Origin of the sequence: Aeromonas caviae (assembly GCF_000819785.1) — a bacterium.
Taxonomy (GTDB): Bacteria; Pseudomonadota; Gammaproteobacteria; order Enterobacterales; family Aeromonadaceae; genus Aeromonas; species Aeromonas caviae.
Genome location: NZ_CDBK01000086.1, coordinates 1 through 55522, shown reverse-complemented (window position 1 = coordinate 55522; position 55522 = coordinate 1). Strand labels below are relative to the sequence as shown.

The following is a 55522-nucleotide window of genomic DNA, read 5'->3' as shown; positions in this document are numbered from 1 at the left end:
CAGTCGGCAGTCGGCAGTCGCAAAATAAGGCAACAATGGCAAGGGTCAAGGGGACGTCGGAAGATCACAGGACGAACGCGGCCTGCCCTTGCCTGACACCGTGGCAACGGCAAGCCATACACAGTGGCGACAGCAAGTCGCCAGCAGTCATCAGAGGGAGCGCAGTGCCCTTGGGCGTCTCAATCCCGGGCGAAGTGGTAGACCCAGCCTTCGTCCGGTGCCATCTCGTCCGGCAGGTCCACCAGGGCAGGCAGCGAGGTGACGGCCCCTTCGGCCGCATATTGCAGGGCCATCAGGGCGCAGAGCGCGGCATCATAGGGATCCGTTCCAGGGATGAGGGACACCGGCAGGTGGGGTTGCAGCTCGGGCCGCACCGCAGAGGCTTTGCCCCCCATTTTGGCCAGGGCGGGATAGACCTCCAGCACCGCGCGCCCGGCAGCCCTCGCCTGTTTTGGCACCAGTTGCAGATCCCCGAGACGCGGCAGCATGGAGAGGGCCAGGGTGGCGTTGTTGCCGAGCCTGTCGAAGGTGGCGGAGAGGGGCTTCTTGCCATAATGCTGATGGAGCCAGCGCTCGCAATCCCGGTAGGCGTAAGGGTTGTCAATCTCCCGCTGAGGCACGGGAAAGCCGCTCCCCCGCCCCGCCAGCAGATCGGCGAGGGCGCGGGGAAAGGCCAGGGGCGCATCGATGCCGAGAGCAAGGCGCGGGCAGGCCAGCACCTGCATCAGCGCCACCTCGTCTTGCAGGGCCGGGCGCAGCAGGGCATCCAGATCCGGCGTGACCCGGGAGCTCAGCCGAAACAGGGGGGAGATCCCGAGCCAGTGCAGACGGGACTCCCGGGCCTGCCAACCCACCACCGCCACCGCCTGGGCATTGCCCTGCCAACCCCTCACATCCCAGCCGATGCCGATGGCGTCCATGTGTTCCGTTGTCATGCCCCTGTTACCTCTGTGCAGCCTTGATGGAGCACAGGGTAATGGCTGCCCCTCCTAAAGCAAGGGCAAGTTGGCCCCTAGAAGGATTTCTTGAAGTTGATCAGGGGCAGAATGGGGAAGATGCCGTTCTCGGCGTAGTTGGCCAGGCCAATCTGCAAGCCGTCCAGGTGCTTGGTGGCATTGACGAACCCCAGCTGGAAGGTGGTGCGTTCGGCATAGTTGACGAAGCCGACGTTGGCCAGGGCATTGCCCTGGGCGATGTTGACCGCCCCCCAGTTGAGCCCCTTCACATTGTTGGTCAGGTTGACGAAGCCCAGATTGAGGCCGGTATCCTGCCCTTCGTGCCAGTTGACGGCGTTGATGGCGACCCCGCCAAACTGGTGGCGCACCCGGCTCGCGCCAAAGAACACACCAAGCTGCAGGCCGGTGAACTGATCCACATCGGAGAGGGCGAACACCGGCAGATCGATCCCCTTTACCTGGCCGGTGCGGCCGTAGAGGAAGGAAGCCCGTGCTCCTTCCACCTGATTGGACGAGGGCAGGTTGACACCGGGCAGGGAGATCTGGACCGGCGTGCTGGCCTGGGCGACACCGGCGAGGGTCAGGGCACCACAGCCGAGCAGCAGGGCGAACGGTTTCATCGGGGATTCCTTGTGAAGAGGGTGTGGCTCAAGGGTACCAGCGCAGGCCCCGAGGGACGAGACCCCGACCCTTTCCCTGCGTCACCTCTCGTCTGAATCCGGGGATGGCTCTCTCGGTGGATTGGAAAATTCAAACAGAAACTAACATTTATGTCATTTACACCAAAGGTGGATTGGTTGCAGAATGCTCAAACGTGTGTTTGAACAGAGCAAACAACACGTGACACAGGGATGACGTGCTGTACCCGCAAGAAGGGTCGATTGACCCGCAAAAACAGTGTTCTGCCGAACCGGAGACCCATGATGAATATGGACGTGATCAAGAGCTTTACCGAGCAGATGCAAGGCTTTGCCGCCCCCCTCACCCGCTACAACCAGCTGCTGGCCAGCAACATCGAACAGCTGACCCGGTTGCAACTGGCGTCCGCCAATGCCTACGCCGAACTGGGGCTCAACCAGTTGCAGGCCGTCGGCAAGGTGCAGGATGCCCAGAGCCTGGCGGCCCTCGGCACCGTGCAGCTGGAGAGCGCCAGCCAGCTCTCCCGCCAGATGCTGGATGACATCCAGAAGCTCAGCGCCCTCGGCCAGCAGTTCAAGGAAGAGCTGGATGCCCTGACCGCAGATGGCATCAAGAAGAGCACGGGCAAGGCCTGATAACCCCTGGCTGCCCGTCTTGCGGGCAGCCACATCTCCCCACGACTCGACAGAACGGGCAAGTGCCCGCCCCGGGCGTGGGTGAAGGAGAACACATGAGCCAATCATCTTACGGCCCGCTGTTCGAGGCCCTGGCCCACTACAACGACAAGCTGCTGGCCATGGCCAGAGCCCAGACCGAGCGCACCGCCCAGGCCCTGCTGCAGACCAGTCTGGACGATCTGGGCCAGGTGCTGGAGCAGGGCAGCCAGCAGCCCTGGCAGCTGATCCAGTCCCAGATGAACTGGTGGCAGGATCAGCTCAAGCTGATGCAGCACACCCTGCTCAAGAGTGCAGGCCAGCCGAGCGAGCCGGTGATCACCCCGGATCGCAGCGATCGCCGCTTCAAGGCCGAGGCCTGGAGCGAGCAACCCCTTTATGACTACCTCAAGCAATCCTATCTGCTGACCGCAAGACACCTGCTGGCGGCGGTGGATACCCTGGAGGGCGTGCCCGAGAAGAGCCGGGAGCGACTGCGCTTTTTCACCCGCCAGTACGTCAACGCCATGGCTCCCAGCAACTTCCTGGCCACCAACCCGGAGCTGCTCAAGCTCACCCTGGAGTCCGACGGCCAGAATCTGGTGCGCGGCCTTGCGCTCCTGGCCGAAGATCTGGAGCGCAGCGCCGATCACCTCAACATCCGCCTGACCGACGAGTCCGCCTTCGAGCTCGGCCGGGATCTGGCGACCACCCCGGGCCGGGTAGTGCTGCGCACCGAGCTCTTTGAGCTCATCCAGTACAGCCCGACCACGGCGACGGTGGGCAAGACCCCGGTGCTGGTCGTGCCCCCCTTCATCAACAAGTACTACATCATGGACATGCGCCCCCAGAACTCCCTGGTGGCCTGGCTGGTCGCCCAGGGGCAGACGGTCTTCATGATCTCCTGGCGCAACCCGGGGGTGGCACAGGGGCAGGTCGATCTCGACGACTACGTGGTGGACGGGGTCATCGCCGCCCTGGACGCCGTGGAGGCGGCCACCGGCGAGCGAGAGGTGCACGGCATCGGCTACTGCATCGGTGGCACTGCATTGTCACTCGCCATGGGCTGGCTGGCGGCGCGGCGCCAGAAGCAGCGGGTACGCAGCGCCACCCTGTTCACCACCCTGCTGGACTTCTCCCAGCCCGGGGAGCTTGGCATCTTCATCCACGAGCCCATCATAGCGGCGCTCGAGGCGCAGAACGAGGCCAGGGGCATCATGGACGGGCGCCAGCTGGCGGTCTCCTTCAGTCTGCTGCGGGAGAACAGCCTCTACTGGAACTACTACATCGACAGCTACCTCAAGGGCCAGAGCCCGGTGGCGTTCGATCTGCTGCACTGGAACAGCGACAGCACCAACGTGGCGGGCAAGACCCACAACAGCCTGCTGCGCCGACTCTACCTGGAAAACCAGCTGGTGAAGGGGGAGCTCAAGATCCGCCACACCCGCATCGATCTCGCCAAGGTGAAGACCCCGGTGCTGCTGGTGTCCGCCGTGGACGATCACATCGCCCTCTGGCAGGGGACCTGGCAGGGCATGGCGCTGTTCGGGGGCGAGCGGCGCTTCATTCTGGCCGAATCCGGGCACATCGCCGGCATCATCAATCCGCCGGATGCCAACAAATACGGCTTCTGGCAAAACGGGGCCGAGGCGGACAGCCCGGCGCAGTGGCTGGCGGGGGCGACCCACCAGAGCGGCTCCTGGTGGCCCGAGATGATGCGCTTTATCAAAGACCGTGACGAGGCAGAGCCCGTCCCCGCCCGGCAGCCTGTCGAGGGGCTGGAGGCGGCCCCCGGCAGCTACGTCAAGGTACGGCTCAATCCGGTGTTTGCTGGCGTCAGGAAGCAAGAAGAGGAGCTCGTATGAGTACACAAACCCTTGCCGTGGGCCAGAAGGCTCGCCTGACCAAGCGCTTCGGCCCGGCCGAGGTGGCGGCCTTCGCCGGCCTCTCGGAGGATTTCAATCCCCTGCACCTGGACCCGGACTTCGCCGCCACGACGGTGTTCGAGCGCCCCATCGTCCACGGCATGCTGCTGGCGAGCCTCTTCTCCGGGCTCCTCGGGCAGCAACTGCCCGGGAAAGGGAGCATCTATCTGGGCCAGAGCCTCGGCTTCAAACTGCCGGTGTTCGTGGGGGACGAGGTGACGGCGGAGGTGGAGGTGATTGCCCTTCGAAGCGACAAGCCCATCGCCACCCTGGCCACCCGCATCTTCACCCAGGGCGGCGCCCTCGCCGTGACGGGGGAAGCGGTGGTAAAACTCCCTTGAGCGCCAGTGGCACCCAGAGACACAACCAGCCCGGTCGGGCTGGTTTTTTTGCCTGTGCTCGCCCCTTTTTCGGGGCAATTGGGCCCGGGCCCTTTCCCTGCCCCGCCTAACTGCCTAGAATGAGCCCCCGCTGTTTCAGCCATTCATCCAGCTAGAGGATTTCCCATGGAGACGTTTCTGCTCGAAGGTCACCCCTTCGTTGCCTTGTGTGACCTGATCAAGCATCAGGGTTGGGCCGATTGTGGCGGTGCCGCCAAGGCGCTGGTCGCCGAGGGCCTGGTGGAAGTGGACGGTCAGGTCGAGACCCGCAAACGCTGCAAGATAGTCGCCGAGCAGGTGGTCAACTTCAACGGCATGAAGGTAGTCGTGAAAGAAGGCGTCAGCCCCGAGATCCTCTGATCCCGGTTTGAACAAGGGCGCCAAGCGCCCTCTGGCCTTCAGCTGGCCTTGATGGAGAGGGTCAGCACGAAGCGGGCCATGGCCTCGTCGCCGTTGCGCGACGGGCAGGTGGCCACCACCTGGATGGGGCGGTTGATGCGCTGACCGCTCGCCAGGGACTCGTCAATCATGGCGTCGATAAGCTCCCCCGCCGCGCAATCAAACTGCACGTCCCCCTCCGGGCGCTTCAAAAACTCCCCCTGCACATCCTTGAAGGCGAAATGCACCTTCTTGCGCCGCGCCCGCCCCTTCTCCATGACCAGGAGCCCCCCCACCAGGTCGGCACCGGTGGCGAGCGCCCCGAAATACATGCTGCCCAGGTGGTTGCGGGTGCGCCAGCCCAGCGGAATGCGGATGCGCAGCGCCCTGGCGTCCATCTGCTCGATGACGGGGGCACAAAAACCAATGACGGGAATGTAGCGCCAGGCGAACAGACGCAGGGCGAGGTTGGCTTTGAGGCGTTGCAGGTCCATTGCAAACTGATCCGATGAGTGAATGTGACGCAAATGTTGCCAGCCTGCATCCCGATAGACAAGCCTCCCGTGCCATCCCTGTGAGCGGGCCCCCAAAGGGTATTTGCAAAATTCATGCAATGGCCAGGTTCTATTTGCCTGGCAAATGATAAAACCGGCCTTTCCTGACCCCGGGTCGCCCCTCTCTTTCCCTTTTTCCGGATTTTTTCAAGGTCCCGCCCCGGATGACGGGACCATGACAGCCATATCCGAATGAAACACAACGAGAAATACTCCCCGTCTGGGGGCTAGCCCAGGTTCCCGCCCCCGCCACTGGGATTATTCGCAGTAACCAAACCCCCTCTCCCTCGCTAGGCTGTTGCTGGCCCGGAAGTAGCCACTCGGCACCGGGTCAACCCGTCTACCAATCTCACCATAAGGATAGAGAGATGAGTCACGTGCAACAGTTGTTCAACGGGGGCGAGAGCGCCGGTACTTTCCAGCTCAACTTCAACAACAACCGTGCCTACGAGCTGTTTGGCCGGGAGTACCTCAAGTGCTATGCCAACCTCAGCGCCAAGGGGAAGATGAGCAAGCCCCTGCCCACCGGGCCGCTGAGCTACACCGTCGACTTCGCCATGGATTGCGGCTGCAGTTCGGTGCTGTTTGACTTCAACCTCGCCTACAAGAAGACCTTCGGCAACCAGTTGCAGGCCCCCCTGTGGCGCGAGTCGGACTACGAGGCCGAGCTGGTGCTCTGCCAGCTGGTGCGCGAGGCACCGGCCAACCGCCTGAGCAACCATGATCAGTTCGCCGAGGCCGAGGCCTTCTTCAACGACGTCAACCTGCCCGACACCGTCCGGGCGGTGGGCAATGATCCCTATGCCGACAAGGACGGCCTGGTGGAGTTCATCGTGGCCAACGAGCTGCTGGACGATCCCGCCGTCATGGCCAAGCTGGCGGAACAGAAGGCCTACCTCATCGCCATCACCTCCGTGGTCACCGCCTACATCAACCGTTACGCCGAAGCCTATGGCGAGCAGTACAAGACGGACGCGGATCTCTGGGCCAGGGCCCTCTCCAAGATCCCCCTGATGGGGCCGAGCAAGATCGATCAGCAGAGCTACAGCCGCCACATCAAGGGGCTCAGCATCGCCACCGACTTCATCAACTTCATCATGGACGTGGTGGTGAGCCAGGGCACCACGGCGCTGGCCAGCTTCAACAAGTTCCTGCAAAAGCAGGGGGATGCCATCCGCTTCGGGGTGGAGAACAACAAGGACTTCTACAAGACCATCACGGTGGGGGTCACGGTGGAAGTGTTCAAGGTGGGCAACGAGCTGGTCTATGTGCCGAAGATCAAGCAGTACCGCGTCAACTTCGACCGCCAGAACAGCAAGTTCACCTCCGCCTGTGCCAGCGCCGAGTTCGTCGACATCTACTTCAACTACCTCTATGCCGCCAACGTGTTCGACTACGAGGCGCTCAAGGATCCCGAGATCAAGCGCGACTTCGACAGCTTCATCCAGAAGCAGCGCAAGGCACAAATTGAAGAAGCGGATACCTTCTTCAACGATGACTTCCCGCCTCTGGAGCCCAAGCTGGTCAGCCGCAGCAAGGTCACGGTGTAACCCCGCCAGTCAAAAAAACAGCCGGCAGATGCCGGCTGTTTTTTTAGGTGGGCCTCAGGCCCGTTTCTCTTCAAGCCAGGCCCCCTGGCTCTGCATCTCGAACAGCTGGGCATAATGCCCCCCCAGCGCCATCAGCTCGCCGTGGGTGCCGCGCTCGCTCACCCACCCGCGGGAGAGCAACAGGATTTCATCGGCATCCACAATGGTGGAGAGACGGTGGGCGATGGCGATGGTGGTGCGGCCACGGCGCGCCGCCGAGAGCGCCTGGGAGAGGGCGAGCTCGGTCTGGGAGTCCACGCTCGCGGTCGCCTCGTCCAGGATGAGGATGCGCGGATCCCCCACCAGGGCGCGGGCAAAGGAGAGCAGCTGGCGCTGGCCGGCGGAGAGGTTCTTGCCCCCCTCCTCCATCAGGGTGGCCAGGCCATCGGGCAGGCGGCGCACGAAATCGGCCAGCTGCACCTCCTCCAGAGCCTGCCAGAGCCGCCCATCCTCGATGCCGTCACGCCCAAGGCGCAGGTTCTCGGCCAGGGTGCCGACGAAGATGAAAGGATCCTGCTGCACCAGGCCGATGCTGCGGCGCACCGCCGAGAGGGCCAGGTCGTTCATGGGGTGATCATCGAAGTGGATGCTCCCCCGATCCAGGGGGTAGAAACCCATCAGCAGGCTGATGATGGTGGACTTGCCGCTGCCGGTGTGGCCCACCAGCGCCAGCATCTGGCCCGGCCGGGTGGCAAAGCTCACATCTTGCAGCACCTGCTGCTCCCCGTCGTAGGAGAAGCCCACCCCGTCGAAGCGTACCCGTCCCTCCAGGGGGCGCACCTCCCCGTCGGTGCTCTCGCGGGTTTCATCGAGCAGGGCGAAGACCCGCTCCCCCGCCACCATGGCCTGCTGCAACTGGTTGAGCTGGTTGGTCATCTCGATGAGGGGCTCGATCATCCGCCCCAGATAGCTGATGAAGGCGTAAAGCACCCCCACCTGGATGGCCCCCGCCGTGCTCAGCCCCTCGTGGGCAAACAGGGCCAGCAGACCGATGAGCACCATCATGTAGAAGAGATCGATGAGGGGGCGCAGCAGGATGCCGTTGATCTTGAGGCTCTTGATCCGCGCCTGCCAGTGCTGCTGGTTCACCCCGGCAAAGGCGTTGGCGAAGTGGCGCTCCTGCACCATGGCCTGGATCACCGGCATCCCCTGCAACGACTCGTTGAGACGGCTGTTGATGTCGGAGAGCAAGGATCGGGTCGCCCGCACCACGGGCACGCTCAGTTTCTGGTAGAGCCACATCACGGCCCCCACCGCCGGCAGCAGGGTGGCGCACACCAGCATCAGGCGCAAGTCCAGCAGCGCCATGGAGAGCAGGATGCCGCACAGGAGCACCACTTTTTGCACCAGGAGCCCTATCACCTGGACATAGAGGTTCATGATCGCCTCGGTGTCGTTGGTGATGCGGGAGATGAGGGAGCCCGAGCGGTGCTTGTCGAAATAGCGGGCAGGCAGGCGGATGGCGGTGGCGAACACCTGCTCGCGCAGACGCTGCACCACCGCCTGGGCGATGCGGTTGAAGCGCAGGGATTGCAGGTAGAAGCCGGCCGCCGACAACACCTGCAGCCCCAGATAACCGGCGGCAAGGGCGGCGATGATGTCCCACTCCAGCCGGCGCGGCGCCAGGTAGTCATCGATGAAGAGCTTGATGAGCAAGGGGCCCGCCACCTCGGCGCCGGTGGCGAGCAGCAGGCAGATGCCCGCCTGCACCAGCCAGCGGGGGTAGCTGGCGCAGTAGGCGAGCAGCCGTTTGATGGTTGGATTCACAGACTGGCCTCCAGCGCAAGGTTCCACGGGAATTGACTCTCTTTGCTCCCCTCTCCGCTCGCGGAAGCCGGGCGGGGGGTGAAGGAAACCAGGGGTCTTGTCATCCTGTTCACAGGCTCTCCTCCACGTCCTGCTCCAGGCGCTGGTAGCGGACCATGTCCGCGTACCAGCCGTTCCTGGCCATCAGGGCCTCGTGACGGCCCCGCTCGCTGATCGCTCCCTGCTCCAGCACCAGGATCTCGTCTGCCTGCTCCACCGCCGTCATGCGGTGGCTCACCAGCACCAGGGTGCGTTTGTGGACCTTGAGGGCCAGCAGGATCTGCTGCTCGGTGTGGGCATCCACCGCCGAGAGGGCGTCATCCAGCACCAGGATAGGGGCATCCAGCAGCAGGGCGCGGGCGATGGCCAGACGCTGCTTCTGACCGCCGGAGAGGGTCACCCCCTTCTCCCCCACCTCGGTTTCATACCCTTTGGGGAAGCGACTGATGTCGTCGTGCACGCAGGCGATGCGCGCCACCCGCTCAATCTCCTCCCGACTCGCCTCGGGGCGGCCCAGGGCGATGTTGGCCGCGATGGTGGTGGAGAACAGAAACGGCTCCTGGGGCACATAGGCAAACTGGCTGCGCAGCTCACCCAGCGACAGTTGCGAGATGGGCACCTCTCCCATGCGGATCTCCCCGGCCGTGGGGTTGGCCAGGCGCATCAGCAGCTTGAGCAGGGAGCTCTTGCCTGCCCCGGTGCGTCCCACTATCCCCAGCATGGCGCCAGCCTGCAGGGTGACATCCACCCCCTGCAACAGGGTGCGCTGCTCCAGCCGGTAGCCCAGCCCCTGCACCCGCAGGGGAAAGGCCGAGGCCAGCGCCACGGGATGGAGCGGCTCCTCGATGTCGCTGCGCTCCCCCAGCAGGCTTTCGATGCGCGAGTAGGCGGCGCTGCCCCGCTCGATGATGTTGAACAGCCAGGCGATGGCGAACATGGGCCAGATGAGCTGGCCGAGGTACATGGTGAAGCTGGTGAGCTCCCCCAGAGTCAGCTTGTCTTGCAGCACCAGGGCGCTGCCCCCTGCGACCGCCAGAAAATAGGAGCAGCCGATGCACAGGTAAATCACGGGGTCGAACTTGGCGTCGATGCGGGCCACCGCCATGTTGCGCTCCCCCGCCTGACGGGTCAGCTCGGCAAAGCCCTCGTCCTCCAGGGATTCGACCGCGTAGGATTTGAGCACCCGCACCCCGGAGAGGGCCTCCTGGGTCTTGTTGTTGAGGCGGGAGAAGGCCCCCTGCGCCGCCTTGAACTCCTTGTAGATCTGGGTCCCGAAGCGGTTCATGAAGAAGGCCATCACCGGCAGGGGCAGCAGGGAGAGCAGGGTCAGCTGCCAGGAGTACTGGCTGCACATGATGGAGAGCACCAGGATGCCGACGATGAAGGAGTCCACCAGGGTCAGCACCCCTTCCCCTGCGGTCATCTCCACCGCCTGGATGTCGTTGGTGGCGTGGGCCATCAGATCACCGGTGCGGTGGCGCTGGTAGAAATCCGGGCTCATGCGGGTGAAGTGGCTGAACAGCCGGTTGCGCAGCACGTAGGCGAGCCGGTAGGAGGCACCGAACAGCATGACCCGCCACACATAGCGCAGCAGGTAGATAAGCAGTCCCAGGCCAAAAAGCCCCGCCAGATAGCCGGTCAGGGTGCCGCTGTCCAGGTCGCCCTTGGCAATGCCATCCACCACCCAGCCCACCACCTTGGGGGGGATCACGGTCAACAGGGCCACCAGCATCAGCAGGGAGATGGCCACCAGATAACGCCGCCACTGATCCTTGAAAAACCAGCCAAGCCGCAAAAATACGCTCACAGAGAAGTCCTTGGTCGCGGCGCGCTGCCGCGTGATCGTGAAGAGAAGCTCAATACAATCGCCCCCTGACGGGGGCGAACGAGTGGGTCATCATAGCCTGAAGCGGGTGACTTGAGAACGATTGCTATCTTGCCCTCCCTCAGAGCCGCTTGTCGGGGGGCGAGAAGGGGAAGGCGACCGACTCCTGCTGCTCTCCGGTGAGCAGGAAGTGGGAGACCTCCTCCCGGGTCTGGGTAAAGACCTGCTGCAACTGGTTGAGCTCCCCCTCGCTCAGCTCCTCCTGCAGCCGCAGCCGCCACTCCAGTTCCCCGGCCAGCAGTTGCAGGCGGGAAGCGGAGATGTTGGCCGAGACCCCCTTCAGGGTATGCAGCAACCGGCACGCCACTTCGGGCTGCTGGCGACGCAGGGCGGTGCGGATGTCCCACAGATCGTCCTTGTGCTCGGAGAGGAACAGCTTGAAGAGGATCTGCAGCGCCTCCCTGTCATGCTCCAGCCGGCGCAGGGCATCCTCCAGATCCAGCACGCCCATGAGGGCCGGCGGCTTGACCTCGATGGGCACCTTGGGCTCCCCGCCGCTGCTCTTCACCCATTGCAGCAGGTTGTTGTAGAGATCGAGCTTGCTCACCGGCTTGGTGACATAGCCGTTCATGCCGACACCAAGGCAGCGCTCCCTGTCCCCCGGCATGGCGCTGGCGGTGAGGGCGATGATGGGCACATCGTGCTTGTCCACCATCTTGCGGATCTGGCGGGTGGCATCCAGCCCGTCCAGCACCGGCATCTGCAGATCCATCAGGATGACGTCAAACGGCTGCTCCGCCACCTGCTCCACCGCCTCGCGGCCGTTGTCCACCACGGTGACCTTGGCCTCCACCCGGCGCAGGTACTCCAGAATGAGCTGCTGGTTGACCCGGTTGTCCTCGGCCAGCAGCACCCGGGTGCCGCGCAGCAGCTCCCGGAACTGCTGCTGATCCCCCTGGGCCTCCGCCTGGCGGACCTTGCTGTCATGGGAGCTGCCGTTGAGCAGTTCGTCCACCTTGGCCAGCAAGGCGTTTTCGGTCATGGGTTTGGCCAGGAAATGGGTCAGTCCCATGCTCTCCATCCGCCCGTGCAGCCCCTCCCTGGACCAGGCACTGGTCATCAGGACAGGCAGGCGCCGCCACTGGCTGTGCTGGTACATCTCGAGGGCCAAGTCCAGGCCATCCTCCTGACCCATGCGCCAGTCGAGGATGGCGAGGCGGAGGTGATGCCCCTCTTCCCGCAGCACCTGACGGGCGCGGGAGAGGCTGTTGACCGTGATGACGGACGCCCCCGCCCGCCCCAGGATGTCCTTGGCCAGTTCCAGCACCAGCTCGTTGTCATCCATCATCAGGATCAGGGGCTGGTGATCGAAGAAGACCCTGCGCCCCGAGACCCCGTACACCGCCTGGGAGATGGGGATCTCGAACAGGAAGGTGGAGCCCACCCCGGGCTTGCTCTGCACGGTGATCTCCCCGCCCATCAGCCCCACCAGGCGCTGGGAGATGTTGAGGCCAAGCCCGGAGCCGCCATATTTGCGGGTATTGCCCGCCTCCAGCTGGGTAAAGGGCTGGAACAGCTGGGCCTGCTTCTCCGGGGCGATGCCGATGCCGGTATCCCGCACGCTGAAACAGACCCGCATGGGATGCTGGCTGGTGAGGGTGATGGCCACCTCCACCTCGCCCCGCTCGGTGAACTTGATGGCATTGTTCACCAGATTGACCAGTACCTGACCGAGGCGCAGCGGATCCCCGCGCAGGAAGTCGGGCACGGCGGGGGACTTGTTGATGATGACCTCGATGTGCTTGCGCTCCGCCAGATCCGCGAACATGGCGGCGAGGGAGTCGAGCTGCTCGCTGAGATCGAAGTCGATCTCCTCCAGGGTCAGTTTGCCGGACTCCACCTTGGTGAGATCCAGGATGTCGTTGATGAGCAGCAGCAAGGTATCAGACGAGGATTTGATCTTGTTGAGATAGTCCCGCTGCTGGGGATCCAGGCTGGTTTGCAGTGCCAGGGCGCTGAAGCCGATGATGGCATTCATGGGGGTGCGGATCTCGTGGCTCATGTTGGCCAGGAAGTCGCTCTTGGCCTGGGCCAGCAGCGCGGCATGGCGTGAGAGCTCGCTCAGCTTCTGGTTGCGGCGCCACAGGGTCGCGGCCACCAGCGAGAAGCAGAGCAGCGCCCCCCCCAGCACCATCAGGTAGAAGCGGCTCTTGAGGGAGGAGGCCCGCTCCAGCTTGCTCTGCTTCCAGGCGGGCAGCGAGCTCAGCCCCTTCATCTCCACCACCTGATTGCGCAGGCGATGGTACTCTATCACCTGCTGATTGAACTCCTGGCCCAGCCGAACGAGGGCCGCGACCCTCGGCTGCTCGCCATAGCGGTCAAGCAGGTGCTGCTGGAGTTGCAGCAGTTGCCGCTGCTCGTTCTGATCCCAGCTGCGTCTGAGGTAGTGGTGCAGGCGCATGAGTTCGGTCAGGTCGCGGTACTGCGCCTCACCGACCGGCAGGGTGCCTTGCAACGCCTTGAGCTGGCCCTGGAAGCGGGGAGCCAGATACTCGATGGTCATCTCCATGGTGTAGAGCCTGGCGAGATCCAGCAGATAACCGTCGATGTCCCGCTGCAACGCCTGGGAGCCGGGGTCGTCCACCGACTCCGGATCCTCGTGCACCAGCCTGACGAACCTGTCCAGGTGACTGGAAAGCAGGCTCAGACGTTGCTGTACGCTGCCATCGCTGGCCTTCTCGCGCCCCAGAAGATAGACGGTATCGGTATTGACCCGATTGAGCACCATCTCAGCCGCCACGCTCAAATCGAAGGCACGCTGCTGCTGGCTGAGCAACTGCCAGCAATAGGCAGAAAAGCCCACCAGCGATACGATGATAAGGCCAAAGACAACACGATTGGCCCGTGCAACACTCTTCATCCCGTCTCGATTCTCATGTCATGGTCGGCCATCCGGTGACATCAGGTCACGGCCGGAGGCCAACTGTGAAAAACCACTGAGTGCTATGTTACCGTTAGTCGGCGCTCTGATTGCAATAAAGATGTTGCCGGGCCATGAAATAAGGAAGCAATTATGTCACTTGTCACCACCTATTGTAGCCAATGCTTTACCCGCAACCGCCTGCCTGTCGAAAAGGCAGACTCAAATGCGAAGTGCGGCCGCTGCCGTCACCCCCTCTTCGAACAAACCCCGGTGGCAGGGCGTCAGGCCAGCTTCGATGCCCTGATCCAGTCCGACATCCCGGTGGTGGTGGACTTTTGGGCAAGCTGGTGTGGCCCCTGCCTGCAGTTTGCCCCCGTCTTTCAGGAGGTCGCCCGGGAGCTTGAGCCCCGCCTTCGCTTCGTGAAACTCGATACCGAGCAGGAGGCCGCCATCGCAGGTCGCTATGGCATCCGCAGCATTCCTACCCTGATGGTCTTCCAGCGGGGGGAGATCCTGGCACAGCGCAGCGGCTCCCTGCCCAAGAGCCTGTTCAAGGAGTGGCTGCTCTCCTTCACCTCCCCCGTCAAATGAAAACAAAATGTTTCATTTCTGTTTGATTGAAGATCCGCTTTCACTTGACTCTGTGAGTCGCCTCATGATTTGACCATATCCCCCTGTTTCAAACAGGGGGATAAATGTAACCTCGGCATCACAACAACAACCATAAATTAACCGAGAGAACGTTATGCACACATCGGCCGTACCTACGACTCCCCCCTCACGCTGGCTGGACATCAAGTCCGGGATCGTCATCCTGGATCTGCTCCTGCTCTGCGCCATGCTGGCATGGCTCCCGTTTGACCCCATGGTCAACAAGGGGCTGGCCATCCTGATCTTCATCGCCATCCTCTGGCTGACCGAGGCGGTGAACATCACCATCACTGCCATCTCCATCCCGGTGCTCGCCACCCTGCTCGGGGTGTTCGACATGAGCAAGTCGCTGACCGACTTTGCCAACCCCGTCCTGTTCCTATTCTTTGGCGGCTTTGCCCTCGCGGCAGCCCTCTCCAAGCAGGGACTCGACACCCAGATCGCCGGCAAGGTGATGCAGCTCGCCAAGGGACACCTGGGCTGGGCTTCCATCGTGCTCTTCACCATCACGGCCGCCCTCTCCATGTGGATCAGCAACACCGCCACCGCGGCCATGATGATGCCGCTGGCCCTCGGCATGCTGAAGGGGCTGGACGTTCACAAGGAGCGCCGCACCCTGGTCTTCGTGCTGCTTGGCGTCGCCTACAGCGCCAGCATCGGTGGCATCGGCACCCTGGTGGGCAGCCCCCCCAATGCCATCGCCGCCGCCCAGATGGGCTTGGGCTTCACCGACTGGCTGGAGTTCGGCATCCCCGTGGTGATCATCTTCATGCCGGTAGGCATCGGCCTGCTCTACTGGGTGACCCGTCCCAATCTCTCCCACCAGGTCAGCACCGAGCAGGTCACCATCGAGTGGACAGGTCAGCGCAAAGTGACCCTGGCCATCTTCCTGACCACGGTGCTGCTGTGGATTGGATCCCAGCCTCTTGCCAAGGCGCTGGGCGGCATTCCCCAGTTCGATACCCTGATCGCCATGGGCGCCATCCTGGCCATCGCCGTCAGCCGTGTCGCCAGCTGGGATGACATCAACCAGAACACCGACTGGGGCGTGCTGCTGCTGTTCGGGGGTGGTCTCACCTTGAGCGCCATCCTCAAGCAGACCGGGGCCAACGCCTTCCTGGCGGAGCACCTCTCCAGCGGCCTCTCCTCCATGCCCATCTTCGTGATCCTGCTCTGCCTGGCCGCCTTCGTGGTGTTCCTGACCGAGCTGGTCTCCAACACCGCCACCGCCGCGCTGCTGGTGCCGCTGTTCGCCGGGGTGGCCGAGGCTCTGGGGGTCTCCCCCATCGTGGTCTCCGTGCTGATCGCCGTCGGCGCCTCCTGTGCCTTCATGCTGCCGGTGGCCACGCCCCCCAACGCCATCGTCTTCGCCAGCGGCCATATCCAGCAGCGGGAGATGATGCGGGCCGGCCTGGTACTGAACCTGGTGTTCACCGTCATCCTGACCATGCTGGCCTATTTCATGGGGGATATCCTCCACTGAGGTTCGCCCCCTAATGCCCCTACAAGCCCCGCATCGCCGGGGCTTTTTCTCGCCCCGAAACCACCGCACTCCCTACCCGTGACATCACGACGACATTAACTCGCACTTAAGAAATCATCTTCATGATGCTGACAACGGCCATCACGCAGCCATGGCTGACGATGGCGATGATCATGGACATCACGACAAGGGGATCACCTCATGGGAAAGACGATGCAGAACAACCGTGAAATCAAGGTATGGGATCCGGTGGTCAGGGGATTTCACTGGGCCACTGTGCTGTTGTGCGTGCTGAATCTCTTCATCCTTGAAGAGGGGGCGCGCAACCACCGCTATGCGGGATATGCGCTGGCCGGACTGCTGGCACTGCGCATCGTATGGGGTTTCATCGGCTCCTATCATGCCCGTTTCGCCCAGTGGCTGCCGACACCGACCGGCGTCATCACCTATCTCAAGGAGACGCTCAAGGGGCGCCACCCCTACTACGCCGGTCACAATCCTTTGGGGTCCTTGATGATACTGCTGCTGTTGACCTGCCTTGTCGGCACCGCCGCCAGCGGGATCATGACCGAATACGGGCCGCTCTCCGGCACCCATCGCATGGAAGAGATCCACGAGTTCTTTGCCAAGGGGTTGCAGGTGGCCATCTTCGTCCATGTACTGGCCGTCATCGCCCTGGATCGTCTAGTACGGGGCGATCTCGTCAGGGCGATGATCACCGGCAAGAAACGGGTGCCGGCGGACACCCGGGTGGTCGACAGGCCCTGAGCCTCCCTCAGCCCGACAGATGAAAAAAAACCCCGCATCGCGGGGTTTTTCACAGGAGCAGACATCAACCGACGCTGCAGCTCGTCAGTTTCCAGATCCGGTCTACGTAATCCTGGATGGAGCGGTCGGAGTTGAACTTGCCCATGGTGGCCGAGTTGATGATGGCTTTCTTCGCCCACAGGGCCGGATCCCGGTACCAGGCGTCGATCAGCTTGTGCGCCTCGGAGTAGGACTCGAAATCGGCCAGAGTCAGGTAAGGGTCTCCCCCTTCCAGCAGGGAACGCTTGATGGAGGAGAGCTCCCCCGGGCGACCCGGCGTGAAGTAGTCGGTATCAAACCAGTCCAGCACGGCTTTCAGTTCGGAGTTGGCGTAGTAGAAGTCATACGGGTTGTAGCCGCGCGCCTTCAGTGACTTCACCTCGTCCACATTCAGACCGAAGATGGCGCAGTTCTCGGCACCCGCCTCTTCGGCGATCTCGATGTTGGCTCCATCCAGCGTCCCGATGGTGATGGCACCGTTCAGCGCCATCTTCATGTTGCCGGTACCGGATGCTTCGTAACCTGCGGTGGAGATCTGCTCGGAGACATCCGCCGCCGGGATCAGCTTCTCGGCAAGGCTCACGCGGTAGTTCGGCATGAACACCACTTTCAGCTTGCCCTGGATACGGGCGTCGTTATTGACCCGCTCCGCCAGCTTGTTGATGGCGTAGATGATGTCCTTGGCCAGTTTGTAGCCGGGCGCCGCCTTGGAGCCGAAGATGAACACCCGCGGATGCATGTCATAGTCCGGGTTCGCCAGCAGGCGACGGTAGAGCGCCATGATGTGGATGAGGTTCAGTTGCTGGCGCTTGTACTCGTGCAGACGCTTGATCTGGACATCGAAGATCGCCTCCGCGCTCACGTCGATGCCGGTTTCCGCCTTGATGACCTTGACCAGCTTCTCCTTGTTGTGGCGCTTGATGGTCATGAACTGCTGCTGGAACGCCTTGTCATCGGCAAACTTCACCACGCTGCGCAGCTTGTCCAGTTGCAGCGGCCACTCCTTGCCCACCACCTCGTTGTAGAGTTCGGCCAGTTCCGGGTTGCAGGCCAGCAGCCAGCGACGGGGAGTCACGCCGTTGGTGACGTTGCACATCTTCTCGGGCCACAGCTCGGCATACTCGGGGAAGAGATCTTCCTTCACCAGCTTGGAGTGGATCTCGGCCACGCCGTTCACCTTGGAGGAGCCGATGACGCACAGGTTGCCCATGCGCACCTTGCGCACGTCACCCTCTTCGATGATGGAGAGCTTGGCCTTGATGGCATCGTTGCCCGGCCACTTGGGCTCCACCAGCTCGTTCAGGAAGCGGGCGTTGATTTCATAAATGATCTCGAGGTGACGGGGCAGAACCTTCTCGAACAGGCTGACGGACCACTTCTCCAGCGCTTCCGGCAGCAGGGTGTGGTTGGTGTAGGAGAAGACCTGATAGCAGATGCCCCAGGCGGTATCCCAGTTCAGCCCCTCTTCGTCCACCAGCACGCGCATCAGCTCGGGGATGGCCACGGTGGGGTGGGTATCGTTGAGCTGGATGGTGATTTGCGCGGCAAAGTTGCTGAAGTCACTGCCATGCACCCGCTTGTAGCGACGCATGATGTCCTTGATGGAGCAGGCGCAGAAGAAGTACTGCTGGATCAGGCGCAGCTCCTTGCCGGCGTCGGTCTCATCGTTCGGGTAGAGCACCTTGGAGATGGTCTCGGCCTGGGCCTTCTCGGCCTGGGAGTCGATATAACCACCGGCGTTGAACACGTCCCAGTCGAAGAACTCGGAGGCGCGGGATTCCCACAGACGCAGGATGTTGACGGTGTGACCACCGAAGCCGACCACCGGAATGTCCCAGGGCACCCCTTTGATCTTGCGACCGGCGTGCCAAACCTTCTTCAGGCCACCCTTGTCACCAAAGACGGTCTCCACGTAGCCGTAGAGCGGGATCTCCTGCACCGATTCCGGGCGGCAGATCTCCCAGGGGTTGCCATATTCGCGCCAGGAGTCCGGACGCTCGATCTGACGGCCATCCTGAATTTCCTGACGGAACAGGCCGTGCTCGTAGTGGATGCCATAGCCCACCGCCGGGTAGTTCAGAGTGGCCAGGGAATCGATGAAGCAGGCAGCCAGACGACCCAGGCCGCCGTTGCCAAGGGCCATGTCAGGCTCTTGTTCACACAGATCGGTCAGTTCCAGACCAAGTTCACCCAGCGCCTCTTCACAGACTTTGTAGAGGGAGAGGTTGTGCAGGTTGTTGGAGGTCAAACGCCCCATCAAAAATTCAGCAGAGAGATAGTGAATCGCACGAGTATCTTTCTTGAAGTGAGTCTGCTGAGTACGGGTCAGGCGCTCGTACACCTGTTCATTGACGGCGGCAGCGGTCGCTTTCCACCAGGCATCCGGAGAGGCTTTCTGTTCGCTTGTACCCAAGGTAGAACGCAGGTGACGCACGATACTCGCCTTGAGCTGATCTTTATCCAGTTGGAGATCCTGGTCTGTCTTCTTCTTGGTAGCCATAAACCATTTTCCTTCGTTACAAATAAAAAATGTCATCCCATCGGGGGGACCGGCGCTGTTGTTATCTCAGAATATGCTCCGGCGGGGGCATACTAGCTAAAGCCAAGGGTTTAAAAGTTAACGTGAGTCACACTTTAACGCATAAAAATGACAGTTTCACCATGAAAACCCTTTCCTTGAGCCAGTCTGAATGAAATATAAATTTCGTTTTAAATCATGGTGATACATGAAAACAAAAAAGATAGTTTTATGAATAGGTTTTCAATGATTGCCTGTGACTGAAAATACGTGAAAATAATCGCCAACTAGGGAGAAATTGAAAGCGTTTTCAATTCACACCTCCTCGTCAGGTAATAAAAAGGATGCCCCAATCGGAGCATCCTTTGATTTCAATTAACCATGTGCCTTGAACTGATTGCTCATGGGGTCGTAGTGATACCCGATCTGTTGCAGACGGGTAGCCAGCTGATCTTCTGTCATGTCGTAGTAAGCCAGCAGCTCTTCCAGGCCATCACACTCCAGCCGCAGCTTCTCGTTGATGATCCCGAGCAGAATGTTCGCATCCAGTCGTTGCAAGGTACTGACGTCCATCTCGCTCCCTCCTCTCCCCATACAGGACTGTATAACCATGAGCGCCGACCCGAAGTTTGTCTACTGGTTAAAAAACATCCTGCATAAGGAAGATATAAATATCCTCTTTAATCATGGAGTTAAAATCATCCCCTGTTAATCGGCTCACATTTTTAGCCACAAATGACTTGTCACTCCTTGCGAACAGAACTACTGTATACGCATACAGCATGGTTATTCATACAGGAACGACATATGAGCCAGCCCCTGAGTCTTTGCCCCCCTTCCTCCTCTGCCGGTCTGATCACCACCTGGCCCACTCGCCATCAGAGCAAGATGGGACAAGAGCAGCGGCGCGGCCCTCTCCATCAGGAAGCGCCGCTGCTGGATGCCCTGGGGCAACTGAGTCAGTCCGACAGTGGCTGGATCCTGCTCGTCGCCCCGCCAGGCCTGCCCGCCGCCGTGCAATTGCAGGCCAGAGGAATCAATCCTGCCAGGGTGCTTGTCGTGCACGCCCCCAAGATCAAGAATTGGCAGCGCCTGCTGGAGCAGAGCCTGATCAATGGTCACTGCGCCGCCGTGCTGACCTGGCTGCCCGAACAGGTCGCCCTGGACCGGATCACATTGAGCACCCTGGCCCAGCGTGCCGGTGTCCTGACCCGCTTCTTCGAGCCCTCAACCCCTCTGGGTGGGGCACTGAGCTACGGCGGCCAGGATGTCTACCTGAACCACTGATCGCCCCTTCGGCGTGACAGCCAATGCGCCGGCATTGCCCACCGGGTTATCCAGGCTTCCGACCCGGGATGCCATGACGACAAAGACAAAGCAGCACAGCAGCACAGCAGCACAGCAGCACAGCAGCACAGCAGCACAGCAGCACAGCAGCAGTAAATTTGCTCAGATCCAGACCGTCAAATGAGGCCCGCAAAAAAGGCGACCCGAGGGTCGCCTTTCAACATGCTGCTGTACGGGGCTAATCGCTCTGCGTTTGCATCGAAGCCCGATTGATCAAGCCAGCTTGGTCTCCAGCTCGGCAATCTTGGCGGACCAGTAGGCCGGGCCGGTCTCGTGGATGTTGTTGCCCTGGGAGTCGACCGCCACGGTGACTGGCATGTCTTCCACCTCGAACTCGTAGATGGCCTCCATCCCCAGATCGGCAAAGGCCACCACGCGCGCCTTCTTGATGGCTTTCGCCACCAGGTAAGCGGCGCCGCCCACCGCCATCAGGTAGACAGCCTGGTGCTGCTTGATGCTCTCGACCGTCTTGGGGCCGCGCTCGGACTTGCCGATCATGCCGATGAGGCCGGTTTCTCCCAGCATCATGTCGGTGAATTTGTCCATCCGGGTGGACGTGGTGGGGCCAGCCGGGCCGACCACCTCGTCACGCACCGCATCGACCGGGCCCACGTAATAGATGAAGCGGTTGGTGAAATCGACCCCTTCGGGCAGTCCTTCACCCTTTTTCAGCATGTCGGCGATGCGCTTGTGGGCGGCGTCGCGGCCGGTCAGGATCTTGCCGGAGAGCAGCACGGTATCGCCGCTCTTCCAGCTGGCAAGCTCTGCCTTGGTGATACCATCCACGTTGACCCGGCGCACATTGCCACCGGACTCACGGGTGATCTCCGGCCAGTCTTCCAGCCTGGGGGGTGTCAGCTCCGCCGGGCCGGAGCCATCGAGTTCGAAATGCACGTGACGGGTGGCGGCGCAGTTGGGGATCATCACCACGGGCTTGGAGGCGGCGTGGGTCGGTGCGGATTTCACCTTCACATCCAGCACCGTGGTCAGGCCGCCCAGCCCCTGGGCACCGATCCCGAGCTTGTTGACCTTGTCATAGAGCTCGACCCTCAGCTTCTCTTCGGTGGTCTCGGGACCACGGGCAATCAGCTCCTGGATGTCGATGTGCTCCATCAGGGCTTCCTTGGCGAGCACCGCCGCCTTCTCGGCGGTGCCGCCGATGCCGATGCCGAGCATGCCGGGCGGGCACCAGCCAGCCCCCATGGTCGGCACCGTCTTGAGCACCCACTCCACGATGTCGTCGGAGGGGTTGAGCATCACCATCTTAGATTTGTTTTCGGAGCCGCCGCCCTTGGCCGCGATACTCACTTCCACCTTGTCGCCGGGGATCATGTCGATGTGCACGACAGCGGGGGCATTGTCTTTGGTGTTCTTGCGGCTGCCGGCCGGATCCGCCAGCACGGAGGCGCGCAGCGGGTTGTCCGGATTGGTGTAGGCGCGGCGGGTGCCCTCATCCACCATCTCCTGGACCGTCATGTCGCTGTCCCACTGTACCTGCATGCCGATCTTGACGAAGCAGGTGACGATACCGGTGTCCTGACAGAGCGGGCGATGACCTTCGGCAGACATGCGGGAGTTGATCAGGATCTGGGCCAGGGCATCCTTGGCGGCCGGGTTGATCTCGCGGTCATAGGCGGCCTTGGCGGCCTGCACGAAATCGAGGGGGTGGTAGAAGGAGATGTACTGCAGGGCGTCAGCAATGGAATCGATAAAGTCCTGTTTTCTAATGATGCTCATATCATCCTCACTGGTCCTTGTTATCGCTTGCGCGAGCAAGGGCTTCCATATGAGCCGGGCCTTCGGCAGGTGGCAAATGCACCTGGAGCCGGCAGACTGCGGCGTGTTTTTATAACGGTGTTTTTCTTAAAAATGCCGGCGGCCATGATACGCTTGACCACCCGAACCGGCTAGGGAGCCGGGCGCAAACTGTTGCCTATGTAACAAAAAATGAAACCAAGACTGCATATCCACCATTTCGACCCGCAGGCCTCGCTCCACACCTGGTTCGCCTGCCTGCAACACCAACCCTGGGCCATCCTGCTGGAATCCGCCGGCCCCCTGGGGGCTGACAACGGTTTTGACATCATCAGCGCCGATCCGCTTGCCACCCTGGAAACCCGGGGTGCCAGCACCTGCCTCACCCAGGATAACCACCAGCACCATCATGACGGCGATCCCCTCGCCCTGCTCGCCAGGACCCAGCGAGCCCTGCTCGGGGAGCGCGTTGAGGATGACTCGGGATTGCCATTTATCGGGGGAGCCCTGGGACTCTTTGGCTACGATCTGGGCCGACGATTCGAGCGTCTGCCCGCAGTGGCGCAGCAGGACATCCAGGTGCCCGACATGGCGGTCGGGATCTACGACTGGGCGCTGCTGCGAAATGTCGCGACGGGACACTGGCAGCTGGCCCACTGGGGTGATGAAGCCGGCCTCGCCCGCAGGCTCGACTGGCTGATGGCGCAGCGCGAACGAACCACCCTCCCCCTTCGCCTGACCGGCCCCTGGCAGAGCAACATGACGCGGGCCGAATACGGCGACAAGTTTGCCCGTATCCAGGCCTATCTGGCGGCGGGGGATTGTTACCAGATCAACCTGACCCAGCGCTTCAGCGCCCCTTATCAGGGGGATGAATGGTCCGCCTATCTCGCTCTGAGCGCCGCCAACAAGGCGCCGTTCTCCGCCTTTATCCGCCTGCCGCAAAGCGCCATTCTGAGCCTCTCCCCGGAGCGTTTCCTGCTGCTCGACAAGCGCCATATCGAGACCAAGCCCATCAAGGGCACCCGGCCTCGCCACCCGGATCCCGCCCAGGATGCCAGGGTGGCCGAGTCGCTCGCCAGCGCCGACAAGGACAGATCGGAGAACCTGATGATCGTCGATCTGCTGCGCAACGACATCGGCCGGGTGAGCCGGCCGGGATCGGTCACGGTCCCGCATCTCTTTGCCGTGGAATCCTTCCCGGCGGTGCATCATCTGGTTTCCACCATTCACGGAGAACTGGATGCGCGCTGGCAAGAAGTGGATCTGCTGCGGGCCTGCTTCCCCGGCGGCTCCATCACTGGGGCTCCCAAGATCCGGGCGATGGAGATCATCGAGGAGCTGGAGCCGGTGCGGCGCAATGCCTACTGCGGCAGCATCGGTTATCTGAGTCAGCACGGAAGAATGGATACCAGCATCTGCATCCGTACCCTGATCGCCGAAGCCGGTCAGCTGCACTGCTGGGCGGGGGGCGGCATCATCGCAGACTCCGATCCCGACGCCGAATATCAGGAGACCTACGACAAGGTGGCCCGCATCCTGCCACTGCTCGATGCCCTTTGACCCCATCCGGCCCTGCGGGGCCGACACAAGGAGACCCATGGAGATGACGAGTGCCGAGCTGCTGACCCGCTTTTTGCTGCAGCGCCCCGCCCCCGCCCATCGCCTGGCACTGGCCGGGCTCAAACCTGCCGCCGTGCTGATCCCCCTGGTGGAGCGCCCCGAGGGCCTGCACCTGCTGCTGACGCGCCGCAGCGCCGCCCTGCGCCACCACCCGGGGCAGATCAGCTTTCCCGGCGGGCGTCAGGACCCGGAAGACCGGGACCTCATTCACACCGCGCTCAGGGAAACCGAGGAGGAGCTTGGCATTCCCCCCTCCCAGATCCGGATCATCGGCAGCCTCACCCCTCTCAATACCGTCTCACGCTACGATGTGCTGCCGGTCCTCGCCATGCTCGACCCAGGCTACGGGCTGACCCTGAGCCAGGACGAGGTGGCCCAGGCCTTCGAAGTCCCCCTCGCCCACGTGCTGGATCCGGGGCAGCACATAGCCCTGAGCCTGCCAAGGGCGGACGGACGTCACACCATCTATTGGATCCCTTGGGAGCAATCTTTCATCTGGGGAGCCACTGCCAGCATGATCCGCCAGCTTGCCCAGCACATCTCGACATAACATTTTGACAACATAATGAGGTGAGAAATTATCCAGTTAACATTCAAATAACACTGCATTTGATAAATAAATTTTGATTTTTTATTCTTTTGATCACATTTCTACAAGAAAGTACGGGTTTCAGCCGCACAAAGGTGAATTTGATCAACATTTTTGATTAAAAAGAAAGTATTCTTGCGCCGACTAATTAAAACCACACATTCGGGGTGAGACACATGTCCAATACTGTCACTGGCGCACAGGATGTTGCAGCCGCACAGGAGCAAGGAATCAGCTCGGTCCAATCTCGCGGTTGGAGTAAACAAGACACCACCTGGGTGATCAGCCTGTTCGGTACCGCCGTCGGTGCAGGCATCCTGTTCCTGCCCATCAACGCCGGCATGGGTGGCTTCTGGCCGCTGGTGGTGATGGCGCTGCTGGTCGGCCCCATGACCTACCTGGCCCACCGTGGTCTGGCACGCTTCGTGCTCTCCTCCAAGCAGCCCAATGCCGACATCACCCAGGTGGTGGAAGAGCACTTCGGCGTGGGTGCCGGTAAATTGATCACCCTGCTCTACTTCTTTGCCATCTACCCCATCGTGCTGATCTACGGCGTGGGCATCACCAACACGGTGGAAAGCTTCCTGGTCAACCAGTTGCAGATGACGCCGCCCCCGCGCTGGATCCTCTCCATCGTGCTCATCATGGCCATGATGTCCGTGATGCTGGCTGGCGAGAAGCTGATGCTGAAAGTGACCGAGTTCCTGGTCTATCCGCTCATCGCCATTCTGGCGGGCATCTCCCTGTACCTGATCCCGGACTGGACCGGTGCGGCCCTGAATGAAATGCCGAGCACCAAGGACTTCGCCACCACCCTGTGGCTGACCATCCCGGTGCTGGTCTTCTCCTTCAACCACAGCCCGGCCATCTCCAGCTTCGCTCTGGCCCAGCGCCGTGATCACGGTGAGCATGCCGTCGCCAAGTCCGACGCCATCCTCAAGCGCACCGCCATCATTCTGCTGGGCTTCGTGATGTTCTTCGTCTTCTCCTGCGTGATGAGCCTGACGCCGGCCCAGCTGGCAGAAGCCAAGTCCCAGAACATCGCCGTGCTCTCCTACCTGGCCAACCAGCATGCGAGCCCCATCATCTCCTACTTCGGTCCGCTGGTTGCCTTCGTGGCCATCGTCTCCTCCTTCTTCGGCCACTATCTGGGTGCCCGTGAAGGTCTGAAAGGGATGATCGTCCAGAACATGCGCAGCTCCGGCAAGGCACCGAACCACAAGAAGGTGGAGCTGTTCATCATCGCCTTCTTCATCCTGACCCTGTGGGGCGTTGCCGTGATCAACCCCTCCATCCTCGGGATGATCGAATCCCTGGGTGGCCCCATCATCGCCACCATCCTGTTCCTCATGCCCATGTACGCCATCAAGCGCGTTCCGGCCATGGCGAAATACCAGGGCCAGATCAGCAACGTCTTCGTGGCGACCATGGGCCTTATCGCCATCTCCGCCATCCTTTATCAACTGGTCGGCTAAGCCTTCCTGCGATACCGTCGGGCCAGCATCTGGCCCGGCGCCTCCCACAGCCCGGCAGATCTCCTCTGCCGGGCTGTGTTCGTTATGATCATCAGGTACTGGGCTCAAATGATCAGAACCCCCTGCCCTCAAATCAGAGACAGCCCTTTCACCCACTCTCTTTCCCCTTGGTGACAGCTTGCCGCTCATATTCCTTCGCCCATGACACACGACCAAGACGTACTGTGTTATCCCGTCATCTGCTGCTCGCCATCGGCCTTGCCAGGCAGAACACCAGAGCCCTTGTCCTTGCCAGGAACGCCCGCTCTTCGGGGTTTAGCCCAGAGAGCCAACACCCCCACCCAATGGAGCCTTTCTTCAAGGCACTCAGGGAAAGTACCGGCTACAGGGCGCAGGCAAACCGCCGAGAGACCTTGACCGGGCTTCCCGTGCAGCGACCGAAGAACAGATGACCCCTTCGGTCACCAGAGGGGGATGCCACAAGCCGCCATGCTGACAGCACAAACAGCCCGATATGCCCGGCCGAATGCAGCGCCGGGCACGTTGGTACAGGGAATGGCGTGTTGGCGGTGGCGAGAACACGAAGGCGGCCAACGGGCCCCTCCCGGGAAATCACACAGGGGGATCCGAGCACTGTCAATGCCATGACACGGCGAGAAGGTGCAGGGCGCCTGACGCGCGCGCAAATAAAAAGCGCCCTCCGAAGAGGGCGCCTGTGCAGAGCGGAAAGTCTTAGGGGATCAGGCTTCGCGGCTGGGCACCGGGGCGGCATCCAGCAGGCTCTCATCCTCGGCCATGCAGGCGGCCGCAGTGAACAGCACGTCGGTGGAGCTGTTGAGGGCCGTCTCGGCGGAATCCTGCAACACCCCGATGATGAAGCCAACGGCCACCACCTGCATGGCGATGTCGTTGCTGATACCGAACAGGCTGCACGCCAGCGGGATCAGCAGCAGGGAGCCGCCCGCCACACCGGAAGCGCCACAGGCACTGATGGTGGCGACGACGGAGAGCAGAATGGCGGTCGCCATGTCCACTTCCATCCCCAGGGTATGCACCGCCGCCATGGTGAGCACGGTAATGGTGATGGCGGCGCCGGCCATGTTGATGGTGGCCCCCAGCGGGATGGAGACCGCATAGGTGTCTTCCGGCAGGCGCAGCCTCTCGGCCAGAGCCATGTTGACCGGAATGTTGGCGGCGGAACTGCGGGTGAAGAAGGCGGTCACACCGCTCTCTTTCAGGCAGGTCAGCACCAGGGGATAGGGGTTGCGCTTGATCTTCCAGAAGACGATGAGCGGATTGACCACGAAGGCGATGAACAGCATGCAGCCGATCAGTACCACCAGCAGCTGGGCATAGCCAAACAGCGCATCGAAGCCGGTTTCAGCCAGGGTGGAGGCAACCAGGCCCAGGATGCCGAGCGGAGCGCAACGGATCACGGCCTTGACGATAGCGGAAACCCCGTGAGACACATCGGAAATCAGTGATTTGGTGCTCTCATTGGCGTGACGCATGGCGATACCAAGGCCGATGGCCCAGGCCAGGATGCCGATATAGTTGGCTTCCAGCAGTGCTTTCACCGGGTTGGTCACCACGTTGAACAGCAGGGTCTGCAGCACTTCCGTGATGCCACCCGGCGGCGTGATCTCGGTAGCGCCTGCCACCAGATGCAGGTTGGAGGGGAAGAGGAAGCTCGCCACCACTGCCACGGCAGCCGCCAGGAAGGTACCCAGCACATAGAGCAGCAGGATCGGTTTCATGTTGGTCTTCTGGCCGTGCTTGTGGCCGATGATCGCCGACATCACCAGCACGAAGACCAGCAGCGGCGCCACGGCCTTCAGGGCGCCGACGAACAGACTGCCGAGCAGACCCGCCGCCTTGGCCCACTCGGGCATGAACATCGCAAGAAGGATACCGAATACCAGACCGACCAGGATCTGGCTAACCAGACTGGTGCTGTTGACCAGTCGAATGAGGGGGTGTTGTTGTGTCATCAAGTAGTCCCTGTGCACTCATGGTGCGTGAATCATTAGTCCTGTTGGCAACCAGCCCCGCGCATTGGCACCGGTCCGTTGACGGTGACGCCGTGGGCAGCTCTTCTGGTGGATCTGTCCCGTTCGCGTGGGGTTGCGGACAGGAATATCCCATCTGCCATGGTTTTTTTCCACATAATCACTGAAAAATATCAGGGTTACCTCACAAAAAATCTACAACAATGTGATAACACAATATCAACCACGGTCAAAATGTCACCAAACCAGTCCGATCATCGGCCACCACTGGGCCAGAAGTGATATGATGACGCCCTTTTTCAGGGAGCCTTGCCATGATCACCTCTTTATTGACCCGACACTTCGGCTTCGATCGCTTGCGGCCCGGGCAGGAAGCGGTGATCAGTCGTCTGCTGGACGGCAAGAGCGCCGCAGCCATCTTCCCGACTGGCGCGGGGAAATCCCTCTGTTATCAATTGCCCGCCATCGCACTGCCCCACCTGACCCTGGTTATCTCTCCCCTGCTGGCCCTGATGCACGATCAGCTCGCCTTTTTGCGCAGCAAGGGGATCGCCGCCGCCACTCTGGACTCCAGTCAGACAGCGGAAGAGAGCAGGCGCGTGATGCAGCAGGCCAGCGATGGCCAGCTCAAAATCCTGATGATCTCGGTGGAGCGCCTCAAAAATGAGCGCTTTCGCCGCTTCATCGCCCACATCCCCCTGTCACTGCTGGTAGTGGACGAGGCCCACTGCATCTCGGAGTGGGGCCACAACTTTCGCCCCGACTACCTCAAGCTGCCGGATCATCGCCGTGAACTGGCCATTCCCCAGGTGCTGTTGCTGACCGCCACCGCCACCCCGGCCGTCATGGCGGACATGCAGGCAAAATTTGCCATCGACCGGGACGATCTGGTGGTCACCGGTTTCTACAGACCCAATCTGGATCTGGCCGTCCTCCCGCTGGCCGGCAGTGCCCGCGATACCTGGCTGCGCGAGGAGCTGCACCGGGATCCGGCCGCCCCCACCATCGTCTACGTGACTCTGCAACACAGCGCAGAACAGTGCGCCGCGCAGCTACAGGCCAGCGGCATCCGGGCATGCGCCTACCATGCGGGGCTCGATCCCGCCCTGCGCAGCCAGATCCAGCACGACTTCATGGCTGGCAGACTCGACTGCATCGTGGCCACCATCGCCTTTGGCATGGGCATCGACAAGGCCGACATTCGCCGGGTCATTCACTACGACCTGCCCAAATCCATCGAGAACTACAGCCAGGAGATAGGCCGCGCCGGACGTGACGGGCTTCCCTCCCGCTGCACCGTGCTGGCGAGCCGCGCCCAGTTGCCGGTACTGGAAAACTTCGTCTATGGGGATACGCCGGACAGGGACGCCATCGCGCACTTGCTCGATATCGTGCGCCAGAGCGGCGCCGAGTGGGAATTCAGCCTGCTGCGCCTCTCCAACGAGACCAACATTCGCCAACTGCCCCTCAAGACCCTGCTGGTCTATCTGGAGATGGCGGGGATCATTGCACCGGCCTACAGCTACTTTGCCGAGTACCGTTTCAGGTTCGTACTGGAAAAACAGGCGATCCTCGCTCGTTTCAATTCCGAACGCCGCCTGTTCCTGGAGCAGGTCTTTGCCTGCGCACCCCAGGCGCGCACCTGGTGCACCATGGACTTCGAAGCGCTGTGGCAGGGATACCAGGGGGAACGCCAGCGCGCCGCGACGGCGCTGGACTACCTGCAGCAGCAGGGTTGGATCGAGCTTGAAAGCAAGCAGATGACCGAGGTCTATCGGGTGCTGAGCCAGCAAATCGATACCGCGACCCTGGCCGAAGAGCTGCATGGATTGTTTGAAAAGAAAGAGCAGAGCGAACTGGCCCGCCTTCAGGCGCTGCTGGCCTTTTTCACCTCGACCACCTGCCTCAGCCATGAGCTTGCCCGCTATTTTGCCGACGACGCGGCCCCCGAGCGGTGCGGGCACTGTTCCGTCTGCCGGGGAGAGATCGCCGTGTTGCCGCCGCTTGCATCACCGGGCTTGCCCAACGAGCACGGTTTGCGCGCCTGGTGCGATCCGCTGATCGCCCTGTGCCATCAGCGCCATCCCAGGATCCTGACCCGCTTCCTGTGTGGCATCGCCACCCCGCTGACCACCCGTCTCAAAGCCAGGGATCTGGCCGGTTTTGGCCAGTTGGCGAACCATCCCTTCGCCGAGGTGCTGGCGGCGGTGTCAGCCCTCTATCCCGCCGAATCCTGAACTTGCAGGTTTGGCGCCGGTCAGACGCTGAAAAAATAAGACCCTCGCGGATGCGAGGGTCAAGCCAACGGAAACGTGCTTAAACAGAGCTTAGTATCTGCACAATCACCCACTCTCTTGCTAAAGCGATGACTGCTCGACACAGGGCCAATCTAGAGCAGCCAGAATGTAGCGTCAATGTAAAAATTAGAGCAAAAGCACCAAACAAATTACATTACGTTGACGTAAGCGACACGCACTTTCACCCTCTATTCCCTGCCGCCCTTGCCCTTGCTGGCACCGCCCCCTGACAAAACAGAGCGTCACCATTTTCTCCCTCTGGCACGCAAAGATTTATTTTTTATGTCTTTGACATTTGCATCACTGTCGTGGCAAAAATAATTTAACAGTCAGTAACATAGGTATGTCACTTACTGCTTCTTCCCGCACGAGGATCGGGAAGCTCCCGCACAAACTTAAACCAATGATGGCGATGGATTACTGGGGGCTGTTGACTAGGCTTAAGAGGTAAACAGAACAAAAGTAGTGATCCACTCTTTTTCAGGGCAAGCGACTATAACGAGGGCTAAGTTATGGGCATCTTCGAGCACTATCAACAGCGGTATGAGAAGGCCAGAGAGGAGGAGTACAGCATCCAGGAGTTTCTGGATATGTGCAAACAGGACAAATCCTGCTACGCCTCTGCCGCCGAACGTCTGCTGACCGCCATCGGCGAGCCGGAAATGATCGACACCTCGACCAATCCACGTCTCAGCCGTCTCTTTTCCAACCGCGTCGTCGCGCGTTATCCCGCTTTCAAAGACTTCTATGGCATGGAAGAGGCCATCGAACAGATTGTCTCCTATCTCAAACATTCCGCTCAGGGCCTGGAAGAGAAGAAACAGATCCTCTATCTGCTCGGACCGGTTGGCGGCGGTAAATCCTCGCTGGCAGAGAAACTCAAATCCCTGATGCAAAAAGTGCCCATCTATCGCATCAAGGGCTCACCGGTGAACGATCACCCCTTCTGCCTGTTTGACATCGACGAAGATGGCGAAATCCTCGAGAAGGAGTACGGCATCCCTCGCCGTTATCTGCGTCCCATCATGTCTCCCTGGGTCGCCAAGCGCCTTCACGAGTTTGGTGGCGACATCACCAAGTTCAAGGTGGAAAAGGTGAACCCCTCCATCCTCGATCAGATCGCCATCGCCAAGACCGAACCGGGGGACGACAACAACCAGGACATCTCCTCCTTGGTCGGCAAGGTCGATATCCGCATGCTGGAACACTTCGCCCAGGATGATGCCGATGCTTACTCCTACTCCGGTGCGCTATGCAAGGCAAACCAGGGGATGATGGAGTTCGTCGAGATGTTCAAGGCCCCCATCAAGGTGCTGCACCCGCTGCTGACGGCGACGCAAGAGGGAAACTACAACGGTACCGAGGGGCTCTCCGCCCTCCCCTTCGACGGCATCCTGCTGGCCCACTCCAACGAATCCGAGTGGCAGCAGTTCCGCAACAACAAGAACAACGAAGCCTTCCTCGACCGGGTTTACATCGTCAAGGTGCCCTACTGCCTGCGGGTGTCGGAAGAGGTGAAGATCTACGAAAAACTGCTGTTCAACAGCGAGCTGACCGAGGCCAAATGCGCGCCAGGTACTCTGGAGCTGCTGGGTCAGTTCTCGGTGCTGTCGCGACTCAAAGAGCCGGAAAACTCCAGCCTCTACTCCAAAATGCGAGTCTATGACGGCGAGAGTCTTAAAGACACGGACCCCAAGGCGAAAAGCTATCAGGAGTACCGGGATTATGCGGGGGTTGACGAGGGCATGAACGGCCTTTCCACCCGTTTCGCGTTCAAGATCCTCTCCCGTGTCTTCAACTTCGACCACGCGGAAGTGGCAGCCAACCCGGTGCACCTCTTCTATGTGCTGGAGCAGCAGATAGAGCGCGAGCAGTTCCCGCAAGAGCTGCACGATCGCTATCTGGAGTTCATCAAGGGTTACCTGACTCCGCGCTACGTCGAGTTCATCGGCAAGGAGATCCAGACCGCCTACCTCGAGTCGTATTCAGAGTACGGTCAGAACATCTTCGATCGCTACGTCACCTACGCCGACTTCTGGATCCAGGATCAGGAGTATCGTGACCCAGAAACCGGCCAGCTGTTTGACAGAGCGTCTCTCAACAGCGAGCTGGAGAAAATTGAAAAACCTGCCGGGATCAGCAACCCGAAAGATTTCCGCAACGAAATCGTCAACTTCGTGCTGCGTGCCCGGGCCAACAATGCAGGCCGTAACCCCAACTGGACCAGTTACGAGAAGCTGCGCACCGTGATCGAGAAGAAGATGTTCTCCAACACGGAAGAGCTGCTGCCGGTTATCTCCTTCAACAGCAAAACCTCGGCTGAGGAGCAGAAGAAGCACGATAACTTTGTCGAACGGATGATGGAGAAAGGCTACACACGTAAACAGGTGCGGCTGCTCTCCGAGTGGTATCTCAGGGTACGCAAGTCATCCTGACCCTGCCGTGTTCAAGGGGGAGTTATGGCGCATTTTATCGACCGCAGGCTCAACGGCAAAAACAAAAGCGCTGTCAATCGGCAGCGCTTCATCCGCCGCTACAAGAAGCAGATAAAACAAGCGGTCTCGGATGCTGTCTCCAAGCGCAGCATTCAGGACGTGGACAAGGGTGAGAGCATCAGCATCCCGACCAAGGACATCGGGGAACCCCATTTTCATCAGGGTCATGGCGGCAAACGGGAGATGGTGCATCCAGGCAACGACCAGTTCGTATCTGGTGACAAGATTGACCGGCCCAAAGGGGGTGGCGGCGGCCAAGGGAGTGGCGAGGGCCAGGCTTCGGATCAAGGAGAGGGCGTCGATGATTTCGTCTTCCAGATCTCCAAGGACGAGTACCTGGACTTGCTGTTCGAGGATCTGGAACTGCCGCGGCTGCAAAAGACCCAGCTCAACCAGCTGATGGAGATGAAGACCTACCGGGCTGGCTACACCTCCAACGGGGTGCCTGCCAACATCAACGTGGTGCGCTCCCTGCAAAATTCGCTGGCGCGGCGCATGGCGCTGCAGGCAGGCAAGAAGCGTCAGTTGCGTGAACTGGAGGAGCGCCTGGCCCAGCTGGCTTGCGAGCCCAACGACCATTTCGCCGAAATGGCGCAACTTGAAAAAGAGATCAGGGAGCTGAAACGGCGGATCGATGCGGTCCCCTTTATCGACACCTTCGACCTCAAATTCAACAACTTTGTCAAACGGCCCGTCCCCTCGAGCCAGGCGGTGATGTTCTGCCTGATGGACGTTTCCGGCTCCATGGATCAGGCTACCAAGGAGATGGCCAAGCGTTTCTATATCCTGCTTTATCTATTCCTGAGCCGGACTTACAAGAATGTCGAGGTGGTCTACATCCGCCACCACACCCAGGCCAAGGAGGTGGACGAGCACGAGTTCTTCTACTCCCAGGAGACCGGCGGCACCATCGTCTCCAGTGCGCTCAAGATGATGAACGACATCATCAACGAACGTTATCCCGCCAACCAGTGGAACATCTATGCGGCGCAGGCCTCTGATGGTGACAACTGGGCGGATGACTCACCGCAGTGCAGGGAGATCCTGATGCGCGACATCATGCCGCGGGTGCGTTACTACTCCTACATCGAGATCACTACCCGCGCCCACCAGACCCTGTGGCACGAATATGAGGCGGTGGCAGAGCAATACGCCCACTTCGCCATGGAGCACATTCGCAAGGTCGAGGACATCTATCCGGTGTTCCGGGAATTGTTCAAGAAGCAAGCGGCTTGAGGGTTCACATATGGTAGAAACCGCAAGAAAGATAGCGCCACTGGATGACGGGCCTGACTGGAACTTCGATCTGCTGGAGACCTATCACCAGGAGATCGCACGGGTCGCCCGCTTCTACAAGCTGGACACCTACCCCAACCAGATCGAGGTGATCACCGCAGAGCAGATGATGGATGCCTACTCCAGTGTCGGCATGCCCATCGGCTATCAACACTGGTCATTTGGCAAGCGCTTCATCCATACCGAGCGCAACTACAAGCGCGGCCAGATGGGACTCGCCTACGAGATCGTCATCAACTCGGACCCCTGTATCGCCTATCTGATGGAAGAGAACACCATGCCGATGCAGGCGCTGGTCATGGCCCACGCCTGCTATGGTCACAACTCCTTCTTCAAGAACAACTATCTGTTCAAGGCCTGGACCGATGCCTCCTCCATCATCGACTACCTGTTGTTTGCCAAGAACTACATCACCGAGTGCGAGGAAAAACACGGCATCGATGCGGTGGAGAAACTGCTCGACTCCTGCCATGCCCTGATGAACTTCGGGGTGGATCGTTACAAGCGGCCCCAGAAGATCTCTCTGGCCGAGGAGAAGCGACGCCAGAAGGCACGGGAAGATTATCTGCAAACCCAGGTCAACGAGCTGTGGCGTACCCTGCCCAAGCAGCACAAGATTGCCGGGGTGGAAGACAGGCGCTATCCTGCCGAGCCTCAGGAGAACATCCTCTATTTCATCGAAAAGAATGCCCCCCTGCTCGAGCCCTGGCAGCGCGAGGTGGTGCGTATCGTGCGCAAGATCAGTCAGTACTTCTACCCGCAGAAGCAGACGCAGGTGATGAACGAGGGCTGGGCCACCTTCTGGCACTACACCATTCTCAACCATCTCTATGACGAGGGAAAAATCAGCGATCGCTTCATGCTGGAGGTGCTGCACAGCCACACCAACGTCGTCTATCAGCCCCCCTACAACAGCCGGTATTACTCGGGGATCAACCCCTACGCCCTTGGCTTTGCCATGTTCACGGACCTGCGGCGCATCTGCGAACACCCGACCGAGGAAGACAGATACTGGTTCCCCGATTACGCTGGCACCAACTGGGTCGAGACATTGCATTTCGCCATGCAGAACTTCAAGGACGAAAGCTTCATCAGCCAGTTCCTTAGTCCCAAGGTAATGCGCGACATGAAGCTCTTTGCCATCGATGACGACGATCTGAAGAACTACCTCAAGGTGTCCGCCATTCACAATGAAGAGGGCTACCGGCTGGTGCGTAGCACCCTGTCCGCTCAATACAACCTGAGCAACCTGGAGCCCAACATTCAGGTCTACAACGTGGCAGTGAAAGGCGATCGCTCCCTGACCCTGCGCTATGTTCCCCACAACCGCATCCCCCTTGGCGAGTCACGCCACGAGGTGCTCAAGCATCTGCATCAGCTGTGGGGCTTCGATGTGGTGCTGGAGCAGGACAATGGCGAGCTATCCGCAGATATCATCGGCCGTTGTCCGGACCGCAAGAGCATGACCTGACGTCAGTACCGGGCATAAAAAAACGCGCCATCAGGCGCGTTTTTCTTGGGTCAGAGCAATCAGTTGTCACACAGGTTGCTTGGCATGTCCTGACGCAGACGGGTCCAAAGCTTGCCAGACTCGATGCCGTACTGGCGTACCGTCATGAACACGGCTTCGTGATCCTTGGTTTCGGCCAGCTTGCGCAGCGTCTTGTAGTAGGCATCTGCGGTTTCGCGCGCCTGCTTGTCCGAGAAGTAGTAGCGGCCAACCCGGCTGTACAACCCCTTGAAACCGTTGAGGATCAAGGCATAGATGGGGTTGCCAGAGGCAAACGAAAGCTGGTGATGCAAACGGTAGTCGAAGTCCGCATAGGCCTCTGCCGTGTTCTCCACATCATCGGCCCCCCGCAGTATCTCGGCGGCCTGTTCCGGGTTGTTGCGAATGGCGCCACGGATGAAGATGGTGCAGATGTTGGTCCGGGCGGAGAGCAGCTGTGCCACCAGATCAGGCACCTTGTCCTGATCGAGACGCGCCAGGGTCTCCAGGATGTTGAGACCGGAGGTTTCCCAGAAATTGTTGACCTTGGTCGGTTTGCCATGCTGGATGGTGAGCCAGCCATCACGGGCAAGGCGCTGCAACACTTCACGCAAGGTAGTGCGAGTCACGCCGATCAATTCGGACAGCTCGCGCTCCGCCGGCAGAATGGATCCAGGAGGAAAGCGATTGTTCCAGATGGACTCGATGATGTATTCCTCGGCAAACCCGGCAGGGCTTTGCGCTTTAATGACCATGTAATGACTCTGTTGTAGTGCGTAAAAAGGCCCCCGAATAATAGCAAAGCCGGTCATGCTGGCAAGCAGAAGGTCGGTCCTCTGCTCACATTACCCCGATCTTTTTGTTAAGAATATGTATACAGCAACAAGTGGGGAGTCAACCAACACCAAATGATGGGGATATAAGCGTTTGCTCGCTGGGCAAGTTCAGCGAGCTTATTTATAGTTATCGCTCCCTTGATTAAAATCATGTGCAATCAATCTGATACAGGTGAATATCCGGATGTTCGGCTCGGGTCGGGCTCGACTGCATAGACGCAGATATCAACAACAGAACAGAGAACCATCATTATGCCAATCAGCCTAGGGCGCGCGTTTACAAAGAACTTTTTGGGCAATGCTCCGCAATGGTACAAAATTGCCATCGTTCTATTCCTGCTGATCAACCCGATCATTTTCTACGTTGATCCCTTCCTGGCCGGCTGGCTGCTGGTTGTCGAGTTTATTTTCACCCTGGCCATGGCCCTCAAGTGCTATCCGCTGCAACCGGGTGGACTCCTGGCCATTGAAGCCGTGCTCATCGGCATGACCTCCGCCAACCAGATAAAGCATGAGCTGGTGGCCAATATCGAAGTGCTTCTGCTGCTGGTCTTCATGGTGGCCGGCATCTACTTCATGAAGCAGTTGCTGCTCTACGTCTTTACCAAGATGCTGGTGCGCATCCACTCCAAGACGTTGCTTTCTCTCGCCTTCTGCCTGGTGTCTGCCTTCCTCTCCGCGTTCCTTGATGCCCTGACCGTGATCGCCGTGGTCATCAGCGTCGCAACCGGTTTCTACGCCATCTACCACAAGGTGGCCTCCCGGGATGAGTCCGGCAATCTGCATCATGATGACGAAGAGATTGACGAGCTCTCCCGCCAGCATCTGAACGAGTTTCGTGCCTTCCTGCGCAGCCTGATGATGCACGCCGCCATCGGTACCGCCCTGGGGGGCGTCTGCACCCTGGTCGGCGAACCCCAGAACCTCATCATCGGTGAACAGGCGGGGTGGCACTTCGGTGAATTTGCCATTCGCATGGCGCCAGTCACCATCCCGGTCTTCATCTGCGGCCTGCTGACCTGCATCCTGGTCGAAAAATTCCGCTGGTTCGGTTATGGCGCCCGCTTGCCCGAGCCCGTGCGTCACATTATGGAATCCTACGAGCGCGACGAAGACGCACAACGTACCCCGCAGGACAAGGCCAAGCTGATCGTCCAGGCGCTGATTGCCACCTGGCTTATCACGGGTCTTGCCCTCCATCTGGCTGCAGTTGGGCTGATCGGCCTGACGGTCATCGTGCTCGCGACGGCGTTCACCGGCGTGACCGAAGAACACGCGCTTGGCAAGGCATTCCAGGAGGCTTTGCCATTCACCGCCCTGCTCACCGTCTTTTTCAGCGTGGTGGCGGTCATCATCGATCAACAGCTGTTCAAGCCGGTGATCCAGTGGGTACTGGCTGCCAAGCCGGAGGATCAGCTTGCCCTCTTCTACCTGGCAAACGGTCTGCTCTCCATGGTCAGTGACAACGTCTTCGTCGGCACCGTCTACATCAACGAGGTGAAGACCGCCCTGATCAACGGCGCCATTAATCGCGAGCATTTTGATCTGCTGGCCGTGGCCATCAACACCGGCACCAACCTGCCGTCGGTCGCCACCCCCAATGGCCAGGCCGCATTCCTGTTCATGCTCACCTCGGCCCTCGCTCCCCTGCTGCGCCTCTCTTATGGCCGCATGGTCTGGATGGCGCTGCCCTATACCCTGGTGCTGGGGCTTGTCGGCTTTTTCTCCGTGGAACTGCTCCTCGGTCCTGCAACCGAATGGTTCTATCAGGCTGGGTGGTTGCTGGATCATGGGGCACAGCCACTGCCCACCCCGTCCACACACTGATTATGAAAGGGGCTGTTCGGCCCCTTTCTTTTCAGATGGGGCTCTGCTCTAATTCAGCCACTATTTTTCTCTGAGAGATCAATCAGATGATCGAGTATCTTCGCCGCATTGCCAGTCACCGTCTGGCCTGGGGATTGCTGGCAGCCTCCGCTTTCGCACTGGAACTCTGCGCCCTCTTCTTCCAGCACGTGCTGGGTTTGCACCCTTGCGTGATGTGCATCTATGAACGTATCGCCCTCCTCGGCGTGCTCACGGCCGGCCTCCTCGGCATGATCGCGCCAGAGCGCTGGTACCTGCGCTGGAGTGCCATGCTCCTGTGGGGTTACAGCGCCTTCTGGGGCCTGAAACTGGCGCTCAAGCACGTGGATTACCAGATGAACCCCTCCCCCTTCAACGTATGCGAAGGGTTTGTTGACTTCCCTGCCTGGGCACCACTGGATAAGTGGGTTCCCTGGATGTTCTACCCGGACGGCGACTGCAGCGAGATCAGCTGGCAGTTCCTCGGTTTCTCCATGCCGCAGTGGCTCGTGGTCATCTTTGCCGCCTACCTGCTGGTGTTCGTCATCGTGGCTGCTGGCAACCTGATAAAAGGGCGCTGCTGCAACTAGTCGTTCACTCGACCCTAAAAAGGGAGCCCATGGCTCCCTTTTTATCTCCTCTTTTATCACCTCACGGCCCATGCCCAGAGGGCCGGATCTCCTTCTCCCTATTCCGCCAATGAAGTGGCTGCCTGCGGGTGTGCATCATCGTAACAGGCCACAAGCGGGTCAAAGGGCGCAGCGGCGACCTGCCACTCAGCCTACCAACAACAAGGGAGCCATAGGCTCCCTTGTTTCATGTCGTGCACGGCGATGTCACGCGCCTTCGGAGGTGGCCTTGCTGGCACTTCTCCTGGCCTTCACCATGCCGATCACCATGGGCAACAAGGAAACCGCGATGATGCCGAAGATGAGCAGGGTAAAGTTGTGGCGCACTACCGGCAGATTGCCAAAGAAGTGGCCGGCATAGACGAAGGAGAGCACCCACAAGAGCCCCCCCACCAGGTTGAACGCCAGGAAGCGGGGATAGGTCATGGCCCCCATGCCCGCCACGAAGGGGGCGAAGGTCCGCACTATGGGCAGGAAACGGGTGATGATGATGGTCTTGCCGCCATGCTTGGCATAGAAGGCATGGGTCTTGACCAGATAGTCCCGACGAAAGATTTTGGAATCGGGGTTGCGAAACAGCTGCTCACCGAAGAAGTGGCCTATGGTGTAGTTCACCACGTTGCCGAGCACCGCGGCGATGATCAGCACGGCGGCCAGGGTGTGCACGTCCAGCACGCTGCCCACGGTGAGGGCACCTGCAGCAAAAAGCAGGGAGTCCCCCGGCAGGAAGGGAGTCACCACCAGCCCGGTTTCACAGAAGATGATGAGAAACAGGATGGCGTATACCCAGACGCCATAATTCTCGAACAGCTCTTTCAGATGCACGTCAACGTGCAGAATAAAGTCGATGGCAAAGAGGATCAGATCCATTTTTTGGTACCCATGAAGTGAACGGCGTGGAGTCTACGCCAATGAGACCTGGCTCACAATCTCCCCATGGTCCCCTTTTTCGAACTCCATGAAGGGAGTCATTCAATCCCCCTTCTTTTTCCCTTTCCCTGAACGTAGGGTTCTGCTCACTCGGCCTTGTCCAGAGCGGCCAGCACCTCGCCGGGCAGGCATTTCTCCCAGCCCCACAAGAGGAGCAGCAACAGGGTCGCGTCGTCGAGCCAGCCAAGGAGAGGCACCACATCGGGGACAACGTCCACCGGGCTGATGCCATAGAGCAGGATAAGGATCACCAGCCCCTTCGCCCACCAGGGTGTGCCTGGGTGGCGAAAGCCCTGATAGAGGCGGCGCAAACGCCGCCAGATGAGCCAGCGTCTGGCGCTCATGACGCGATCAGCTCGCCGCGCAGCCGCTGGATCTGATCCCGCAGCGCCGCCGCCTGTTCGAACTCCAGATCCCGCGCATGCTGGAACATCTGCTCTTCCATCCGCTTGATCTCCTTGCTGATCTCGCTGGCAGAGCGGGCATGGTACTCCCCTTGCGGTTCGGCAGCCTTGCGACTCCCCTTGCCGGCCTTGCCCGCCGTACGGCTGCCCCCCATGTCCATCACATCGCCGATGGCCTTGTTGAGCCCCTTCGGCACGATGCCGTGTTCCAGGTTGTGGGCGTGTTGCAGGGCGCGGCGCCGCTCGGTCTCTTCGATCGCGACCTTCATGGAGTTGGTGATGGTATCCCCGTAAAGGATCACCTTGCCGTTGAGGTTGCGCGCTGCCCGGCCGATGGTCTGGATGAGGGAGCGGGTGGAACGCAGGAAGCCCTCTTTATCCGCATCCAGAATGGCCACCAGGGAGACCTCCGGCATGTCGAGGCCTTCGCGCAGCAGGTTGATGCCCACCAGGACGTCAAACTTGCCAAGGCGCAGGTCGCGGATGATTTCCACCCGCTCCACGGTATCGATGTCCGAGTGCAGATAGCGCACCCGTACCTCGTGATCTGCCAGGTATTCGGTCAAGTCCTCCGCCATCCGCTTGGTCAGTGTCGTGACCAGCACCCGCTCCTCCACGGCGACCCGCTTGCGGATCTCGGAGAGCAGATCGTCCACCTGGGTGCTGACCGGTCGCACTTCCACCTCGGGATCGAGCAGGCCGGTGGGACGCACCACCTGCTGCACCACGTCACCGCCGGACTTCTCCAGCTCATAGGGACCCGGGGTCGCCGAGACGAACACCGTCTGGGGCATCAGCGCCTCGAACTCGTCGAACTTGAGGGGCCGGTTGTCCAGCGCCGAGGGAAGACGGAAGCCGTACTCTACCAAGGTCTCCTTGCGGGATCTGTCCCCTTTGAACATGGCGCCGATCTGCGGCACCGTGACGTGGGATTCGTCGATGATGAGCAGGCCGTCCCCCGGCAGGTAGTCAAACAGGGTGGGCGGCGGCTCACCCGGCGCGCGACCGGAGAGGTAGCGGCTGTAGTTCTCGATACCGGAGCAGTAACCCAGCTCCTGCATCATCTCCATGTCGAACTGGGTGCGCTGGCTGATGCGCTGCTCCTCCACCAGCTTGTTGAGGCTCATCAGCTGCTCGCGCCGCCCCTTGAGCTCCTCCTTGATGTGCTCGATGGCACCCAGGATGGTCTCCCGCGGGGTGGCGTAGTGGGTCTTGGGGTAGATGGTGTAACGCACCACCGTCTGCTCGATGGCGGCGGTCAGGGGATCGAACAGGGAGAGGCGTTCTACCTCTTCATCAAACAGCTCCACCCGCAGGGCCAGCTTGTCCGATTCGGCGGGGTAGATGTCGATCACCTCCCCCCGCACCCGGAAGGTGCCGCGCTGGAAGGCCATGTCGTTGCGGGTGTACTGCAGTTCGGCGAGGCGGCGCAGGATATCCCGCTGATTGATCACGTCCCCCACTTTGAGGTGCAGCATCATGCTGAGGTAGGCCTGGGGATCCCCCAGACCATAGATGGCCGACACTGAGGCGACGATCACCACGTCGCGCCGCTCCAGCAGCGCCTTGGTGGCTGACAGCCGCATCTGCTCGATGTGATCGTTGATGGAGGCATCCTTCTCGATGAAGGTGTCCGTGGTCGGCACATAGGCTTCGGGCTGGTAGTAGTCGTAATAAGAGACGAAATACTCCACCGCGTTGTCGGGGAAGAACTCCTTCATCTCCCCGTAAAGCTGAGCCGCCAGGGTCTTGTTGGGGGCCAGGATCATGGTGGGACGATTGAGGGTCGCGATGACGTTGGCCATGGTAAAGGTCTTGCCCGAACCGGTCACCCCGAGCAGGGTCTGATGGGCCAGTCCCGACTCGATGCCATCGAGCAGCTGGGCGATGGCCCTTGGCTGATCCCCGGCGGGTTGAAACTGGCTGGCCAACTGGAATAACTTGCTCATGACGACTCCCGGCAAAAAACGGCAAGGGAGCAGTGTACCCCGAGTTGAAGGAGCTGGGTATCCACTCACCCTCCCTGATGGCTATTGACCCCGAAATACGACCTCTGTATGATGCACCTCCTTGCCTGATGTTCCCCCGTAGTTCAGTCGGTAGAACGGCGGACTGTTAATCCGTATGTCACTGGTTCAAGTCCAGTCGGGGGAGCCAATTCCTCACCATCTCGGTGCAAGTTATCCACTTTAGTGCTTTCCTCTTCCAATTTTAATGCACAAGCCCTTCCCTGCGGCCTGACTCCCTTTTGATCTCCCGATACTGACCAGCAGCGTTTTGTTCTGCTGCGCATAACTATTTGATTTTTATAGAAACAATTTATTACAGGTATTTTTTGAACAGTCCTTGCAGCCCAGTATTGGCGCGGCTTTCAGCCTGATCGCCAAGTTTCATGAACAGGGTTATCCACAGTTTCTGTGGGTAACTTGACCAAAGCCACGGTTCATCTGGGCTGGCAGCCATTGTCCCCGGTTTGCGATGGCTGCCCCCGCTATTCCCCATTTTCTGCTGTTTTTCCCTTCCCCCCTAAATGGGATGAATCGACTCGCGGTGCTGCCTGTGGGTGGTTTTTTTTTCGCTATGCCGCGTCCTGCGGGTCAGCCCTCGCCGGATGAGTCATGAGTCTCTTTTGTTACCCTTCAATTTCCTCAGTGGAAAATGCTGAAAAACATGCCCGTTTGCTCCCCATGCAGCAGGTAATAAATTGTCCACAGGAGCGTCATCCCCTCCCTGCTCGACAGCATATTTCACTCATTGACAGCGGGCCTTGCAGCGTAAAATAGAGATGTTTTCCCCAGCCCCCCCCCTCGCATCCCTACCTTCACCGAAGAGACCAGCACTTAACTGGCTGTTAATCCGCTTTGACGCTTCTTTCTTGATACAGGATCCGGCACAATATCGGCCCCACTTTTTTCCTCGGTTTTTCCGGGCATGACCATAGATTTTGTGACACTGCTACATCAAAGCGACTCCCTGCTGCTGTTCGTGGTACTGGCCTTCGGGCTGCTGCTGGGCAAGGTACGCATCGGCAACTTCCAGATAGGCAACACCATAGGCGTGCTCTTCACCGCCCTGCTGTTTGGCCAGATGGGATTCCAGTTTTCCACCTCCACTGAAAACGTCGGCTTCATGCTGTTCATCTTCTGCGTGGGGATTGAAGCGGGGCCGCACTTTTTCAGCGTCTTCCTTCGCGACGGCATCCACTACATCACCCTGACCCTGGTGATCCTGCTGTCGGCCCTGCTGCTGACCGTGGGGCTCGCCAAGTTCTTCAATCTGGGGCCCGGCATGGCCGCCGGCATTCTGGCAGGTTCTCTCACCTCCACGCCGGCCCTGGTGGGGGCCCAGGACGCCCTGCGAAGCGGATTGCTCAACCTGCCCCACCAGACCGACATGCAGTCGGTGCTCGACAACATGGGGATAGGCTATGCCCTGACCTACCTGGTGGGACTGGTGGGCCTGATGCTGGTGGTACGCTACCTTCCTTCCCTGGCCAGGCTGGATCTCAACACCGAGGCCCAGAAGATCGCCCGCGAGCGGGGGCTCTCCGACAGCGAGAGCCGCAAGACCTATCTGCCCATCATCCGCGCCTATCGGGTCGGCCCGGAGCTCGCCGCCTGGATCGGCGGTCGCACCCTGCGCGAAACCGGCATTTATCCCCACACAGGCTGCTATGTGGAGCGCATTCGCCGCAACGGCATTCTGGCCAGCCCCGATGGTGACGCCGTCATTCAGGAAGGGGACGAGATCGCTCTGGTGGGCTACCCCGAGAGCCACGAGAAGCTCGACGTCAACTACCGCAACGGCAAGGAGGTGTTCGATCGCAACCTGCTTGACCTGCAGATTGTCACCGAAGAGATCGTGGTGAAGAATGACGCCGTGGTGGGTCGCCATCTGGTGGAGCTCAACCTCACCGAGAAGGGATGCTTCCTCAACCGGGTGGTGCGCTCCCAGATAGAGATGCCGTTCGATCGCAACATCATGCTGCAAAAGGGCGACGTGCTGCAGATCAGCGGCGAGAAGCAGCGGGTCAAGCTGCTGGCCAACAAGATAGGCTTCATCAGCATCCACAGCCAGACCACGGATCTGGTGGCCTTCGCCACCTTCTTCGTACTGGGCCTGCTCATCGGCTCCGTCTCCCTGGTGTTCGGCCAGATAGAGTTCGGCCTCGGCAATGCCGTCGGCCTGCTGCTGGCGGGGATCCTGATGGGCTACCTGCGTGCCAACCACCCCACGGTGGGCTATGTGCCACCGGGGGCCCTGCGTCTTGCCAAGGATCTCGGGCTCGCCGTCTTCATGGTGAGCACCGGCCTCAAGGCGGGGGGCGGCATCCTCGATCACCTGAGCGAAGTGGGGATGGTGGTGCTCTTCTCCGGCATGCTGGTGACCACCTTGCCGGTGCTGGTAGGCTACCTGTTCGGTGTCTGGGTGCTCAAAATGAACCCGGCCCTGCTGCTCGGTGCCATCACCGGGGCTCGTACCTGCGCCCCGGCCATGGACGTGGTGAACGAGGCGGCCAACAGCTCTATCCCGGCGCTCGGCTACGCCGGCACCTATGCGGTGGCCAACGTCATGCTGACCCTGGCGGGCTCCTTCATCATCGGCTTCTGGTTCTAGCCGCAGAGTACCTGCCCGCCCATGAAAAAAGGGAGCCTCGAGGCTCCTTTTTTCATGGGCGGGCACTCCTGGATGGAATAGTGAAAATCGTGCTATGGGGACGGGTCTATCAAACCCAATAAGCTAAATCCTCTACAAGGTGCCACTTACACTCAATAAAACGAGCGAGGTGTAAGTGATGAAACGCGCATGGATGATTGTGATCTGGTGGTTCTGCTCCCTGACGCCAGCCTGGGGGGCCGAATCCGGCAAGCAGGTGGCCCCCGAAGCAGAGACGGAGAAAAGCGCCCTGAGCTTTGAAAACGACGAGCTTGCCAGACCCAGGCTGGGGGATCTCGACGTCATGCTGGAGCAGCGCACCATCCGAGTGCTCACCACCTACAACAAGACGGGGTTCTTCATCACCAAGGGCGTACAGCGGGGCGTCACCTACGATGCCTTCATGCAGGTGGAAAAGCGTCTCAACGAGCAGTTGCGCAAGCAAAAGGCGATCAAGCGTCACCTCAAGGTGCACTTCGTCTTCATTCCCGTTGCCCGGGAAGCGCTGCTGAGCTCCCTCATCGAGGGCAAAGGCGACATCGCCGCCGCCAATCTCACCATCACGGACAGGCGCAAGAAGCAGGGTATCGCCTTCACCGATCCCCTGCTTGAAAACGTGCGGGAGCTGCTCGTCTCCGGCCCCCTCTCCCCCAAGGTGGAAAGCGCCGCCGATCTCGGGGGCCAGCGCGTCTTCGTGCGCCCCTCCTCCAGCTACTACGAGAGCCTGCTCGCCTACAACCAGGCCCGCAAGTCGGCAGGAGAGCCCCTCATCGACCTCCAGCCCGCCTCGGAGGTGCTCGAAGATGAAGATCTGGTGGAGATGGTCAATGCGGGCCTGCTCCCCTTCATCGTCATGGACGAGCACAAGGCCCGCTTCTGGCAAAAGATTTTCCCCGGGATCACCATTCACGACGCCCCCGTGTTCCGGGAAGGGGGCGTCATCGCCTGGGCGGTGCGCAAGGAGAGCCCCCAGTTGCTCGCCATGCTCAACGAGCAGATCAAGGCGCTGCGTGGCAAGGCGACGGGGGACGAGATCCTGGCCCGTTATCTCAAGCAGAACAAGTTCGTCAAAAGCGCCGCCGCCGAGGCGGAGCGCAAGAAATTCCTGCAGGTGGTCGAGCTGTTCCGTGAATATGGCGAACGCTATGACATGGACTGGCTGCTGATGGCGGCCCAGGGCTACCAGGAGTCCGCCCTCAACCACCAGGCCCGCAGCCATGTGGGCGCCATCGGCATCATGCAGATCATGCCCGCCACCGGCAAGGGGCTGAAAGTCGGCGACATCCGCAAGCTCGAGCCCAATATTCACGGCGGCGTCAAATACATGCGCTGGATGATCGATCACTACTATGCGGACGAGCCCATGACCGCCCTCGACAAGGCCCTCTTCTCGTTCGCCTCCTACAATGCCGGCCCCGCCCGGGTGGCGCGGCTCCGCGCCGAGGCCAGAAAACGGGGGCTGGATCCCAACGTCTGGTTTCACAACGTCGAGTACGTGGCAGCAGAGAAAATCGGCCCCGAGACGGTCACCTATGTGGGCAACATCTACAAGTACTACATCGCCTACAAGCTGGTGATGGAGCAGGTTGTCCTGCGCCAGCAGGCGAGCGATGCCCTGAAACAGGAGGCGAAGGAGGACGTCAGCACATCGGCGGCGAAACCGACCCAGTGATCCTTGCCGGACGAGGCGCCCATGGCGCCTCGTCTCTGTGCACATCCTCTTCGGCCCATGACCAGAATGAACACAATGGTCACAACAGCCTTAATAGCCATTACGGTCAGATTGTTTTCCAACCAGACATGATTAATTAACATCCTCGCAACAATCACAAGGAGAACACCATGTTGCAAGGAACCTTCAAGCGCACCCTGCTCTGCTGCCTGCTGGGGGCCAGCCTCGGCGTCCAGGCCAAGATAGACGAAGTCCACTTTCTGATCCCGGGCGGCGCCGGCGGCGGCTGGGACAACACGGCCCGTGGCACCGGCGAGGCTCTGACCAAGTCCGGCCTCATCAACACCGCTTCCTACCAGAACATCTCGGCCGGCGGCGGCGCCAAGGCCATCGCCCACCTCATCGAGACCTCGGCACAGTCCGACAAGACGCTGCTGGTCAACTCCACCCCCATCATCGTCAAGTCCCTCTCCAAGGAGCTGCCGCAATCCTTCCGGGATCTCACCCCGGTCGCCGCCATCATCGCCGACTATCAGGCGCTGGCGGTCCCCCTGGACTCCCCCTATCAGAACTGGGCCCAGTTGCTGGCCGCCTATGAAGCCAATCCCGCCAAGGTGAAGATTGCCGGCGGCTCCGCCCGCGGCAGTCTGGATCACCTGGTGGCCGCCATGACCTTCAAGAATGCGGGGGCCGATGCCGGCAAGCTGCGCTACGTGGCCTATGACGCCGGCGGCAGCGCCATGGCGGCGGTGCTGGCGGGGGAAACCCAGGTGCTCTCCACCGGCTTTGGCGAGGCGATGGAGGCGGTCAAGTCCGGCCAGATGCGGATCCTCGGCGTCACCGCCCCCGAGCGGATGCCGGACGCCAGCCAGGTGCCCACCTTCTCCGAGCAGGGCAACCCCACCGTTTTTGCGAACTGGCGCGGCTACTTCGCCTCCCCCGACGTCAGCCCCGAGCAGTCCGCCGAGTTCGCCGCTCTGCTCAAGCAGATGTACGACAAGCCGGAGTGGGAAGCGGTGCGCGCGCGCAACAGCTGGATCAACCAGTATCAGGCCGGTCCCGAGTTCACTGCCTTCCTCAACAGCCAGGAGCAGCAGATCGGCGGCCTGATGCGCGAGCTCGGCTTCATCAAATAACCCTCAGCCTGTGGCGGGCCAGGCCCGCCCATCGGAGTCATCATGCCACTGACCAAGGAAAGGTTCGGGGGGCTGCTGTTTTTGCTGCTCTCCCTCGCCTACGGCTATCACGCCACCCAGATCCCCGGCTACCCGGGGGACGAATATGAACCCTTTACCGCCAGCACCCTGCCCTATGCCCTGGCAGGTGTCGGGGTCCTGCTCTCCCTGATCCTGATCTGTTCCCCGGGAGGAGAGCGACTGGGCAAGGAGTCCGGCAACTGGCGGCTGGTGTTCGCCCTGCTGGGGCTGATGCTGGTCTATGGCCTAGCCCTTGGCTGGCTCGGCTTCCTCGTCGCCACCATCTTGTTCCTCATCGGCGGCATCCGGCTGATGGGCGAGCAGAGCCTCGCCTTCGCCTGCAAGGTGAGCATACCTTTCACCCTCATGTTCTGGGCCCTGCTGACCAAGGGGCTCAATGTCTATCTCGAGCCGGGTCGGCTGTTCACCCAGTTGCTGGGATAAGGAGAACCCATGTTAGACGGAATCCTGCAAGGGCTCGGCACCGCCATGATGCCCATCAACCTCTTCATGGTGGTGGTCGGCTGCTTCGTCGGCACCTTCATCGGCATGCTGCCGGGGCTGGGCCCGGTCACCGCCATCGCCCTGATGATCCCCATCACCTACGGGCTGGATCCGGCTTCCGGCATCATCCTGATGGCCGGGGTCTATTACGGCTCCATGTTCGGCGGCTCCACCGCCTCCATCCTGATCAACACCCCGGGCTGCTCCGCCAGCATGATCACCGCCATCGACGGCTATCCGCTGGCCTGCAAGGGGCAGGCGGGCAAGGCGCTGGCCATCGCCGCCTACGCCTCCTTCGTCGGCGGCACCCTGTCGGCCATCTTCCTGATGGTGGCGGCGCCCCTGCTCGCCAAGGTCTCCCTCGCCTTCCAGTCGGCGGACTACTTCGCCCTCATGGTGCTCGGGCTCTCCGCGGTGGCGGCTTTCGCCGGCAAGGGCCAGGTGCTCAAGGCGCTGATCATGGCGCTGTTTGGCATCATGATCTCCACCGTCGGCATCGACCGCAGCGTCGGGGTGGACAGATTCACCTTCGGTCTCCCGGACTTGCGCGATGGTTTCTCCTTCCTGCTGCTGGCCATGGCCACCTTCGCCCTGGCAGAGATCCTGATGACGGTGCTGCGCCCGGGCAAGGACACCAGCCAGGAGGAGGCGAGCAAGATGCAGCAGCTCGGCTCCCTCAAGCTGAGTCGGGACGAGGTAAAGGAGATAGCGCCCCCCATAGCCCGCTCCTCGGTGCTGGGCTTTCTCATCGGCGTGCTGCCGGGGGCCGGTGCCACCATCGCCTCCTTCATGGCCTATGGGGCCGAGCGCAACTTCGCCCGCAAGGGCAAACGGGACGAGTTTGGCAAGGGCAGTCTGACCGGCATAGCCGCGCCGGAAGCGGCCAACAACGCCGCCTCCAGCGGGGCCTTCGTGCCGCTGCTGACCCTGGGGATCCCGGGCTCCGGCACCACGGCCCTGATGCTGGGGGCCCTCATCGCCTACGGCATCCAGCCCGGCCCGCGCCTCTTCATGGAGCACCCTGACGTCTTCTGGTCGGTGATCATCTCCATGTATCTGGGCAACGTGGTGCTGCTGATCCTCAACCTGCCGCTCATTCCCTACCTGGCCAAGATCCTGCAAGTGCCGCGCCCCGTGCTCATCCCCATGGTGCTGCTGTTCTCGCTGATCGGGGTCTATCTGGTCTCCTTCAACACCATGGACATCTATGTGATGGTGCTGGTGGCCCTGGTGGCCATCGGGCTGCGCCTGCTTGACTTCCCCATGGCCCCCATGCTGCTCGGCTTCATCCTGGGGGGAATGCTGGAGGACAACCTGCGCCGGGCCCTGGTGATCAACGACGGCTCCCTGAGTTTCCTGTGGGAGCGCCCCATCACCCTGGGCTTCACCCTGGTCACCCTGGTGATGCTGCTGCTGCCGCTCTGGCAGTGGTGGCAGGCCCGTCGCACGCCGGTAGCGACCCTGCAATCCGACCCGACCTGATCCCAGTCATCACGAAAAGAGCGCCGAAAGGCGCTCTTTTTCTTGAGTTGGAACCGGCCACTCAGCGCTGACGGTAGCGCCGCTCCGGCCGCCCCACGGTGCCGTACTCCAGCTCCGGGCTCGCCAGTTGCTGACCCACCAGAAACTCCAGATAGCGGCGCGCCGTGGTGCGGCTCACCCCGACCCGGCTGCCTATCTCCTCGGCGCTGGCCCCCTCCTGATGGAGGGCCGCCAGCACCCTTTGCAGGGTGAGGGCGTCTATCCCCTTGGGCAGGCCGCCCGCCGCCACCTGTTGCAACGGGGAGCCAAGGAGCGCATCCACCGCCTGCTGATCGATGTCCGCCAGCGCCGCAAGCGCGGCGCGGCTCTGGCAATATTTGTCGAGCGTATCGCGCAGTCGCTCGAACACCACGGGTTTCAAGATGAAATCCACCACCCCGAGGCGCATCGCCTCCTGCAGTGCCGCGGCCTCACGGGCGGCGGTGAGCAGGATGACGTCGAGGTGGGCCCCGCGCTGGCGCAACTCCCGCAGCAGGGAGAAGCCCTCCCCGTCCGGCAGCCAGACATCCAGCAACACCAGATCGGGTTTGAGGATCTCTATCTGCTCTCTGGCATCGAACAGGGTGAGCGCCACCCCCAGCACCTCGAAACCGGCGAGGCGCTGCACGAAGCGACGGTGGATCTCGGCAATGGCCGGATCATCCTCGACGATCAGGATCTTGATCACTCATACCTCCTTGGGTATGTAACAGACGACACAACTTCCCTGCGCCGTGGCTTCGATGGTGATGGTCCCCTGCAGGGCATCCAGTGTCTTGCGCACCAGGGCCAGACCTATGCCGTGGCCGGGTTCGGCCTTGCTGCTGACCCCGCGCTCGAACAAGGTGTCCGCCAAAGCGGGATCGACGCCGCCGGCCCCGTCCTCCACCTCCAGAATGAGATCCTGGCCGAGATCGCTCAAAGAGACCCGGATCGGCTGGTAGGGGGCGCCATGGCCGCGGGTCGCCTCGAAGGCGTTGTCGATGAGGTTGCCAAGCAGGGTCACCAGCTGGGAGCCGCTGACCCGGGCGGGGATGTCGTGCAGGCGGGAATCCGGGTCCACCTCCAGCACCAGTCCCAGCTCATGGGCTCTGTGGTACTTGCCAAGCAGCAGGCCCGCCACCTTGGGCTTGGCGATGGCCCCCATCAAAAAGCTCAGGAGGGTCTGCTCGGTGGCCGCCTCCCGGCCGATGAAGGCGAGCGCCTCCCGGGTGGCCCCCAGCTCGATGAGACCAGCTATGGTGCCGAGCTGGTTGTTGTGTTCGTGGGTCTGCACCCGCAGCAGATCGCTGTAGGCCTGCACCTGGGAGAGCTGGGCACTGAGCTCGGCCAACTCGTCCTTGCGCCGAAAGCTCGACACGGCGCCAATCAGCCTGCCCTCCTGCACCAGAGGCAGCCGGTTGACGATGAGGGACTGACCGTTGAGCACTATCTCCTCGTCATACTGGGGCCGGGGATCCTGAATGAGGGAGAGCATGCGGCTGCCGGGCAGCAAGCGGGTGACGGGCTGGCCTATGGCGGCCTGCGCGGCCCGCTCATCGAGGCGCAGCAGCCGGATGCCGTTGGGGTTAAGGGAGGTGAGCCTGCCTTGCTCGTCGATGGTGAGTATCCCCTCGCGCACCGTGCGCAGGGTGCAGTCGAGCTCCGCATAGAGGCGGCCGATCTGCTCAGGCTCAAACCCCAGCAGGGCCCGCTTGTAGCGTTTGGCCAGCCAGGCCGCGGCGACACTGTTGAGCAGCACTATGAGCAGTGTCATTGCGAGGCCAAAGCGCAGGAAGCCCTGCAGGTCCGCCTCTATGTCCCGCACCAGATAACCGACAGAGACCACGCCGATGACCCTGCCCATCTCATCCCGGATGGGCCCCTTGCCGCGCACCGAGACCCCGAGGGACCCTTGAGCGCGGGAGATGTAGAACTCCCCCCGCAGGGCGCGTCCGGGATCGTCCCCCATCATGGGTTTGCCTATCCTGTCCGCATTGGGGTGCACCAAGCGGCGCGCCTCCTTATCGCCGATGACGATGTAGCTGGCACCGACCTCGGCCCGCATCCGCTCCACCAGCACGTTGAGGCGGGTGCTATCGGCTCGCTTCACCCCGGCGATGACGCCGGGCTCACGGGCCACCAGCCGCGCCACGTCCAGGGCCTGATCCCCCACCTCCCGGTAGCGCTGCTCGGCGACATAGTAGTAACTGGCCCCGCTCAGCAACACCAGTTGCAACAGACTGACCAGACAGAGAATGAGCAGGAAGCGTCCTTGCAACCCGAGCCTCATGCCTCCCTGTCGCCTCGCAACAAGTCGAGCAGCAGACTGCCATCGCGCAAGGCCTTGTGCACCTGCACCGAGGTGGGTTTGGTGGGATCTTCGTAAAAGTGGGTGGATTCGATCTGCAGGCGTACCAGGTACTCGGCGGGCAACTGGCTTGCCAGGGACTGGTGCAGCATGGGGAAGAGCAGTCGATCGGCCCGGGTGATCTCCCCCCCGAGCAGCAGCTTGCCCGGGTTGAGCAAGCAGATGAGGTTCGCCAGCACCCGGGAGAGGCGGCCCGCCGCCTGGTGCAGGATGTCCTGACACAGGCTGTTGCCGGCCAGCGCCAGCTCGCACAGCTCGCGGATGGTGACGCTTTCGGGCAGATCGAACTCCTGCATCCGTTCGCGCAGCTCCCGATATTGCGCCTCCAGCGCCTGATTGGTCACCAGGGTGCAGGCGCAGCCGAAGCCACCGCAGTAGCAGCGCTGGCCATAGGGTTCGAGCTGCAGGTGGCTGAGATCACCGAGCAGAGCCGACTCGCTCTCGATGAGCTGGCCATTGACCACCATGCCGACCCCGATGTCGTTGTGCACGAACACCAGCACCGCATCCGAGCAGTTCCTGGCGGCGCCCCACTCCCGCTCGGCCTGGATCCAGGTGCGCACGTCGCCGCTCACCAGCACGGGTACCGAGAAGGCCTCCTGCAGGGTGGGACCGAGGGGCCAGTTGCGCAGATCGTAATAGGGAAAATGCTTGACCATGCCGGAGTGGCGCTCCACCTGGCCGGGCAGGCAGAGGGCGATGCAGGCCAGACGCAACGCCTTCTTGGGCAAAAAGCCCTCGATGGCCCGCACCAGGCTGGCCAGCAGCTCGGCACGCTCCGCCTCGTTGAAGACATGGCGATGGCGCGCCAGGGAGTGACCAGCTAGGTCAAACAGGGCCATGTCCACATAGCCGCGCCCCAGACGCATGGAGAGAAACTGGAAGCGGCGCTCGTTGATGCGCAGCAGGGTCTGGCGACGGCCACGCCCCACCGAGCTCTCGCCGCAGGTGACCACCAGGCCGCCGTCCAGCAGCTCGCGGGTGATCTTGGTGATGCTGGCCGGTGAGAGGCCGGTCAGACGGGACAGATCGGTACGGGACAGCTCCTTGTGCTCCTCCAGGCTGGCATAGACCAGGCCGTAGTTGAGCTGACGGATCAAATCGATACTGCCTTTCACGATCTCATTCATAGGGTTGGGGCTAACGAAAGGAACGAATGGCGCGATTTTCACACATTCTGCGCCGATCCCCAAATTTGCCGTCTGGAAATCCTGTCCAGACGGCAAAAATGTGATTAGTAACGGAAGCGGGAGACGAGTTGGCGCAATTTGTCACCCGTGCCTGCCAGGGCGCGGGTGGTGGTGCTGGACTCCCCGGACGCCTCGGTCAGCTCGCTGACGATCTGCTGGATGGCCACCAGGTTCTTGTTGATCTCCTCGGAGACCGCGTGCTGCTCCTCGGCGGCCGTGGCGATCTGGATGTTCATGTCGTTGATGGTGCCGACCGCCGCCACCATGCTGTCCAGGGAGCTGGCGATGTGGCTCGCCTCCTGCACCGTCTCCTGGCTGCGTGCCTCGCTGGCCTGCATCACCTCCACCGCCTGTTTAACTCCGCCCTGCAGGCGCTGGAGCATCTCGTTGATCTCCTTGGTGCTCTGCTGGGTACGGCCCGCGAGGGATCGCACCTCGTCCGCCACCACCGCAAAGCCGCGCCCCTGCTCGCCCGCCCGGGCCGCCTCGATGGCGGCGTTGAGGGCCAGCAGGTTGGTCTGATCGGCGATGCCGCGAATGACCTCCACCACGGAGCCTATCTTGCCGGTCTCATGGGCGAGCTGTTCGATGACCCCGGCCGCCACATGCACTTCGTCCACCAGCCGGTTGATGCTGCCGATGGCGCTGTTCACCACGCCGCGGGCCGCATCGGACTCGCGGGCCGCATCGCTGGTGGCGCTGGCGGCGTTGGAGGCGCTCGCCGCCACCTCCTGGGCGGTGGAGCTCATCTCGGTCACCGCGGTCACCACCTGATCCGTCTCCTTGCCGTGGCCCTGCATCTGCCTGTCCGCATGCTCGCTCAGGCTATGCAGCCGATCCACGGCCCCCAGCAACTGGTGGCTGGTCTCCCCCACCTGGCTCACCACCGACTGGATCCGCTCGACGAAGCGGTTGAAGGCGGCGGCCAGCTGCCCCACCTCGTCCTTGCTCTGCACCTTGAGGCGCTGGGTCAGATCCCCGTCCCCGTCGGCGATGTCGTTGAGTGCGGCAACCGCATCCGCCAGCGGGCGGGTGACCCGGTTGCCGATCACCACGGTGGCCGCCAGGGTCACCCCCAGGATCACCAGGATGAACAGCACCCCGGTTTTCAGGGAGCCATACATGGTCTCCTCCCGCTCGCTGCGCAGGGTGGCCAGCTCATTGTCGATGTCGTCGATGTAGAAGCCCGTGCCCACGACCCACTGATATTTGTCGAGCACCAGGTTGAAAGAGAGCTTGGGGGCATCCCGCCCGATAGAGGGCTTGTTGGTCCAGTACTCCGAGAAGCCATCTCCTTCCCGCGCCGACTTGATGATCCCCTGAATGAGGAAGGCACCCTTGGTATCCTTGTCCTGCCAGCGGTTCTTCCCCTCCATCTCGGGCCGGGTCGGCAGCAGCACGGTATTGCCCTGATAGTCATAGACGAAGAAGTAGCCGTCGCTGCCATAGCGCAGCGGCCGCAATATCTCCTTCACCTGCTGGCGCACTTCGGGACTGTCAGGCTTGCCGTAGCTGCCCTCGATGGCCGTCTTGGCCAGCATCAGATAACTGCTGAGCAGCGCCTTGCGCTCCTTGATTGCCCTCTCCCGCGCCACCACCAGATCCGACTCCAGATCGCTCCTGGCCACCAGGTAGTTGCTGAGATTGACCACCAGGGCCATCAGCAGCACGGGGATGGCCCCCAGTAACAGGATCTTCTGCTTAAGTGTCATTGTGTCACCCTTTGTGCTGTGTTCATTGCTGCATGATGTCTGCCTAAACGGCATGGGAAGCTGGCCGAAAGGGAAGTGCGTTCGCTACAATCCCGCCACCTTTCATTATCGACCAGATGAGCTGACTCATGAACCTATGTCCTTGCGGTTCCTCTCTTTTTCTTGCCAAGTGCTGCGGTGTACTCCACGCAGGTCAGCCCGCCGCCACCCCGGAGCAGCTGATGCGATCCCGCTACAGCGCCTTCGTGCTGGGATTGGGAGAATATCTGGTACACAGCTGGCACCCGGACTATCTGAACGGGCTGACCGCGGCCGACCTCTCATCGACCGACACCCGCTGGGATGGCCTCGAGATCCTAGCCAGCCAGGGCGGCCCCGATGACACCCTCGGCATGGTGGAATTCAAGGCCTGGTTCCTGGAGGGGGACGAACGTCACTGCCTCCATGAGCGCTCCCGCTTCGTGCGCCATCAGGGGCGCTGGGTCTACACCGACGGCGAGCAGGATCCGGCGCCGCTGCGGGTCGGGCGAAACGACCCCTGCCCCTGTGGCAGCGGCAAGAAGTTCAAGAAGTGCTGCGGCTGAGGTTTCCCCCACGCCGCCCTCTGGCCAGCCC

The 55522-nt window shown here is 61.2% G+C and carries 42 protein-coding genes and 1 tRNA gene; 25 read left to right on the top strand and 18 right to left on the bottom strand.

Features of this window, described 5'->3' with window-relative positions; genetic code table 11:
• Positions 1 to 179: 179 nt before the first annotated feature.
• Positions 180 to 935, bottom strand: coding sequence for a DUF429 domain-containing protein (locus BN1120_RS14080; RefSeq protein ID WP_042016565.1), 756 nt, complete (start codon positions 933 to 935; stop codon positions 180 to 182).
• Between the two features lie 77 nt (positions 936 to 1012).
• A complete protein-coding gene (locus tag BN1120_RS14075) occupies positions 1013 to 1576 on the bottom strand; it encodes a VC2662 family protein (protein WP_010674879.1) in 564 nt (187 codons plus the stop codon).
• A gap of 303 nt (positions 1577 to 1879) precedes the next feature.
• Here BN1120_RS14075 and BN1120_RS14070 point away from each other — a divergent pair, with 303 nt between their 5' ends.
• The 4 genes from BN1120_RS14070 (at position 1880) to ybcJ (ending at position 4913) form a co-directional block, all read left to right on the top strand.
• Complete coding sequence (locus BN1120_RS14070; RefSeq protein ID WP_039040883.1) at positions 1880 to 2230, top strand: phasin family protein; 351 nt, start codon at positions 1880 to 1882, stop codon at positions 2228 to 2230.
• A gap of 95 nt (positions 2231 to 2325) precedes the next feature.
• The gene (locus BN1120_RS14065; RefSeq protein ID WP_042016564.1) at positions 2326 to 4113 is read left to right on the top strand and encodes a class I poly(R)-hydroxyalkanoic acid synthase; all 1788 of its coding nucleotides are present in this window, start codon (positions 2326 to 2328) and stop codon (positions 4111 to 4113) included.
• Positions 4110 to 4514, top strand: a complete 405-nt coding sequence (locus BN1120_RS14060) for a MaoC family dehydratase (protein ID WP_042016563.1) — start codon at positions 4110 to 4112, stop codon at positions 4512 to 4514. The genes BN1120_RS14065 and BN1120_RS14060 overlap by 4 nt, the downstream gene beginning before the upstream one ends.
• 165 nt (positions 4515 to 4679) lie before the next feature.
• The gene (ybcJ, locus tag BN1120_RS14055) at positions 4680 to 4913 is read left to right on the top strand and encodes a ribosome-associated protein YbcJ (RefSeq protein ID WP_010674882.1); all 234 of its coding nucleotides are present in this window, start codon (positions 4680 to 4682) and stop codon (positions 4911 to 4913) included.
• A 38-nt stretch (positions 4914 to 4951) separates the two neighbouring features.
• On the opposite strand, the gene BN1120_RS14050 is transcribed toward ybcJ, so the two are convergent.
• Complete coding sequence (locus BN1120_RS14050; protein WP_010674883.1) at positions 4952 to 5425, bottom strand: DUF4442 domain-containing protein; 474 nt, start codon at positions 5423 to 5425, stop codon at positions 4952 to 4954.
• Positions 5426 to 5853: 428 nt separating this feature from the next.
• Between BN1120_RS14050 and BN1120_RS14045 the strand changes: the two genes are divergently transcribed.
• On the top strand, positions 5854 to 7035 hold the full coding sequence (locus BN1120_RS14045) for a hypothetical protein (protein ID WP_042016562.1): 1182 nt from the start codon (positions 5854 to 5856) through the stop codon (positions 7033 to 7035).
• 54 nt (positions 7036 to 7089) lie between these two features.
• On the opposite strand, the gene BN1120_RS14040 is transcribed toward BN1120_RS14045, so the two are convergent.
• The 3 genes from BN1120_RS14040 to BN1120_RS14030 form a co-directional block, all read right to left on the bottom strand.
• Positions 7090 to 8841 carry an ABC transporter transmembrane domain-containing protein gene (locus BN1120_RS14040; RefSeq protein WP_042016561.1) on the bottom strand — a complete coding sequence of 584 codons (1752 nt, stop codon included), beginning with the start codon at positions 8839 to 8841 and terminating at the stop codon, positions 7090 to 7092.
• 109 nt (positions 8842 to 8950) lie between these two features.
• Positions 8951 to 10687: an ABC transporter transmembrane domain-containing protein gene (locus tag BN1120_RS14035; protein ID WP_042016559.1), complete on the bottom strand. Its 1737-nt coding sequence runs from the start codon at positions 10685 to 10687 to the stop codon at positions 8951 to 8953.
• 139 nt (positions 10688 to 10826) lie between these two features.
• Positions 10827 to 13625, bottom strand: coding sequence for a hybrid sensor histidine kinase/response regulator (locus BN1120_RS14030; protein ID WP_042016557.1), 2799 nt, complete (start codon positions 13623 to 13625; stop codon positions 10827 to 10829).
• A gap of 153 nt (positions 13626 to 13778) precedes the next feature.
• On the opposite strand from BN1120_RS14030, the gene trxC reads away from it, so the two are divergent.
• The 3 genes from trxC to BN1120_RS14015 all read left to right on the top strand — a co-directional run bounded on the left by trxC (position 13779) and on the right by BN1120_RS14015 (position 16530).
• Positions 13779 to 14219: a thioredoxin TrxC gene (gene trxC, locus BN1120_RS14025; protein WP_041215078.1), complete on the top strand. Its 441-nt coding sequence runs from the start codon at positions 13779 to 13781 to the stop codon at positions 14217 to 14219.
• 154 nt (positions 14220 to 14373) lie between these two features.
• Positions 14374 to 15762, top strand: a complete 1389-nt coding sequence (locus BN1120_RS14020; protein ID WP_041215077.1) for an SLC13 family permease — start codon at positions 14374 to 14376, stop codon at positions 15760 to 15762.
• A 201-nt stretch (positions 15763 to 15963) separates the two neighbouring features.
• Complete coding sequence (locus BN1120_RS14015; RefSeq protein ID WP_080768037.1) at positions 15964 to 16530, top strand: cytochrome b/b6 domain-containing protein; 567 nt, start codon at positions 15964 to 15966, stop codon at positions 16528 to 16530.
• Between the two features lie 64 nt (positions 16531 to 16594).
• Here BN1120_RS14015 and BN1120_RS14010 read toward each other — a convergent pair whose 3' ends face one another.
• A complete protein-coding gene (locus BN1120_RS14010) occupies positions 16595 to 19069 on the bottom strand; it encodes a glycogen/starch/alpha-glucan phosphorylase (RefSeq protein WP_042016555.1) in 2475 nt (824 codons plus the stop codon).
• A 393-nt stretch (positions 19070 to 19462) separates the two neighbouring features.
• A complete protein-coding gene (locus tag BN1120_RS14005; RefSeq protein WP_005323525.1) occupies positions 19463 to 19660 on the bottom strand; it encodes a DUF4250 domain-containing protein in 198 nt (65 codons plus the stop codon).
• A gap of 234 nt (positions 19661 to 19894) precedes the next feature.
• Here BN1120_RS14005 and BN1120_RS14000 point away from each other — a divergent pair, with 234 nt between their 5' ends.
• Positions 19895 to 20374: a cell division inhibitor gene (locus BN1120_RS14000; protein ID WP_042016553.1), complete on the top strand. Its 480-nt coding sequence runs from the start codon at positions 19895 to 19897 to the stop codon at positions 20372 to 20374.
• Between the two features lie 273 nt (positions 20375 to 20647).
• Here BN1120_RS14000 and BN1120_RS13995 read toward each other — a convergent pair whose 3' ends face one another.
• Positions 20648 to 22171: a fumarate hydratase gene (locus BN1120_RS13995; protein ID WP_039040872.1), complete on the bottom strand. Its 1524-nt coding sequence runs from the start codon at positions 22169 to 22171 to the stop codon at positions 20648 to 20650.
• 210 nt (positions 22172 to 22381) lie between these two features.
• Here BN1120_RS13995 and pabB point away from each other — a divergent pair, with 210 nt between their 5' ends.
• The 3 genes from pabB to BN1120_RS13980 all read left to right on the top strand — a co-directional run bounded on the left by pabB (position 22382) and on the right by BN1120_RS13980 (position 25876).
• A complete protein-coding gene (gene pabB / locus BN1120_RS13990; RefSeq protein ID WP_042016551.1) occupies positions 22382 to 23752 on the top strand; it encodes an aminodeoxychorismate synthase component I in 1371 nt (456 codons plus the stop codon).
• 43 nt (positions 23753 to 23795) lie between these two features.
• The gene (locus tag BN1120_RS13985) at positions 23796 to 24362 is read left to right on the top strand and encodes a CoA pyrophosphatase (protein ID WP_029314598.1); all 567 of its coding nucleotides are present in this window, start codon (positions 23796 to 23798) and stop codon (positions 24360 to 24362) included.
• Positions 24363 to 24577: 215 nt separating this feature from the next.
• A complete protein-coding gene (locus BN1120_RS13980; RefSeq protein WP_029314600.1) occupies positions 24578 to 25876 on the top strand; it encodes a serine/threonine transporter in 1299 nt (432 codons plus the stop codon).
• Positions 25877 to 26616: 740 nt separating this feature from the next.
• Here the strand turns inward: BN1120_RS13980 and sstT are convergent.
• Entirely contained in the window at positions 26617 to 27867 is a 1251-nt protein-coding gene (gene sstT / locus BN1120_RS13975) for a serine/threonine transporter SstT (RefSeq protein WP_039040871.1), read from the bottom strand.
• A 332-nt stretch (positions 27868 to 28199) separates the two neighbouring features.
• On the opposite strand from sstT, the gene BN1120_RS13970 reads away from it, so the two are divergent.
• The 4 genes from BN1120_RS13970 (at position 28200) to BN1120_RS13955 (ending at position 35444) form a co-directional block, all read left to right on the top strand.
• A complete protein-coding gene (locus tag BN1120_RS13970) occupies positions 28200 to 30122 on the top strand; it encodes a RecQ family ATP-dependent DNA helicase (protein ID WP_042016550.1) in 1923 nt (640 codons plus the stop codon).
• A gap of 572 nt (positions 30123 to 30694) precedes the next feature.
• Positions 30695 to 32617 carry a PrkA family serine protein kinase gene (locus tag BN1120_RS13965; RefSeq protein WP_010674903.1) on the top strand — a complete coding sequence of 641 codons (1923 nt, stop codon included), beginning with the start codon at positions 30695 to 30697 and terminating at the stop codon, positions 32615 to 32617.
• 24 nt (positions 32618 to 32641) lie between these two features.
• Positions 32642 to 33913 (top strand): YeaH/YhbH family protein, encoded by a 1272-nt coding sequence (locus BN1120_RS13960; protein WP_010674904.1) that lies wholly within the window; start codon positions 32642 to 32644, stop codon positions 33911 to 33913.
• A gap of 10 nt (positions 33914 to 33923) precedes the next feature.
• Positions 33924 to 35444 carry a SpoVR family protein gene (locus BN1120_RS13955; protein ID WP_042016549.1) on the top strand — a complete coding sequence of 507 codons (1521 nt, stop codon included), beginning with the start codon at positions 33924 to 33926 and terminating at the stop codon, positions 35442 to 35444.
• Between the two features lie 59 nt (positions 35445 to 35503).
• Here BN1120_RS13955 and fadR read toward each other — a convergent pair whose 3' ends face one another.
• On the bottom strand, positions 35504 to 36217 hold the full coding sequence (gene fadR, locus BN1120_RS13950) for a fatty acid metabolism transcriptional regulator FadR (RefSeq protein ID WP_010674906.1): 714 nt from the start codon (positions 36215 to 36217) through the stop codon (positions 35504 to 35506).
• Between the two features lie 333 nt (positions 36218 to 36550).
• On the opposite strand from fadR, the gene nhaB reads away from it, so the two are divergent.
• Positions 36551 to 38125 carry a Na(+)/H(+) antiporter NhaB gene (nhaB, locus tag BN1120_RS13945; protein ID WP_039040867.1) on the top strand — a complete coding sequence of 525 codons (1575 nt, stop codon included), beginning with the start codon at positions 36551 to 36553 and terminating at the stop codon, positions 38123 to 38125.
• An 86-nt stretch (positions 38126 to 38211) separates the two neighbouring features.
• On the top strand, positions 38212 to 38733 hold the full coding sequence (gene dsbB, locus BN1120_RS13940; protein ID WP_042016548.1) for a disulfide bond formation protein DsbB: 522 nt from the start codon (positions 38212 to 38214) through the stop codon (positions 38731 to 38733).
• Between the two features lie 246 nt (positions 38734 to 38979).
• Here the strand turns inward: dsbB and BN1120_RS13935 are convergent, their stop codons facing one another.
• The 3 genes from BN1120_RS13935 to uvrB all read right to left on the bottom strand — a co-directional run bounded on the left by BN1120_RS13935 (position 38980) and on the right by uvrB (position 42055).
• Entirely contained in the window at positions 38980 to 39642 is a 663-nt protein-coding gene (locus BN1120_RS13935; RefSeq protein WP_010674909.1) for a DedA family protein, read from the bottom strand.
• A gap of 146 nt (positions 39643 to 39788) precedes the next feature.
• Positions 39789 to 40046, bottom strand: coding sequence for a DUF1232 domain-containing protein (locus BN1120_RS13930; RefSeq protein ID WP_010674910.1), 258 nt, complete (start codon positions 40044 to 40046; stop codon positions 39789 to 39791).
• Positions 40043 to 42055, bottom strand: a complete 2013-nt coding sequence (uvrB, locus tag BN1120_RS13925) for an excinuclease ABC subunit UvrB (RefSeq protein ID WP_042016547.1) — start codon at positions 42053 to 42055, stop codon at positions 40043 to 40045. Before uvrB ends, BN1120_RS13930 begins: the two co-directional genes overlap by 4 nt.
• A gap of 132 nt (positions 42056 to 42187) precedes the next feature.
• Here uvrB and BN1120_RS13920 point away from each other — a divergent pair.
• The 6 genes from BN1120_RS13920 (at position 42188) to BN1120_RS13895 (ending at position 49616) form a co-directional block, all read left to right on the top strand.
• Positions 42188 to 42263 (top strand) — tRNA-Asn (locus BN1120_RS13920).
• A gap of 774 nt (positions 42264 to 43037) precedes the next feature.
• Entirely contained in the window at positions 43038 to 44723 is a 1686-nt protein-coding gene (locus BN1120_RS13915; protein WP_029314601.1) for an aspartate:alanine antiporter, read from the top strand.
• A 178-nt stretch (positions 44724 to 44901) separates the two neighbouring features.
• Entirely contained in the window at positions 44902 to 46434 is a 1533-nt protein-coding gene (locus tag BN1120_RS13910; RefSeq protein WP_042016546.1) for an MltF family protein, read from the top strand.
• A gap of 170 nt (positions 46435 to 46604) precedes the next feature.
• Complete coding sequence (locus BN1120_RS13905) at positions 46605 to 47570, top strand: tripartite tricarboxylate transporter substrate binding protein (RefSeq protein WP_039041031.1); 966 nt, start codon at positions 46605 to 46607, stop codon at positions 47568 to 47570.
• A gap of 42 nt (positions 47571 to 47612) precedes the next feature.
• The gene (locus BN1120_RS13900) at positions 47613 to 48074 is read left to right on the top strand and encodes a tripartite tricarboxylate transporter TctB family protein (RefSeq protein WP_039041030.1); all 462 of its coding nucleotides are present in this window, start codon (positions 47613 to 47615) and stop codon (positions 48072 to 48074) included.
• Positions 48075 to 48083: 9 nt separating this feature from the next.
• Complete coding sequence (locus BN1120_RS13895) at positions 48084 to 49616, top strand: tripartite tricarboxylate transporter permease (RefSeq protein WP_039041029.1); 1533 nt, start codon at positions 48084 to 48086, stop codon at positions 49614 to 49616.
• 61 nt (positions 49617 to 49677) lie between these two features.
• Here the strand turns inward: BN1120_RS13895 and BN1120_RS13890 are convergent, their stop codons facing one another.
• From BN1120_RS13890 to BN1120_RS13875, 4 genes are all read right to left on the bottom strand, one after another.
• Positions 49678 to 50343 carry a response regulator gene (locus BN1120_RS13890; RefSeq protein ID WP_042016544.1) on the bottom strand — a complete coding sequence of 222 codons (666 nt, stop codon included), beginning with the start codon at positions 50341 to 50343 and terminating at the stop codon, positions 49678 to 49680.
• Positions 50344 to 51927 carry an ATP-binding protein gene (locus BN1120_RS13885; protein ID WP_042016543.1) on the bottom strand — a complete coding sequence of 528 codons (1584 nt, stop codon included), beginning with the start codon at positions 51925 to 51927 and terminating at the stop codon, positions 50344 to 50346.
• On the bottom strand, positions 51924 to 53135 hold the full coding sequence (locus tag BN1120_RS13880; RefSeq protein ID WP_042016542.1) for an ROK family transcriptional regulator: 1212 nt from the start codon (positions 53133 to 53135) through the stop codon (positions 51924 to 51926). The genes BN1120_RS13885 and BN1120_RS13880 overlap by 4 nt, the downstream gene beginning before the upstream one ends.
• A gap of 104 nt (positions 53136 to 53239) precedes the next feature.
• The gene (locus tag BN1120_RS13875; RefSeq protein WP_010674921.1) at positions 53240 to 54907 is read right to left on the bottom strand and encodes a methyl-accepting chemotaxis protein; all 1668 of its coding nucleotides are present in this window, start codon (positions 54905 to 54907) and stop codon (positions 53240 to 53242) included.
• Between the two features lie 128 nt (positions 54908 to 55035).
• Here BN1120_RS13875 and BN1120_RS13870 point away from each other — a divergent pair, with 128 nt between their 5' ends.
• Complete coding sequence (locus BN1120_RS13870; protein WP_080768035.1) at positions 55036 to 55491, top strand: YchJ family protein; 456 nt, start codon at positions 55036 to 55038, stop codon at positions 55489 to 55491.
• The last annotated feature ends 31 nt before the right edge of the window (positions 55492 to 55522 follow it).

Excerpts from the sequence above, each read along its gene's own strand:
- BN1120_RS14080 (WP_042016565.1), bottom strand. The coding sequence starts at position 935 with ATGACAACGGAACACATGGACGCCATCGGCATCGGCTGGGATGTGAGG.
- BN1120_RS14075 (WP_010674879.1), bottom strand. The coding sequence starts at position 1,576 with ATGAAACCGTTCGCCCTGCTGCTCGGCTGTGGTGCCCTGACCCTCGCC.
- BN1120_RS14070 (WP_039040883.1), top strand. The coding sequence starts at position 1,880 with ATGAATATGGACGTGATCAAGAGCTTTACCGAGCAGATGCAAGGCTTT.
- BN1120_RS14065 (WP_042016564.1), top strand. The coding sequence starts at position 2,326 with ATGAGCCAATCATCTTACGGCCCGCTGTTCGAGGCCCTGGCCCACTAC.
- BN1120_RS14060 (WP_042016563.1), top strand. The coding sequence starts at position 4,110 with ATGAGTACACAAACCCTTGCCGTGGGCCAGAAGGCTCGCCTGACCAAG.
- ybcJ (WP_010674882.1), top strand. The coding sequence starts at position 4,680 with ATGGAGACGTTTCTGCTCGAAGGTCACCCCTTCGTTGCCTTGTGTGAC.
- BN1120_RS14050 (WP_010674883.1), bottom strand. The coding sequence starts at position 5,425 with ATGGACCTGCAACGCCTCAAAGCCAACCTCGCCCTGCGTCTGTTCGCC.
- BN1120_RS14045 (WP_042016562.1), top strand. The coding sequence starts at position 5,854 with ATGAGTCACGTGCAACAGTTGTTCAACGGGGGCGAGAGCGCCGGTACT.
- BN1120_RS14030 (WP_042016557.1), bottom strand. The coding sequence starts at position 13,625 with ATGAAGAGTGTTGCACGGGCCAATCGTGTTGTCTTTGGCCTTATCATC.
- trxC (WP_041215078.1), top strand. The coding sequence starts at position 13,779 with ATGTCACTTGTCACCACCTATTGTAGCCAATGCTTTACCCGCAACCGC.
- BN1120_RS14020 (WP_041215077.1), top strand. The coding sequence starts at position 14,374 with ATGCACACATCGGCCGTACCTACGACTCCCCCCTCACGCTGGCTGGAC.
- BN1120_RS14015 (WP_080768037.1), top strand. The coding sequence starts at position 15,964 with ATGGGAAAGACGATGCAGAACAACCGTGAAATCAAGGTATGGGATCCG.
- BN1120_RS14010 (WP_042016555.1), bottom strand. The coding sequence starts at position 19,069 with ATGGCTACCAAGAAGAAGACAGACCAGGATCTCCAACTGGATAAAGAT.
- BN1120_RS14005 (WP_005323525.1), bottom strand. The coding sequence starts at position 19,660 with ATGGACGTCAGTACCTTGCAACGACTGGATGCGAACATTCTGCTCGGG.
- BN1120_RS14000 (WP_042016553.1), top strand. The coding sequence starts at position 19,895 with ATGAGCCAGCCCCTGAGTCTTTGCCCCCCTTCCTCCTCTGCCGGTCTG.
- BN1120_RS13995 (WP_039040872.1), bottom strand. The coding sequence starts at position 22,171 with ATGAGCATCATTAGAAAACAGGACTTTATCGATTCCATTGCTGACGCC.
- pabB (WP_042016551.1), top strand. The coding sequence starts at position 22,382 with ATGAAACCAAGACTGCATATCCACCATTTCGACCCGCAGGCCTCGCTC.
- BN1120_RS13985 (WP_029314598.1), top strand. The coding sequence starts at position 23,796 with ATGACGAGTGCCGAGCTGCTGACCCGCTTTTTGCTGCAGCGCCCCGCC.
- BN1120_RS13980 (WP_029314600.1), top strand. The coding sequence starts at position 24,578 with ATGTCCAATACTGTCACTGGCGCACAGGATGTTGCAGCCGCACAGGAG.
- sstT (WP_039040871.1), bottom strand. The coding sequence starts at position 27,867 with ATGACACAACAACACCCCCTCATTCGACTGGTCAACAGCACCAGTCTG.
- BN1120_RS13970 (WP_042016550.1), top strand. The coding sequence starts at position 28,200 with ATGATCACCTCTTTATTGACCCGACACTTCGGCTTCGATCGCTTGCGG.
- BN1120_RS13965 (WP_010674903.1), top strand. The coding sequence starts at position 30,695 with ATGGGCATCTTCGAGCACTATCAACAGCGGTATGAGAAGGCCAGAGAG.
- BN1120_RS13960 (WP_010674904.1), top strand. The coding sequence starts at position 32,642 with ATGGCGCATTTTATCGACCGCAGGCTCAACGGCAAAAACAAAAGCGCT.
- BN1120_RS13955 (WP_042016549.1), top strand. The coding sequence starts at position 33,924 with ATGGTAGAAACCGCAAGAAAGATAGCGCCACTGGATGACGGGCCTGAC.
- fadR (WP_010674906.1), bottom strand. The coding sequence starts at position 36,217 with ATGGTCATTAAAGCGCAAAGCCCTGCCGGGTTTGCCGAGGAATACATC.
- nhaB (WP_039040867.1), top strand. The coding sequence starts at position 36,551 with ATGCCAATCAGCCTAGGGCGCGCGTTTACAAAGAACTTTTTGGGCAAT.
- dsbB (WP_042016548.1), top strand. The coding sequence starts at position 38,212 with ATGATCGAGTATCTTCGCCGCATTGCCAGTCACCGTCTGGCCTGGGGA.
- BN1120_RS13935 (WP_010674909.1), bottom strand. The coding sequence starts at position 39,642 with ATGGATCTGATCCTCTTTGCCATCGACTTTATTCTGCACGTTGACGTG.
- BN1120_RS13930 (WP_010674910.1), bottom strand. The coding sequence starts at position 40,046 with ATGAGCGCCAGACGCTGGCTCATCTGGCGGCGTTTGCGCCGCCTCTAT.
- uvrB (WP_042016547.1), bottom strand. The coding sequence starts at position 42,055 with ATGAGCAAGTTATTCCAGTTGGCCAGCCAGTTTCAACCCGCCGGGGAT.
- BN1120_RS13915 (WP_029314601.1), top strand. The coding sequence starts at position 43,038 with ATGACCATAGATTTTGTGACACTGCTACATCAAAGCGACTCCCTGCTG.
- BN1120_RS13910 (WP_042016546.1), top strand. The coding sequence starts at position 44,902 with ATGAAACGCGCATGGATGATTGTGATCTGGTGGTTCTGCTCCCTGACG.
- BN1120_RS13905 (WP_039041031.1), top strand. The coding sequence starts at position 46,605 with ATGTTGCAAGGAACCTTCAAGCGCACCCTGCTCTGCTGCCTGCTGGGG.
- BN1120_RS13900 (WP_039041030.1), top strand. The coding sequence starts at position 47,613 with ATGCCACTGACCAAGGAAAGGTTCGGGGGGCTGCTGTTTTTGCTGCTC.
- BN1120_RS13895 (WP_039041029.1), top strand. The coding sequence starts at position 48,084 with ATGTTAGACGGAATCCTGCAAGGGCTCGGCACCGCCATGATGCCCATC.
- BN1120_RS13885 (WP_042016543.1), bottom strand. The coding sequence starts at position 51,927 with ATGAGGCTCGGGTTGCAAGGACGCTTCCTGCTCATTCTCTGTCTGGTC.
- BN1120_RS13880 (WP_042016542.1), bottom strand. The coding sequence starts at position 53,135 with ATGAATGAGATCGTGAAAGGCAGTATCGATTTGATCCGTCAGCTCAAC.
- BN1120_RS13875 (WP_010674921.1), bottom strand. The coding sequence starts at position 54,907 with ATGACACTTAAGCAGAAGATCCTGTTACTGGGGGCCATCCCCGTGCTG.
- BN1120_RS13870 (WP_080768035.1), top strand. The coding sequence starts at position 55,036 with ATGAACCTATGTCCTTGCGGTTCCTCTCTTTTTCTTGCCAAGTGCTGC.